62 protein-coding genes and 1 pseudogene (2 of these 63 cut by a window edge) are annotated in these 57,671 nt (G+C 29.2%); 29 read left to right on the plus strand and 34 right to left on the minus strand.

The genetic code is table 11. The features are described from left to right. The 24 genes from AXF11_RS02565 to dinD form a co-directional block, all read left to right on the plus strand. Nucleotides 1-194: the 3' portion of a phage tail sheath protein gene (locus tag AXF11_RS02565; RefSeq protein ID WP_068154654.1), read on the plus strand. Its footprint begins 1,252 nt before the window's first position; 194 of the gene's 1,446 nt are visible here — the last part of the coding sequence; its start codon lies beyond the left edge, outside the window; the stop codon is at nucleotides 192-194. A gap of 11 nt (nucleotides 195-205) precedes the next feature. Further along, entirely contained in the window at nucleotides 206-733 is a 528-nt protein-coding gene (locus tag AXF11_RS02570; protein ID WP_068154656.1) for a phage major tail tube protein, read from the plus strand. A 10-nt stretch (nucleotides 734-743) separates the two neighbouring features. Beyond that, the gene (locus AXF11_RS02575) at nucleotides 744-1,073 is read left to right on the plus strand and encodes a hypothetical protein (protein WP_068154658.1); all 330 of its coding nucleotides are present in this window, start codon (nucleotides 744-746) and stop codon (nucleotides 1,071-1,073) included. 17 nt (nucleotides 1,074-1,090) lie between these two features. After that, on the plus strand, nucleotides 1,091-1,246 hold the full coding sequence (locus tag AXF11_RS10550; RefSeq protein WP_156440368.1) for a hypothetical protein: 156 nt from the start codon (nucleotides 1,091-1,093) through the stop codon (nucleotides 1,244-1,246). Nucleotides 1,247-1,272: 26 nt separating this feature from the next. After that, entirely contained in the window at nucleotides 1,273-1,548 is a 276-nt protein-coding gene (locus tag AXF11_RS02580) for a hypothetical protein (protein ID WP_068154660.1), read from the plus strand. Next, entirely contained in the window at nucleotides 1,527-4,592 is a 3,066-nt protein-coding gene (locus tag AXF11_RS02585; RefSeq protein ID WP_068154662.1) for a phage tail tape measure protein, read from the plus strand. The genes AXF11_RS02580 and AXF11_RS02585 overlap by 22 nt, the downstream gene beginning before the upstream one ends. After that, entirely contained in the window at nucleotides 4,592-4,813 is a 222-nt protein-coding gene (locus AXF11_RS02590) for a tail protein X (RefSeq protein WP_068154663.1), read from the plus strand. Before AXF11_RS02585 ends, AXF11_RS02590 begins: the two co-directional genes overlap by 1 nt. A 2-nt stretch (nucleotides 4,814-4,815) precedes the next feature. Beyond that, nucleotides 4,816-5,679 carry a phage late control D family protein gene (locus tag AXF11_RS02595; protein ID WP_068154665.1) on the plus strand — a complete coding sequence of 288 codons (864 nt, stop codon included), beginning with the start codon at nucleotides 4,816-4,818 and terminating at the stop codon, nucleotides 5,677-5,679. 9 nt (nucleotides 5,680-5,688) lie between these two features. Continuing rightward, complete coding sequence (locus AXF11_RS02600; RefSeq protein ID WP_068154667.1) at nucleotides 5,689-6,240, plus strand: hypothetical protein; 552 nt, start codon at nucleotides 5,689-5,691, stop codon at nucleotides 6,238-6,240. Between the two features lie 134 nt (nucleotides 6,241-6,374). After that, entirely contained in the window at nucleotides 6,375-6,539 is a 165-nt protein-coding gene (locus AXF11_RS10705) for a hypothetical protein (RefSeq protein WP_197416841.1), read from the plus strand. A 1-nt stretch (nucleotide 6,540) separates the two neighbouring features. After that, nucleotides 6,541-7,140, plus strand: a complete 600-nt coding sequence (locus AXF11_RS02605; protein WP_068158164.1) for an N-acetyltransferase — start codon at nucleotides 6,541-6,543, stop codon at nucleotides 7,138-7,140. A gap of 65 nt (nucleotides 7,141-7,205) precedes the next feature. Then, on the plus strand, nucleotides 7,206-7,664 hold the full coding sequence (locus tag AXF11_RS02610; protein WP_231724740.1) for a phage baseplate protein: 459 nt from the start codon (nucleotides 7,206-7,208) through the stop codon (nucleotides 7,662-7,664). Then, nucleotides 7,661-8,452 (plus strand): phage tail protein, encoded by a 792-nt coding sequence (locus tag AXF11_RS02615; RefSeq protein ID WP_068154672.1) that lies wholly within the window; start codon nucleotides 7,661-7,663, stop codon nucleotides 8,450-8,452. Before AXF11_RS02610 ends, AXF11_RS02615 begins: the two co-directional genes overlap by 4 nt. Next, nucleotides 8,452-8,766 carry a hypothetical protein gene (locus AXF11_RS02620; protein WP_068154674.1) on the plus strand — a complete coding sequence of 105 codons (315 nt, stop codon included), beginning with the start codon at nucleotides 8,452-8,454 and terminating at the stop codon, nucleotides 8,764-8,766. The genes AXF11_RS02615 and AXF11_RS02620 overlap by 1 nt, the downstream gene beginning before the upstream one ends. Continuing rightward, nucleotides 8,759-9,877 (plus strand): baseplate assembly protein, encoded by a 1,119-nt coding sequence (locus AXF11_RS02625; protein WP_068154676.1) that lies wholly within the window; start codon nucleotides 8,759-8,761, stop codon nucleotides 9,875-9,877. Before AXF11_RS02620 ends, AXF11_RS02625 begins: the two co-directional genes overlap by 8 nt. Then, nucleotides 9,874-10,512 (plus strand): phage tail protein I, encoded by a 639-nt coding sequence (locus tag AXF11_RS02630; RefSeq protein ID WP_068154678.1) that lies wholly within the window; start codon nucleotides 9,874-9,876, stop codon nucleotides 10,510-10,512. Before AXF11_RS02625 ends, AXF11_RS02630 begins: the two co-directional genes overlap by 4 nt. A gap of 10 nt (nucleotides 10,513-10,522) precedes the next feature. Beyond that, nucleotides 10,523-11,455: a phage tail-collar fiber domain-containing protein gene (locus AXF11_RS02635; protein WP_082729365.1), complete on the plus strand. Its 933-nt coding sequence runs from the start codon at nucleotides 10,523-10,525 to the stop codon at nucleotides 11,453-11,455. A gap of 353 nt (nucleotides 11,456-11,808) precedes the next feature. Then, nucleotides 11,809-12,546, plus strand: a complete 738-nt coding sequence (locus AXF11_RS02640) for a hypothetical protein (protein WP_068154681.1) — start codon at nucleotides 11,809-11,811, stop codon at nucleotides 12,544-12,546. A 16-nt stretch (nucleotides 12,547-12,562) separates the two neighbouring features. Beyond that, a complete protein-coding gene (locus AXF11_RS02645) occupies nucleotides 12,563-13,081 on the plus strand; it encodes a glycoside hydrolase family 108 protein (RefSeq protein WP_068154683.1) in 519 nt (172 codons plus the stop codon). A gap of 105 nt (nucleotides 13,082-13,186) precedes the next feature. Then, complete coding sequence (locus tag AXF11_RS02650) at nucleotides 13,187-13,552, plus strand: hypothetical protein (protein WP_068154685.1); 366 nt, start codon at nucleotides 13,187-13,189, stop codon at nucleotides 13,550-13,552. An 8-nt stretch (nucleotides 13,553-13,560) separates the two neighbouring features. After that, nucleotides 13,561-13,935: a hypothetical protein gene (locus AXF11_RS02655; RefSeq protein WP_068154687.1), complete on the plus strand. Its 375-nt coding sequence runs from the start codon at nucleotides 13,561-13,563 to the stop codon at nucleotides 13,933-13,935. Beyond that, on the plus strand, nucleotides 13,913-14,224 hold the full coding sequence (locus AXF11_RS02660; protein ID WP_231724741.1) for a hypothetical protein: 312 nt from the start codon (nucleotides 13,913-13,915) through the stop codon (nucleotides 14,222-14,224). Before AXF11_RS02655 ends, AXF11_RS02660 begins: the two co-directional genes overlap by 23 nt. A 163-nt stretch (nucleotides 14,225-14,387) precedes the next feature. Then, entirely contained in the window at nucleotides 14,388-14,756 is a 369-nt protein-coding gene (locus AXF11_RS02665; RefSeq protein WP_197416842.1) for a helix-turn-helix domain-containing protein, read from the plus strand. A gap of 62 nt (nucleotides 14,757-14,818) precedes the next feature. Beyond that, on the plus strand, nucleotides 14,819-15,676 hold the full coding sequence (gene dinD, locus AXF11_RS02670) for a DNA damage-inducible protein D (RefSeq protein WP_068154692.1): 858 nt from the start codon (nucleotides 14,819-14,821) through the stop codon (nucleotides 15,674-15,676). Nucleotides 15,677-15,693: 17 nt separating this feature from the next. Here dinD and AXF11_RS10555 read toward each other — a convergent pair whose 3' ends face one another. The 4 genes from AXF11_RS10555 to AXF11_RS02685 form a co-directional block, all read right to left on the minus strand. Continuing rightward, nucleotides 15,694-15,846 (minus strand): hypothetical protein, encoded by a 153-nt coding sequence (locus AXF11_RS10555; RefSeq protein ID WP_156440370.1) that lies wholly within the window; start codon nucleotides 15,844-15,846, stop codon nucleotides 15,694-15,696. A 292-nt stretch (nucleotides 15,847-16,138) separates the two neighbouring features. Then, nucleotides 16,139-17,470: a citrate synthase gene (locus AXF11_RS02675; RefSeq protein WP_068154694.1), complete on the minus strand. Its 1,332-nt coding sequence runs from the start codon at nucleotides 17,468-17,470 to the stop codon at nucleotides 16,139-16,141. Nucleotides 17,471-17,495: 25 nt separating this feature from the next. Further along, complete coding sequence (locus tag AXF11_RS02680) at nucleotides 17,496-18,500, minus strand: isocitrate/isopropylmalate dehydrogenase family protein (RefSeq protein ID WP_068154696.1); 1,005 nt, start codon at nucleotides 18,498-18,500, stop codon at nucleotides 17,496-17,498. Nucleotides 18,501-18,589: 89 nt separating this feature from the next. Then, entirely contained in the window at nucleotides 18,590-20,527 is a 1,938-nt protein-coding gene (locus tag AXF11_RS02685; RefSeq protein WP_068154699.1) for an aconitate hydratase, read from the minus strand. 223 nt (nucleotides 20,528-20,750) lie between these two features. Here AXF11_RS02685 and AXF11_RS02690 point away from each other — a divergent pair, with 223 nt between their 5' ends. Beyond that, nucleotides 20,751-21,938, plus strand: a complete 1,188-nt coding sequence (locus tag AXF11_RS02690) for a CDP-glycerol glycerophosphotransferase family protein (RefSeq protein ID WP_068154702.1) — start codon at nucleotides 20,751-20,753, stop codon at nucleotides 21,936-21,938. A gap of 100 nt (nucleotides 21,939-22,038) precedes the next feature. Here AXF11_RS02690 and rpsT read toward each other — a convergent pair whose 3' ends face one another. Then, on the minus strand, nucleotides 22,039-22,305 hold the full coding sequence (gene rpsT / locus AXF11_RS02695; protein ID WP_068154704.1) for a 30S ribosomal protein S20: 267 nt from the start codon (nucleotides 22,303-22,305) through the stop codon (nucleotides 22,039-22,041). A 771-nt stretch (nucleotides 22,306-23,076) separates the two neighbouring features. On the opposite strand from rpsT, the gene AXF11_RS02700 reads away from it, so the two are divergent. Continuing rightward, complete coding sequence (locus AXF11_RS02700) at nucleotides 23,077-23,658, plus strand: DUF1694 domain-containing protein (protein ID WP_231724742.1); 582 nt, start codon at nucleotides 23,077-23,079, stop codon at nucleotides 23,656-23,658. Continuing rightward, the gene (murA, locus tag AXF11_RS02705; protein ID WP_068154707.1) at nucleotides 23,651-24,919 is read left to right on the plus strand and encodes a UDP-N-acetylglucosamine 1-carboxyvinyltransferase; all 1,269 of its coding nucleotides are present in this window, start codon (nucleotides 23,651-23,653) and stop codon (nucleotides 24,917-24,919) included. Before AXF11_RS02700 ends, murA begins: the two co-directional genes overlap by 8 nt. Before the next feature lie 160 nt (nucleotides 24,920-25,079). Here murA and AXF11_RS02710 read toward each other — a convergent pair whose 3' ends face one another. The 13 genes and pseudogenes from AXF11_RS02710 to AXF11_RS02770 all read right to left on the minus strand — a co-directional run bounded on the left by AXF11_RS02710 (nucleotide 25,080) and on the right by AXF11_RS02770 (nucleotide 36,309). Continuing rightward, the gene (locus AXF11_RS02710; RefSeq protein ID WP_068154709.1) at nucleotides 25,080-27,653 is read right to left on the minus strand and encodes an alpha-amylase family glycosyl hydrolase; all 2,574 of its coding nucleotides are present in this window, start codon (nucleotides 27,651-27,653) and stop codon (nucleotides 25,080-25,082) included. After that, nucleotides 27,650-28,087 carry a ComF family protein gene (locus tag AXF11_RS10775; protein WP_231724743.1) on the minus strand — a complete coding sequence of 146 codons (438 nt, stop codon included), beginning with the start codon at nucleotides 28,085-28,087 and terminating at the stop codon, nucleotides 27,650-27,652. The genes AXF11_RS02710 and AXF11_RS10775 overlap by 4 nt, the downstream gene beginning before the upstream one ends. Before the next feature lie 226 nt (nucleotides 28,088-28,313). After that, on the minus strand, nucleotides 28,314-28,514 hold the full coding sequence (locus tag AXF11_RS02720; RefSeq protein WP_068154711.1) for a zinc ribbon domain-containing protein: 201 nt from the start codon (nucleotides 28,512-28,514) through the stop codon (nucleotides 28,314-28,316). An 8-nt stretch (nucleotides 28,515-28,522) separates the two neighbouring features. Beyond that, a complete protein-coding gene (locus tag AXF11_RS02725; protein ID WP_068158171.1) occupies nucleotides 28,523-28,885 on the minus strand; it encodes a YraN family protein in 363 nt (120 codons plus the stop codon). Nucleotides 28,886-29,694: 809 nt separating this feature from the next. Further along, nucleotides 29,695-30,456, minus strand: coding sequence for a hypothetical protein (locus AXF11_RS02730; protein WP_068154713.1), 762 nt, complete (start codon nucleotides 30,454-30,456; stop codon nucleotides 29,695-29,697). Nucleotides 30,457-30,545: 89 nt separating this feature from the next. After that, a complete protein-coding gene (locus AXF11_RS02735) occupies nucleotides 30,546-30,920 on the minus strand; it encodes a hypothetical protein (RefSeq protein ID WP_068154714.1) in 375 nt (124 codons plus the stop codon). 40 nt (nucleotides 30,921-30,960) lie between these two features. Next, a complete protein-coding gene (locus AXF11_RS02740; RefSeq protein ID WP_068154716.1) occupies nucleotides 30,961-32,055 on the minus strand; it encodes a VanZ family protein in 1,095 nt (364 codons plus the stop codon). A 19-nt stretch (nucleotides 32,056-32,074) separates the two neighbouring features. Then, nucleotides 32,075-32,838 (minus strand): annotated as a pseudogene (locus tag AXF11_RS11055) (hypothetical protein). A gap of 18 nt (nucleotides 32,839-32,856) precedes the next feature. Next, entirely contained in the window at nucleotides 32,857-33,792 is a 936-nt protein-coding gene (locus tag AXF11_RS02750; protein WP_068154718.1) for a hypothetical protein, read from the minus strand. Between the two features lie 19 nt (nucleotides 33,793-33,811). Next, entirely contained in the window at nucleotides 33,812-34,729 is a 918-nt protein-coding gene (locus tag AXF11_RS02755) for a DUF4299 family protein (RefSeq protein ID WP_068154721.1), read from the minus strand. A gap of 96 nt (nucleotides 34,730-34,825) precedes the next feature. Beyond that, nucleotides 34,826-35,173, minus strand: coding sequence for a hypothetical protein (locus AXF11_RS02760; protein WP_068154723.1), 348 nt, complete (start codon nucleotides 35,171-35,173; stop codon nucleotides 34,826-34,828). 28 nt (nucleotides 35,174-35,201) lie between these two features. After that, entirely contained in the window at nucleotides 35,202-35,957 is a 756-nt protein-coding gene (locus tag AXF11_RS02765; RefSeq protein ID WP_068154725.1) for an RNA polymerase subunit sigma, read from the minus strand. A 55-nt stretch (nucleotides 35,958-36,012) separates the two neighbouring features. Then, the gene (locus AXF11_RS02770; RefSeq protein ID WP_068154727.1) at nucleotides 36,013-36,309 is read right to left on the minus strand and encodes a hypothetical protein; all 297 of its coding nucleotides are present in this window, start codon (nucleotides 36,307-36,309) and stop codon (nucleotides 36,013-36,015) included. Between the two features lie 237 nt (nucleotides 36,310-36,546). Between AXF11_RS02770 and AXF11_RS02775 the strand changes: the two genes are divergently transcribed. Both AXF11_RS02775 and AXF11_RS02780 read left to right on the plus strand, forming a co-directional pair. Next, on the plus strand, nucleotides 36,547-37,245 hold the full coding sequence (locus AXF11_RS02775; protein ID WP_068154729.1) for an esterase: 699 nt from the start codon (nucleotides 36,547-36,549) through the stop codon (nucleotides 37,243-37,245). A gap of 170 nt (nucleotides 37,246-37,415) precedes the next feature. Continuing rightward, a complete protein-coding gene (locus AXF11_RS02780) occupies nucleotides 37,416-37,883 on the plus strand; it encodes a hypothetical protein (RefSeq protein ID WP_068154731.1) in 468 nt (155 codons plus the stop codon). 100 nt (nucleotides 37,884-37,983) lie between these two features. On the opposite strand, the gene AXF11_RS02785 is transcribed toward AXF11_RS02780, so the two are convergent. From AXF11_RS02785 to AXF11_RS02860, 16 genes are all read right to left on the minus strand, one after another. Continuing rightward, entirely contained in the window at nucleotides 37,984-39,195 is a 1,212-nt protein-coding gene (locus AXF11_RS02785; protein ID WP_068153993.1) for an IS256 family transposase, read from the minus strand. Between the two features lie 319 nt (nucleotides 39,196-39,514). Then, on the minus strand, nucleotides 39,515-40,480 hold the full coding sequence (locus AXF11_RS02790; RefSeq protein ID WP_068154733.1) for an aldo/keto reductase: 966 nt from the start codon (nucleotides 40,478-40,480) through the stop codon (nucleotides 39,515-39,517). A gap of 53 nt (nucleotides 40,481-40,533) precedes the next feature. Then, a complete protein-coding gene (locus AXF11_RS02795; RefSeq protein ID WP_068154735.1) occupies nucleotides 40,534-41,178 on the minus strand; it encodes a putative quinol monooxygenase in 645 nt (214 codons plus the stop codon). Then, nucleotides 41,162-42,043, minus strand: a complete 882-nt coding sequence (locus tag AXF11_RS02800; protein ID WP_068154737.1) for a LysR family transcriptional regulator — start codon at nucleotides 42,041-42,043, stop codon at nucleotides 41,162-41,164. Before AXF11_RS02800 ends, AXF11_RS02795 begins: the two co-directional genes overlap by 17 nt. Before the next feature lie 36 nt (nucleotides 42,044-42,079). Beyond that, on the minus strand, nucleotides 42,080-42,826 hold the full coding sequence (locus AXF11_RS02805) for a carboxymuconolactone decarboxylase family protein (RefSeq protein ID WP_068154739.1): 747 nt from the start codon (nucleotides 42,824-42,826) through the stop codon (nucleotides 42,080-42,082). A gap of 16 nt (nucleotides 42,827-42,842) precedes the next feature. Continuing rightward, the gene (locus AXF11_RS02810; RefSeq protein ID WP_197416843.1) at nucleotides 42,843-43,922 is read right to left on the minus strand and encodes an amidohydrolase family protein; all 1,080 of its coding nucleotides are present in this window, start codon (nucleotides 43,920-43,922) and stop codon (nucleotides 42,843-42,845) included. Between the two features lie 64 nt (nucleotides 43,923-43,986). After that, nucleotides 43,987-44,460, minus strand: a complete 474-nt coding sequence (locus AXF11_RS02815; RefSeq protein WP_068154743.1) for a flavodoxin — start codon at nucleotides 44,458-44,460, stop codon at nucleotides 43,987-43,989. A 143-nt stretch (nucleotides 44,461-44,603) separates the two neighbouring features. After that, nucleotides 44,604-46,307, minus strand: coding sequence for an AAA family ATPase (locus AXF11_RS02820; RefSeq protein ID WP_068154745.1), 1,704 nt, complete (start codon nucleotides 46,305-46,307; stop codon nucleotides 44,604-44,606). Between the two features lie 247 nt (nucleotides 46,308-46,554). Next, entirely contained in the window at nucleotides 46,555-49,761 is a 3,207-nt protein-coding gene (locus AXF11_RS02825) for a DKNYY domain-containing protein (protein WP_068154747.1), read from the minus strand. 32 nt (nucleotides 49,762-49,793) lie between these two features. Then, on the minus strand, nucleotides 49,794-50,903 hold the full coding sequence (locus AXF11_RS02830) for a DKNYY domain-containing protein (protein ID WP_335338996.1): 1,110 nt from the start codon (nucleotides 50,901-50,903) through the stop codon (nucleotides 49,794-49,796). Between the two features lie 51 nt (nucleotides 50,904-50,954). Next, the gene (locus AXF11_RS02835; protein WP_068154751.1) at nucleotides 50,955-52,766 is read right to left on the minus strand and encodes an Hsp70 family protein; all 1,812 of its coding nucleotides are present in this window, start codon (nucleotides 52,764-52,766) and stop codon (nucleotides 50,955-50,957) included. Further along, a complete protein-coding gene (locus AXF11_RS02840; RefSeq protein ID WP_068154752.1) occupies nucleotides 52,744-54,279 on the minus strand; it encodes a DnaJ domain-containing protein in 1,536 nt (511 codons plus the stop codon). The genes AXF11_RS02835 and AXF11_RS02840 overlap by 23 nt, the downstream gene beginning before the upstream one ends. Nucleotides 54,280-54,360: 81 nt before the next feature. After that, nucleotides 54,361-55,023 carry a sakacin A production response regulator gene (locus tag AXF11_RS02845; RefSeq protein WP_068154753.1) on the minus strand — a complete coding sequence of 221 codons (663 nt, stop codon included), beginning with the start codon at nucleotides 55,021-55,023 and terminating at the stop codon, nucleotides 54,361-54,363. Between the two features lie 113 nt (nucleotides 55,024-55,136). After that, nucleotides 55,137-56,132, minus strand: coding sequence for a YiiG family protein (locus AXF11_RS02850; protein ID WP_068154757.1), 996 nt, complete (start codon nucleotides 56,130-56,132; stop codon nucleotides 55,137-55,139). Nucleotides 56,133-56,217: 85 nt separating this feature from the next. Further along, nucleotides 56,218-56,715: a very short patch repair endonuclease gene (locus AXF11_RS02855; protein ID WP_068154760.1), complete on the minus strand. Its 498-nt coding sequence runs from the start codon at nucleotides 56,713-56,715 to the stop codon at nucleotides 56,218-56,220. Nucleotides 56,716-56,726: 11 nt separating this feature from the next. Then, nucleotides 56,727-57,671 carry the 3' portion of a DNA cytosine methyltransferase gene (locus AXF11_RS02860; protein ID WP_068154761.1) on the minus strand. It continues 45 nt past the right edge of the window, so 945 of the gene's 990 nt are visible here — the last part of the coding sequence; its start codon lies off the right edge, out of view; it ends in the stop codon at nucleotides 56,727-56,729.

Below are 57,671 nucleotides of genomic sequence, written 5' to 3' on the forward strand. Positions count from 1 at the left end.
TTGTGGCTAGAAATGATTTGTTAAGTGCGAGTGCGACTTTATCAAGCGAGGATAACGACGCTATTAATGTTATGAATGGTGATATAACTTGGGTTATTAAGTTAGGAGTAATTCCAGGTATGAAATCGGCAACATTTAAGAAAAAATATGATGTAGACGCATTAACTGAGTTTGCAAACAGTTTAGGAAAATAGGAGGATAAAGAATGGCTAAAAAGAAACTGCCTTTAGGAATCGTTGACGCTGACCTTTATGTCAATGGTTCAAACGCATTAGAAGGAGTTGGAGTAGTAGAACTTCCAAACGTTGAGTCCGCAACAATAACAACTGAACAGTTTGGAATGGCTGCGGAATTTGAAGCACCGCTAATTGGGCATTACAAAAAAATGTCAGCAAAAGTAAAAATGGATAGTATGAACGAAACATTATTAAATTTTAATAATAATGACTCAATCACACTAGAGTGCTTGGGAGCTTTGCAACAGTTAGATAGAATGACGCACTCACCAAAAATAACTGGTGCAGATGCAACATTAAAGGGATTTATCACAAAATTTGATGGTCCAAAAGTTGAAAATGGTAAAAAATTTGAAGGTTCGTTTGATTTGAGTATTACTTATTATAAATTAACGATAAATGGTAAAACAATCATTGAAATTGATGTATTGAACGGAATTTCAAATGTAAATGGAAGTTTTAACAATATCATAAGACAATTATTAGGACATATTTAGGAGGAATAGAATGATTATAAAATTAACGAAAGAATACGAGTTAGGAAGTAAAAAATATAAAGAAATAGATTTAAAACTGGATAATTTAACAGGAGCAGATTTATTGGAATGTGGAAAAGACTATAAGTCAAGAATGAAATCCAACGCTGAAAACTTTAAAGATTTTGATGACGCTTGGGCTTTGACTGTGGCTGAAAGAGCATCAGGTATCAAATATGGACATTTGATGACTTTAGGTGCTGAAGACTTTTTAAAAGTGGTAAACCAAACTAAGAATTTTTTAGTAAAAGGTTGGGGAACGGACGAAGACAAGGACGAGAAAGCTCCAACGGAAGCATAACGGATGACTTTTTAGACTTGATTACAGATTTATTGAGCGGACTTAACTATTTTAAAATGAATATCAGTTATGAAACGCTTATGAAATGCACATTTGATGAGCTGGATTACTGGATAGCAAGAGCTAATAAACTGATTGAGGAAGAAAAGATAAGACAAGAAGAAAGTGAATAAAAAATGGGGATTAGTCATCCCCACCAATGAAAATTGATAAAAATTTAAACAGAACTACAATAAGAGCTATGACTGTAATTACAGGACTTATGGTAAACATAAATGATAGAAATATAAAAAGGAAAAATAATGACGGAATAGATACAACTAGACCAAATAATATTATTAAAGTTATTTCTAGCGGAGTATATTTTTTATCTGATTTATTAATTTTCATAAAAATCACCTCTTTGATTTATTTAATATATTATACCATGTTTGAGAGAAAAGGAGGTAAATTGTGGCAAAAAATTTGGAGCTGAACATAGTTCTGGGTGCGGCAGTAGCTAGTGCTATCAATGGAATGAGCCAAGTTGCAAACGCTTTGAAAAACACGACAAAATCTGTCAAAGAATTTGAAAAACAAATCAAAAGTATGGAGAAAGCACAAAAAGCGTTTCAAAATATGGACAAGGCTCGTGAAGGATTAAATAAAATTAATTCGGAGTATAAAAAAGCTGCTGAACATTTACAAAAATTGAAAGCCGAATATGAAAGGACCGGAAGCAGTAATAAACAACTGGCTAAGGAAATAGAACAGGCAGAAAAAAATGTTGGAAAATTGAACAAACAAAAAGAACGACAGCAACATGTATTTGAAGCTGCAAGAAGTAAGATAGAAGCGGAAGGTGCTAGTTTATCTAACTATAGGAGCAAGGTTCAGGAAGTTGAAAAAGAAATCGAGAAAATGAACAAACTGAAAGAAGCTCAAAAAAGATATGAAGCTAGACAAGAAACTGTTGGGAAAATGAAAGACTTTGGGGATAAGCAAATAATGCAAGGTATGGGAATGGCTGGAGCTTTGGCAGTTCCTGTTAAATTAGCAGTTGATTTGGAAAATGCTCAAGCAGACTTAAAAAAAGTTGCTGATTTTAGTTCAAAACAAATGGAAACTGGGTTTTACAAAGCGATGAGGAACTTTAGTGAAAACAGTCCGCTATCTCAAGTAGAATTATTTCAAATTGCAGGAGCAGGAGCTCAAGCAGGAATAAAAACAGATGAATTAGAAAGATATACTAAAGATGCGGCTAAGATTAAAGTTGCGTTTGACATGAATACCGAAGCGGCTGGGAACTTTTTAGCAAAAACTAGAGCACAACTTAATTTAGACCAAAATGGAGTAATGGAATATGCTAACGTAATCAACTATTTGGCAAATAATGTAGCGGCAACAGCTCCAGAAATTGCTGATATTTCAAGCAGAGTTGCTGGATTAGGTGGAATGGCTGGTATTTCTAAAGAAGGAGTTGCAGCATTAGGAGCAAGTTTAGTATCAGTTGGAGTACCTTCAGAAGTGGCAGCAACTGGCTTAAAAAATATTTCATTAGGATTAATGGCTGGAACATCAGCAACTAAAAAACAAGCGGCAGCTTTTAAATCGTTAGGATTAGATGCAGAAGATGTGGCAAAAAGAATGACGAAAGATGGAGAAGGTACATTAATTGATGTTTTTCAAAGGATAAAAAAACTTCCCAAGGATGTTCAAGCTGCGACACTTAAAGATTTGTTCGGTAAAGAATCTATTCAATCAGCATCTGAGTTAGCAAAACATATTGACGAAGTTGGGACAAACATAAAGAATGCTCATGATAAGATGAAAACATCGGGGAGTGTTGATGCAGAATATAACCAAAGATTGAAAACAATGGGGAACTCTTTTAATACTTTAAAAAACAGAATTGTAAATATGGGAGTAGATTTAGGTTCGGCATTAGGACCAAGTTTAGTTCAAGTTGCAAATTCTATTGGTCCGTTAATTAAGAAATTTTCTCAGTTAATACAAAAACATCCGCAATTAACTGCAAATATTTTAAAAGCTATAGCTGGATTTGCGGCGTTTAAAATAGGGATTGGCGGTTTGGCGAAAGGATTTGCCCCAGTTTTTAGTGGGATATCAAAAGGAATGTTGATTTTTGATAAATTTAAAGCAGCAGGAAGTTTTGCGGAAGGATTTAAAACAGCATTTCCAACAATTTCTAAAATTGGCAGTGGGCTAAAGAAATTAGGACAATCTGGTTTAAAAGTAGGAAAAGTACTTGGAAAAGGATTAGTGAAAGGAGTGCAAGCAACAGGAAAAGTTGCAAAAATAGCGGGTAGCGGAATAGTCAAAGGTGCTAAATTTGTTGGAAGTGGTGCTATAAAAGGTGCAAAAGCAATTGGTTCAGGAGCAAAGGCTGTTGGTGGAATGGCAGTTCAAGGAGCAGCTAAAGGAATGCAGCTTTTAGCAACAGGAGCGCAGAAAGCTATTGGAGCAGTAAGAGCAGTTGGAGTGGCTTTGAAAGTTGCTTTTATGGCAAATCCAGTTGGATTTATTATTGCTGCAATAGTTGCTGTTGTTGTGATATTAGTTGTGCTTTATAACAAATGTTCGTGGTTTAGAAATGGTGTAAATGCAGCTTTTAGAGCAGTAGGTAATTTCATAAAACAGGTTTGGCAAGGTATTAAGCCAGTTGTAATGGCTGTTATTTCAGGTATTGCAGCTTATATAAGAGTGTACGTTGCTATTTGGAAAGCTATATTTAAAGGAATAGGTATTGTATTTAAAGCTATTTGGAACGGAATAAAAGTAGTTGTAAAAGTTGTAATGGCTGGAATATCAGCTTATATTAGAGCATATGTAAATGTTTGGAAAACAATTTTTAAAGTAATTGGTACAGTTGCCAAAGCTGTATGGAATGCTATCAAATCAACAGCATTAGCATTATGGAATGCTCTAAAAAGTGGAATAACAGCAGTAGGTTCATTTTTTAAATCAACTTGGGAAGGAATAAAAGGAGCTGCAATTGGAGTATGGAACGCTATTAAGTCTGCTTTTGATGCGGTTGCTTCTGGATTGAAAAGTGCAATTAGTGGTGTTGTAAAATTTTTCACGGATAAATGGAACGGATTGAAAAATATGGTTTCAAAAGGACTTGGAGCAGTTGGAGGGCTTTTAGGAATTGGAAAAAATGCGGCGGGAACTAACTATTGGAGCGGAGGACTTACAACAGTAGCAGAACGTGGAGCTGAATTAATTCAAATGCCTGGCAAACCAGCTTTCTTGGCAGAACACGAAATGTTATTGAATTTACCTCGTGGTACTCAAATTTTGAATAATCGTGAAACTAAAAATAGTTTTAGAGATAAGATTAGTGGACTAAAAGAGAGAATGTCAGGACTTAGAAGCAACGAAGGTTCAAGCAGTGGAGATGTTATCAATATTAGCATAACAGTAAACGGGAATGCTGATACAAGTGTAATTGAGAAAGCAGTAATGAGAGCATTGGCGAAAGCTAAAAACAAAAAAGAAAGGACGGCGTTTGGATAATGGCAAATGTTAGAGTTTACAGGACACAAAGCGGTGACACTTGGGACTTGATAGCTTATAGAGTTTATGGAAGCGAAGGCTACTATCATGACCTTATAAGAAGTAATTTAGCTTTAATTGACATCGCCGTCTTTGACGCAAATGTTCCAATTATCATTCCTGAAATTGCTGAAGAAAGTGATAATGATACAAGTTTGCCACCGTGGAAGAGAGGTGAATAGGAATGGCATTTGCCAGAAGTATTAGGGTTATAGTTATATTTAATAAAGTTGATATTTCTGATGAGATAGCACATTCTATTTCATCTCTTAACTACACAGATAATTCAAAAAATGCTATAGATGATTTAGAAATAGAACTAGAAAACTTAGATTATAGATGGCTTAAAGAGTGGTATCCTGACGAGAATGCTCAACTACTTGTTGGGATTCACGAAGAGCTGGAAAACGAAACTAATTTTTTGGATTTGGGAACTTTTTATGTGGACGAGCCGACTTTTGAAGATCAGAAACTTACTTTAAAGTGCTTGGCTTTACCGCTTGACCAGAATATTAGAGATCAGAAAAATAGTGTTGCTTGGGAGAATATAACTTTGAAAGAGCTTGTTACACAGATTGCGAATAAACACGAAATGAATGCAGAGATTTATGCAGAGAATGTGTTTTTTGAGAGATTGGACCAGAATCAGGAAACGGATTTAGCCTTTATTAATCGAGTTGTAAAAGAGATTGGCTTGAATATGAAAGTATCTGATGACAAGATAATTATTTTTGATGACGAAGAAATGGAAAAGAATGATACGATTGAAGTTTTTAATATTAAAGATTATCGAATCAGAAGTTTCAGCTTAAAAAAGAAAAATAAAGAGATTTACGATAAAGTCGAAGTTTCCTATTATGATCCTGATAAGAAAAAGGTTGTTAAGGAAATTATCACAAAAGAGGAACTTGACAAGCGTAATGAAGTAACTACTGGGGATTCAGAAGAAAAGGAATCTAAAGCTAAAGATAGTAAGAAAACTAATAAGAAGAGTCAGAAAAAGACTAACAAAAAATCAGTCAAAAAGGTTAAATCCGAGAAAAAATAAGAGGTTGAAATGAAGAAAAAGACAACTGGTAAGAAAAAAGGTAAAACGATTAAAGAATCAAAAGAAAAATTGCAAAAGAAAGCCGAAAGCAAGAAGAAAAGAACTAAAAAAGAAAAAACCTTGAAAGTTAAAACTAAAGGGAAAACAGAAGCAAAGAAAGTTGCAAAAAAGACTTTGAAAGATAATCTAAAACAAGAGTATCAGATAACTTTAAACGTTGACGGAAGCACTAAATACTTAGCTGGAGCAATAATTGAACTTGATGAAAGCTGGGGAAAGTTTGAAGGCAAATATGTAATTGACAAGGTAACACACGAAATAAGTGGTGATTATACTTGCGAAATCATAGCAATGAAACTTGGAGCAAGAGAAAATGCAGAGAAAAAAGCAATAGCTCAAACTAAAGAAGAACAAAAGAAAAAAGAAGCTGAAAAAGCTAAGAAAAAAAGTGCGAAGAAGTCGAAAAGTAAAACAACTTCTAAAGGTAAAAACACTGCGAGAAAATCGACTAAAAAAGCAAGAGATAAGAAAAACACTAAAAAATCTGGTAAAAAGAAATAGAGTTTTGTAGGACGATGACAATCAAATAATAACTGTGATTTGCAAATTTTAACATTACAATGTCAAAAAAAGTTGCACTTTTACTACAAATAAGTTATAATTTATTAAGAAATTATAAAAAGGAGATGGTAAAAGTGGCTACAAAAAGTTTTACGACAGAAATGACTTTTGATAAAAAATCTGTAAATAGTTTGATAAAAGCTTTGAATAATGAAAAGTCTCCCAACAGAAAACCTGTAAAAAATGTGGAAATTATAAACAATCCAGATACAATACGAAAGATATTTGGCAAAAAATAATATGTATATAGAAAATGTAAAAATTGTATCTTTGCAAGATTTATTGGACGAATTAAAAGATAAAAAATTCGTGAGAGATAGTATTTTGAAAAATTTTAAAAATAATTATAATAAAGATATAGAAGACTTTTTACATAACAAAGCAATAGAATTTGAAAAGGCAGGTTTATCAAGTACACATTTAGTTTTTAGCGATGATTTTGTTTTATTGGGTTATTTTTCTTTGGCAAACAAACCTTTGCTTATATCAAAAAGAAATTATGAGGCATTATCGAAGAGCCAAAGAAAAAAACTCTGTCAAAACGGTAAAAGATTAACAACAGATGGCTATATAGTTAATAGTTATTTATTAGGACAAATTGGCAAAAATCATTCAGAGCAAGTAAAATCCGAAAATTATATAGATGGAGCACAACTTTTGACATTAGCTTATGATTCATTAATGGAAGCTAAGAAAATAGTAAATGTCCGTTATGTATGGTTAGAATGTGAAGATAATGAAAAATTATTATCTTTTTATAAAAATTTTGGATTTGAAGAAATTGAGAACTTTATTTCAGGAAATGGATTAAAAGTTTTAGTAATGAAATTGAAAAAGTAAATTTTGTAAATCACAGTTATTAATTTAGCTGTGATTTTTTTGTTACAAAAAAAGTGATAAGGCAGGTGGTTAAATTGATTGAAACATTAAAAGCAGGAGAAGTAAGTGCGATAGATTCAAAAACTGGAAAAGTAAGAGTGCTGTTAAAAGGCGACGATGATAAAACAACGGACTGGCTTAATGTGTTAGTTCCTTATTCTGAAAGCCACAGCGATAATTATACACTTGGACTAGGGCAGACTGTTTACTGCTTATTCTTTTCAGAAATGCCTGAACAGGGAGTTGTGCTTGGCTGTCCTATGCGAGGTGCTTCTAGTAGTGAAAGTGAAGTGAAAAGGAGTTTTTCTGATGGTGGAAGCTGGAGCTATGATAAAAACACGTTGACCTTGAATATCGGAAAAATTGTAATTAATGGAGATTTGGAAGTCAGCGGAACTACAAAAACTGGTGGAAGTATTAATCTTAATACACATAAACATGATGGAGTAACTGCTGGTGGAGATATGACTGGAGGTCCACAATGATAGGAAGTCTCGGAGATGTAATATTTGAAGTATCCGACAAAAAAGTATTTTCAATCAATAATCAGATAAATAGATCATATAAATCTAAAATTTCTGAACACAACCCAATATATGGTCCTGGTATGTTAAGACATCAAGGCAGGGAATTAACGGAAATAACTTTTGGAATTACATTAATTTCTTCATTAATACAAGAAACAACGCCCTCAGAACAGCTTGATAAAATAAAGACTATGTGGGAGTTCGGAGAATACGATTATCTAACGCTAGGTGGGCAAACATTTGGGGCTTTCCCATTTTTGATAACAGAAATAAGTGAAAAGAATTCTTATTTCAACAGAGAAACTTCTGAATTTGATTATATAAATCTGGAATTAACTTTAAAAGAGTATATAGATAATCCTAAAAAATATAATCAGATAATAGAACAGTTAAAAGTTCAAAAAAAAGAGCAGGAGAAACTTACGGAAACAGAAGCTATGAATGTTGAAGCTGAACAGAAAACAAAATTACAGGAATTTGCAGAAAAAGTGAAAAGCAAAGTGGGCAGTACACTCGAAAAAGTGGATAAAGCTATTCAAATTGCTGAAAATAAGAAAAAGGAAATATTAGATCAGCTTGAAAAAATCAAAAAAGACGCAAAAATTGATGAATTGATGGATTTGGTAAGGGCTGGAACAATTACAGCGGACAAAGTTAATGAAATGATTGACTATGCTAAAAACTTTTCCGAAACAGATAGACAGATTTTGTTGAATTTTTTAAGAAATCAGATTGGAGGTAAATAATGATATATGTTTCATCTAACGAGGAAATAAATTATTCTCCAAAAAATTATATTGAGGAAGTTGTAACAAATGTTGGAATGCTTTTAAGAGTTTGTAAGGAAGAACAGCCACTTAACCGTGATTTCAGTTTTGACAGCGATTTAATAGATAAGAATATAAATGTTGTAAAAAACAGGATAACCGCACAGTTGCTTGAAATGTTTAGGAAATACGAGCCGAGAGCAATTTTGAGAGCTACAGAGATAAAAACGGAGGATAAGTTTAATAATGATTTTCACATTGAATTAGGAATCGAGGTGGTAAATATTGAGTGATATATTGAATGATGAATACGAGATTATAGATGCGGATTCTTGGGAGCTTAAAAGAGATATGATTAATAAATTCCAAGAATTGAGCGGAAGAAAATTGACAGAAGCGAGTCCAGAAACACTCATTTTTGAAACAGTTGCTTATATGATTGGGTTGAGAGAAGAAAAATATAATGATGAAATGAAACAGAATTATTTAAGATTTGCAAGAAATGAGCGGCTAGATTTGAAAGGGGAATTTTACGGAAATAGAGGTAAAAGACTCATAGAACAACCAGCCGTGGCAACATTCAGATTTTATATTACTGATATTCAAGCAACAGATATAATAATTCCAAAAGGGTCAAGAATTCAATACAATGAGTTATATTTCTCAACAGACGAACAATATAAAATAGAAAAAGGAGATTTGTATGTAGACGGAATTGCGACTTGTAATACATCAGGAACTGTCGGGAATGATATTCCCGTTGGACAAATTAACACGATGGTTGATATTTACCCACATTATGACAAGGTTGAGAACATTACGGCATCAAATAATGGAGCTGAAATAGAGCAAGACGACAATTATAGAGCTAGAATTAGAGAAATCCCTGAATCGTTTACAACAGCTGGAAGTAAAGGAGCTTATGAATTTTGGGCTAAGTCGACAAGCACGAATATTGTTGATGTTGTAGCGTATAGTCCAAGTGCAACAAATGTGGATATTTATGTTTTAACTGATTCTTTGACACTTACAAATGAACTAAAAAAGAGAATTGAAGAAATGTTGAATACTGATAATATAAGACCTCTTACGGATAATGTGACAGTAAAACAGGCGATAAAAACATCATACACAATTGATTTTGATTATTATATTGATAAGTCTAATGAAACCCTTGTAAATGTTATCAAAAATAATGTTGAAAAAGCGGTAAAAGAATACAAGACTTGGCAACAGAATAAAATGGGGAGAGATATTAATCCAGACGAGCTTATAAAATTGCTAAAATTAGCTGGAGTAAAAAGAGTTGTATTAAGAAGTCCAACATTTCAAGTTTTAGATTTTAATGAGATAGCAGAGAACACAAGTGTTACAAGTAATTACTTAGGAGTTGAAAACATATGATAACTATTGATAATCTGAACTTAACAGATATAGCGGCGAAGTCAACTTTGAATGATAAAACAACACTTTGGATTTATGAATCTATAAATTTTGCTATCAAAAAGAAGCATGATGCGATTAAAAGAAAATTTTTCTTGGAATTATCAGAGTTAAATGATGTAGAATTAGACTTTTTGATGTGGGAATATCATGTGGACTATATTGATTCAAATATCACGAGAGAGACTAAAATAAAACTGATAAAAAGATCTATTTTTTCACATTTTAACAAAGGAACTGTCGGTGGAATTAAAGAAATTTGTGAAATCTTATTTAGCGAAAATGTTGAAATAATAGAATGGTTTAAATATGGCGGCAATGCAGGATATTTTAAAGTCAATACTAATGGTAACTTGTCAAATTATGAAGGTTATAAGAAAATAATAGAAGTTGTAGAACAATACAAAAATATTCGTTCGTGGCTTGAGGGAATAAGGCTTTTAAGAAAAGAAGAAAATAAAAATTATTATGGTTTTATTGAAAAAAATAAAAAGAAATATTACTTAGGTTCAACTGATATAAATATTCCAAATGAGATTATAGTGGCAAATTTTGGAACGGTACACAGAACAAGAGTATTAAGAGAATTAAGATAGGAGGTAAATTATGGCAAAATTTAACGGATTTATTTTAACAGAAAAAGGAAGAGAACTGTTAGCAAAAGGATTAGCAGGAGAAACAATAACATTTACTAAAATGGCGATAGGAGATGGAACATCATTAACTTCCGAAAGAGAAAGGACAGCATTAGTCAATCAAATTACAACATTGCCGATTTTGAATATAAACGCAAAAGGAAACGGAACTTGCGAAATTAGCGCTTTATTGACTAATAAATCAGTAACAACAGGGTTTTATATCAAAGAGTTAGGAATATTTGCACATGGGAATGATAATGTTGAAATACTTTATGCTTATAATATTTCGACTAGTCCAGATTTTGTGCCACCTTTTTCAGCTAACAACGTTGTAGAAATTGAATATGTAGATACGATTATTGTTGATCAAGTGGCGAATATAACTGCTGTTATTGATCCGAGTATCACGTATATTACTAAAAAATATGCGGATGAAAATTATTTAGTTAGTTCGAGATTGGCTGAAATATTAGGATTACAATTTGGTGGGAATATTCAGGACATTGGCAATAAAACGAAAGGTAAGTTTTATTATGACAGTGTAACAAAATTTTACTATGAATGTATTGGAGACAACAGTCTGACATACAACGATAACGGAAAATTTAGAGCTATTTCTAATAAGCCGATTTCGGACAAATTAGAAAATTTGTACGAAGGAAGAACAGGATTTACTAAAATCGGAAAAACACTTATTCAGTGGGGATACGTGGAAAATCCTTCAAATAACGCAACTTTAAATTATCCTGTTCCGTTCAAAAATGGCACTTTGCCAATTGTTGCTATCGCGAATTGGGTAAATACAGACTTAATTGTCTTAACAACCCAAAACAACCAATACTGTAGTTTTAAAAGTTCTAAAGCGATTTCATTGAATTGGATTGCCGTGGGGATGGTTTGATATTTAGTTACATATAGATGTAACTAAAAAGCACTATGTTAAGAAAACAAGTGCGAGAGAAAGAAAAAATAAACTGTTAGAAATTCGGAAAAAGGCTGGATTTTAACAGTAAAAAGTAAATAAATTTATGAATTTGTACGAATATTTTTAGAATTTTAAAATTAGGAATAGTGATTTTACTAGTTTTAAGAACCACTTACATAAAAATAAATTGTATTTTTTCAACAGTCAACTATTAGTTGACAATCACAAAACTTAGTAAAAACTATAAATATTTTAAAAAATTCTGAACAAATTCATAAGTTAGCACAGAATAAAAATCATAAAAAAATAAAGAAATGGAGTGATAAAAAATGACAGTAATTTACATTTATTTAATTGCAACAATGGAATGTATAGCAAAGCCAGTTACGACTGGGATTGATAAATTTAAGGAAAATCCAAACATGTTTTTTCCGGATTGGAATGAAGAAACAATGAAATTTTCGACGTCGTTACTTTCAAATCCAACTTTGGATAAAAAAACTGGAGAACTTAGAGAAATGACTGAAGTTGAAAAAATAAAAGCTGGTAAAACAGTTTTAAATGATGGAAGTTATTTGGATGAAGTTAACGAAACGATTGTGACTATCGCAAAGCCGAATGAATGGAGTATTTGGGATAAAGACTCTCACACTTGGAAAGTTGACAATGATTTATTAAATGCAAAATTAAAAGAATTAAGAGAAAAAGCATTAAAAGACTTAGCAGAAGCAAAATCAAACTTTTTAAATCAGCCGCTTGAAATCGAAAAAGATAGCAAAAAATACACATTTGAGAATAACGAAAGAAACAGAAACAGTTTATCTCTTAAAATGTCGCTAATGTGGACTTTAGAGCAAGAAAAAATTGAAAAAGTAAAAGTTTTAAATGATAAAAAAATGGTTGAATTTATTGAGTTGAATAGAACTGAATTAAAAGATTTAGCTACAAAAATACAAGACATTATTGAGATTGCTGATGTAGCAGAACAAATGGCAGTAGTAGGAATCAGTAGATATACTATTGATCAGATGTTAGAACTTAATGTAAAAGATTTTTTTCAAAATTAGAAAAGGAGTGATTTAAATGGACAGATTTGAGAAAATATTTGATTATTTGCTAAAAGTTGAAGGCGGATATTCGAATGATAAATATGACGCTGGAGGAAAAACAAAATATGGTATTATAGAATCAGAGGCTAGAAAATACGGATATAAAGGTCACATGAGAGATATGCCGCTTGAGATAGCAAGAGATATTTATAATAAGAAATACTATCACAGAAATGGACTTGATACTTTAAAATCAGACAAGATAGCTTTATCAATTTGTGACTTTGTAGTAAATGCTGGAAACTGGGGAGCTAAAAAAGCACAGGCTGCACTTAATGAATTAGGATTTGATTTGAGAGTAGACGGAATTTTAGGAGAAAAAAGCTTAGCTGCGTTAAATGAAGTTGATGAAAATAAATTTTTGGAAAAATATCACGATTTGCAGAGACGATATTATAAAGTAATAGTATCAAATAGACCATCGCAAAAAGTTTTTTTAAAAGGATGGCTCAACAGAGTGGACAGAAAAGAAAATTATTTAAAATCGCTCTAAAAACGGCTTTGATACAGGCTGAATAAGAGCATAAAAGGAATACTTTTGATGTTGAAGTTACCTAATGAGTTGATTTGTCTTAAAACGCTTGTTAGGTGGCTTAGAATGAATATTAAGAAAAATAACAAAATAGGAGTGATAAAAATGGATAAAATGGTAGAAATATGGATAATTAATAAGGCAGCAGAGATGGTTGTTACTAAAATTTATAAAAATGAAATTGTAAACAAAGCAAAAACTGGAGCAGAAAAATTTGATATTATAGCAAAAGATTTTTGGGAAAAATTAGAAAGTTATATTTTAAAAGAAAAAGAGATTGATAGAAAATGGATTCCAAATTTTATTGAAGAAACTGGAGAGGAAGCAATTTTATCTTGTATAAGAGAATTAAAAACTAAACTTATTCCATCTGAGTTTATTCAAGAAATATTTGATTTTGAAAAAAAGAAGGATAAAAAGAACATATTGTAGGAGCATAAATGATAGAGGACTTAAAAATAATAATTGACAATCACGGACTTTTCTTGATCTTATTTTTTAGCGGAGTATTATTTGGCGTAGTGGCTCAAAAAATGGTTGACAACAAGCCTGTCAAGCCATATTTGAAAAGAATAGCAGTTGCTGGGATGACTATGTCAATAACATTGTCTTTAAACAAGATAATAGGACATTTTTCGGCAGAATACCTGTATCCGTGGAGTCCAGTTTTTGGATTTTTTGGAGAGGCATTGCTGGAAACGATAAACCAAAAAAGATATGGGATTAGTACAGGCTTTTTAGAATTGCTGCTGGAAAAGCTGGGGTTTGTCAAAAAGGATAAAGGTGATGATAATGGAAAAGCATCGCAAAAGTAGAAAATTAGCGTTTATTATGCTAGCCGTTATATTTTTAAATTCTGTTTTGACATTGAAGTTAAGAAATTATCAAAGACATCAGAACTTGAATTTATTAAGAAGCAGGTTAAAAAGTGAAAGCAATAAAGAGATTTTTGATAATATCGAAGAAAAATCAAAAAAAGAGGATATGTTGCTTTTGATAGGAACAAATATAGTGGCATTGATAATTATTGCTGGATTTGATAGACAAAGAATGGTTGATGAAGATAAAGAGAAAAAGATAGTTGTCAAAATATTCGGAAGATAGTCAGAAATGGCTATCTTTTTTTGTGGAATGAAAAAGTCACAATATTTTAAAAATAGAGTGAAAAGTCTATTTTACAAATTTGTAAAATTTATTTTCAAAATTGTTGGCAAAAATAAAAATACTTGATATAATGTATTCAAAAGAAGGAAAGCAGGGAGTAAATATGAAAACTAAAGGAGTTACAAATTTAGGAAAAAAACTTAGAAAAATTAGAATTGATAATGACGAAATTTCTTCTGATATGGCTCGTAAACTTGAAATCTCTGTTTCGTATTTATCAGCAATTGAAAACGGAAAAAGAAATATTCCAAAGGATCTTGCAGAAAAACTTTTCAAAATTTATCAGCTAAGTGATAATGATAAAGAAAAAATTTTACAGGCTATAAGTATTTATTCAGGTGAAATGAGAATAAGATTAGATTCATTAAACGAAAAACAGCAGGAATTAAGTTTATTGTATGCTAGAGAAATTAGTAAGCTGAGCGACAGGCAAATAGAAAAGATAACGGGGTATTTGAATGGAAAGGAATAGCATAACAGAATCAGAAAGAATACACATTGTTAATAATAAAATATAGAGGAGAAATTATAATTATGGGTGATTTAAGAGAATACAACGTTAGTATGTTTGAAGATATTAAACACATGGATGAAAATGGAATTGAATTTTGGTATGCAAGAGAACTGATGACAATATTGGAATATACAAATTGGAGAAATTTTGAAAAATTAATTAATAAATCTATAACTTCATTAGAAAATAGTAATATTAAGGTTTCCGACCATTTTGATGTTGACATCAAAATCGTAGAAGCGGGAATTTCAAAAAAAACTATAGAAGATTATAAACTGACAAGATATGCTTGCTATATACTTGTACAAAACGGTAATCCAAGAAAAAAAGCCATTGCATTAGGACAACAATACTTTGCCATTCAAACAAGAAAACAAGAAATTGTTGAATCTAAATTTGAAGAACTTTCCGAAGATGAACGTAGATTAAAATTGAGAAGCGATGTTAAAGGATTTAATAAATTGCTTGCTAAAGAAGCTCAAAATGTAGGAGTTCAAAACTTTGGAAAATTTCAAAATTTTGGCTATAAAGGTTTGTATAACGGAGAAACTGCAACAGATATAAAGAAAAGGAAAAATCTTGGCAAGAATGAGCAAATACTTGATCATATGGGGTCTACGGAATTAGCAGCCAATTATTTTAGAATAACTCAAACTGAAGAGCGATTAAAAAAAGGTGATGTAAATGGAGAAGAACAGGCAAACAATACACATTTTAAAATAGGTGAAAAAGTAAGAGAAACAATGATTGAAATTAGTGGGGTAGCTCCTGAAGAACTTCCGACACCTGAAAAAGGAATAAAACAAATCCAAAAAGAGAAAAAACAACTTGCAAAGAAAAATAGTAAAACAATAAATACAAAAAAGAAAAACAAATAAAGAGCCACACAAGGCTCTTATTCTTTTTCTATATTTTTAATAGCTATTTCAATCTTAACTCTCAAAATTTTCAAATCTTGAAGTTTCATTTCTTCCAGCTCTATGATTTTGATTTTTTTCAAATTCTCAATATCTTTTTTATTTAAGTTTTTGGTTTTTAAATTTTTCATTTTGACTCCATTGTATTTTCAAGTCATCTATGATAAAATGAAAATGTAATAAGATTTATAATAACTCTGTCAATATCATAAATATTGATAGAGTTTTTTAATATAAAATTACAATATACAAGCAATATACAAATAAAATTGAAAATGTAGAATTTATAGGTGTTTAAATACTCTTTAAAATTTTCAAAAAGATAATTTTATTATTTTATATACCCTTGAAAACACTGATTTTCAGGGGTTTTTATTTTGAAAAGAAAAAAAGGATAGTTTTTTCACTATCCTAAATTTCAAATTACAAAATGACATTCCCTTCTTCGTCAATTGCCTTGTAAGCTGGACGAATTAATTTTTTGTCAATTATGATTTGTTCTATTCTGTGTGCACTCCAGCTGGCAATTCTCGCCAGTGAAAAAAGTGGAGTGAAAATGTTTTGTGGAATGTCTAATAAATCATAGACGAATCCAGAATACAAATCAACATTTGCACAAATTGTAAAATCTTCTCCTTTCAATTCTTTTCCAACTTCTTTTGTAAGCTCCTCAATATTAGAAAATAACGCAAACTCCTCTAGCGCATTTTTATCTTTTGCAAGTTCATAAGCCCTTTCTTTCAGTAATACAGCTCTTGGATCCGACAATGTATAGATTGCATGTCCCATTCCGTACACTTTTCCCTTTTTATCAAAAGCTTCTTTTTCAAAAATTTTTCTTATATATTCCTTTAATTTTTCTCTGTCTGTATAATTACAGTTTTTCTTAATATCTTGTATCATTTTAGTTACCATTGAATTTGCTCCCCCGTGCATAGGTCCTTTTAATGAACCAATTGACGCTGAAATTGACGAATATGTGTCAGTTCTTGTGGAAGAAACCACGTGAGAAGTAAAAGTCGAATTATTTCCTCCCCCGTGCTCAGCGTGTATAACTAAAATCAAGTCCAAAATCTCCGCTTCAAGTTCAGTAAATTTGTTATCTGGTCTTAACATATGTAGCACATTTTCGGCAGTACTGTATTCTTCAACTGGATTGTGAATGATAAGACTTTTGTTAAAATGCTTGTAATTGGTCGCTTGATAACAATAAACTAAAAGACTTGGAAATTTTGCGATTAAATTTAAAGCTTGATTTATTAAATTGTTTAACTCCACAGAATCGGGATTTGGATCAAGGGTGTAAAGGCACAAAACCGTTCTTTGAAGCTGATTCATAATATCTACACTCGGTTTTCGCAAAATAAAATCTTCAATAAATTCTTCTGGTAAATTTTGCAATTCTTTTAATGTACTTAAAAACATTTTTAGCTCAAAATTTTCTGGAACTTTCCCAAAAAGTAGCAAAAACATCGTTTTTTCAAAGGCATATCTCTTTTCTTTTTCTTTAAATTTTTTAATAAGAGTATTTAGTGGAATTCCACGAAAAAAAAGCTGACCTTCTTTTGGAATTTTTTTCCCGCCTTCAACAGAATATCCAACTACCGCTCCAATTTTTGTAAGTCCAACTAAAACTCCCGTCCCATTTTTATTCCTAAGTCCTCTTTTGACGTCCAGCTTGTCGTAAATATCTTCCGAGATAAAATTATGCTCCTGTATCAAAAGACTTAGCTCATGTATAAAATCACTTTTCAAAAAACTACCTCCTTTCAAGCAAAACCTATAGATTTTCTATAATTTTTTGCGTAAACTCACTAGTTGTTGCATTTCCACCTAAATCAGCTGTCTTTATTCCTGATTCCAATGTTTTCAAAATAGCATTTTCAATTTTTGTGGAAAATTCGTCCATTTTTAAATATTTTAGCATTTCTACACCTGATAAAAGAATTGCCAGTGGATTTGCTTTATTTTGTCCAGCAATGTCAGGCGCTGAACCATGAACTGCTTCAAATATCGCAATGTCGTCACCAATATTCGCTCCTGGTGCAACACCAAGCCCTCCGACAAGTCCTGCAACCAAATCAGACAAAATATCCCCGTATAAATTCATTGTTACAATAACTTTATATTTTTCTGGATTTATGACAAGCTGCATACACATATTGTCAATTATAACTTCTTCTAGTTTAATATTCTTATAACAATCTTCTTTTGAAATTTCTCTTGCGGTATTCAAAAACATCCCGTCAGTTAATTTTAAAATGTTTGCTTTATGCACGACTGTCACTTTGTCAATATTATTTTTTTTGGCATATTCAAAAGCATTTTTTATTATTCTGTAACTTCCTTTTTTTGTAATTCTTTTTATAGCAACTGCCACATTTTTTTTGTCATCTTCATATTTTTCTTCCCCAATGTAAAGCCCTTCGGTATTTTCCCTAAAAATTACTAGATTGATGTTGTCGTATCTTGTTTTAATTCCTGGAAGAGTTCTCGAGGGTCTAAAATTTGAATACAAGTCATATTTTTTTCTCAAATAGACATTTATACTTCTAAAACCTTTTCCAATCGGCGTTGTAATCGGACCTTTAATTGCTATCTTATTTTTTTCCACACTTTTGTATAAACTTTCAGGAATTAGTTCTCCAGTTTTTTCATAAACAGTAGTCCCAGCATTTTCTTTTTCAAATTCAATTGGAACTTTTGCCGCTTTAAATACTTTTTCCAAACTTTCTGATATTTCAAATCCAATCCCATCTCCAGGAATTAATGTAACTTTTTTCATAAATCCACCTTCTTTGTTATAGTTTATTTTAATAATTTTAAAAAACTGCCATTTACCAAAATAAATGACAATTTTTTTATAAAGAAAAATTAGTTTAAAAACTCATCACTTACCGCAAATTTCAAATATCCACCATATTTCAATATTTTAAGTTCTCTTGCTGAACCATTGAATTTCGCCTTAAATTCATTATTTTTTGTAAGATTTTTTACTATAAATTCACCTTTTTCTAAAGAATTTTCAACATCAGTCAATTGCAATTCATCATATTCGTCAATTCCGTCGTAATCACTTTGATCTTCAAATTCCAAAGGGATTATTCCACTGTTTATCAAGTTTGCCTTGTGAATTCTTGCAAAAGATTTAGCAATTACAGCTTTTATTCCTAAATATAATGGAAGAAGTGCTGCATGTTCACGGCTCGAACCTTGTCCGTAGTTATCTCCTCCAACTATAATTCCTCCATTATTTTTTTCAGCTCTTTCTTTAAAATCAGGAATTATTGTTTCAAAGCAATGCTGTGATAATTTTGGAATATTTGAACGGAAGGGAAGCAGTGCCGCATTTGATGGACAAATGTCATCTGTTGTTACATTATCTTTAGTTTTTAAAATAACTTTTTTTGTAATTGTATCTTTTAATTCTTCTCCAATTGGGAATGGTTTAATGTTTGGTCCCATCACAATTTTTACATTTTTTCTCTCATTTTCATCTTGGCTTGGAAAAATAAAATAATTTTCTGAAGATTCAAATTTTTCTGGCTGCTTAATAATTATTTCTTCACCCAAAGTACGAGGATCTGTCAAATATCCTGTAAGAGCTGAAGCTGCTGCAGTTTCAGTACTAACCAAATAAACTTCAGCATTCATTGTCCCGCATCGTCCTTTAAAGTTACGGTTAAATGTTCTAAGCGAAATTCCATTTGATTTTGGTGCCTGCCCCATTCCGATACAAGGTCCACAAGCTGCTTCCAAAAGTCTTGCTCCTGCTCCGATAAATTTAGCAAGTGCTCCATTTTCAGAAATCATTTTCATAATGTTGCTTGAACCAGGTGACAACACTAAACTCACATCAGGATGGACTTTCTTCCCATCAAGAATTTTTGCAAGTTTCATAAAATCTGAATAAGAAGAGTTTGTGCAAGAACCTATCGCAATCTGGTCAACTTTTATTTTTTCATCTGGAATTTCGTGCACATTGTCAGGACTGTGCGGGAATGCTGCAAGCGGTACCAATTCATCCAAATTTACAATCAACTTTTTGTCATACACTGCATCTACATCTGGCAGTAATTCTATGAAATCAGATTCTCTTGACTGTTTTTTAAGAAAATCTCTGGTAATTTCGTCACTTGGGAAAATTGAAGTTGTAGCTCCTAACTCAGCTCCCATATTTGTAATTGTAGCTCTATCTTCCACAGAAAGTGATTTTATTCCCTCTCCAGTATACTCCATCACATATCCAACTCCACCTTTTACAGTAAGTTCTTTTAAAACATAAAGAATTATATCTTTTGCCGAAACCCAAGGTTTTAATTTTCCTCTCAATTCGATATTATAAACTTTTGGAACTTTTAAATAATAAAGACCTCTTGCCATTCCTATTGCGACATCCAGTCCTCCAGCTCCAATTGCTATCATTCCAAGTCCTCCGCCAGTTGGAGTATGACTATCTGAACCAATCAGAACTTTTCCCGGTTTTCCAAATTTTTCCAAATGTAATCTATGGCAAATTCCATTTCCAGGTTTTGAAAAAATTATGTTATGCTTTGCAGCCGATGTCTTTATAAATTCGTGGTCGTCAGCATTTTCAAAGCTCGACTGAAGCATGTTGTGATCAACATATGCAACAGAAATATCAGTTGCGACTTTATCCACATTCATCGCATTTAATTGAAGATATGCCATCGTCCCAGTTGAATCTTGTGTAAGCGTCTGATTTACTTTTACAGCAATTTCATTTCCTGCTTTTAGCTCGCCTTTTAACAAATTGTTTTTCAAAATTTTGTAAGTTAAACTCATTCCCATTTTTTTTGTTACCTCCTAAAATTTAAGTTCTCGTTTCATCACATTTAATATTATATTCTGCAAAATGTATATTGTCAATATTAGAATTTAGTTTTGATTACAAAATGTTATTTTTTTATATGATTTTTTATTTTTTTATGTTTAAAATAAAAAAATGTAGAAAAATTTCTCAAGATATAGTATAATTTTATAAAAGAAATCTAATGTTACAGAAAGGAAAAAAATGGATAAATTAAAATATTTAATAAACATGTCAATTGCCTATATTTTGTACCCTTTTAAGAAGAATTCATTTAAAAACAGGAGAATCTGGATTGTTGGAGGAAATGCAGGTGAACTTTATGTTGACAATGGTCGTGCAATGTACGAATATTTGAGAGCCAAAGAAGAAATCGAAGAACACTGGGTGATTAACAAAAATTCCAAAGTGGCAAAAAAAATTCCAGGAAAAAAATTAATTAAAGGAAGCATAAAAAGTTATTTATATTTTATGAATGCTGAAGTTGTGCTATTTTCTCATTCAATTTCCGCTGATATAGTCCCTTACCTTTTCGTTGTTCCATTTTTAAAAAGATTTCACAAAAAAGTTTTTAAAGTTTTCCTAAATCATGGAACAGTCGGATTTAAAGTCAATCACCCAATGAATAAAAAGACTCAAAAAATCGCTCAAGACATTGTAAAATCTTATGATTTAAACATTTGTGACTCCAACTTTGAAAAAAATATAAAAACCAAAGTATGGTGGAAAGTTCCAGAAAATACTGCCGTTGTAACAGGCTATCCAAGATACGATAAACTTTATAACGTAAAAAGCTCTCAGAAAGAAATACTTTTCATGCCAACTTGGCGAAACTGGATAAAGACTGAACATTTGAACATAGAAGAAACAAATTATTTTAAAAATATCACAAATTTAATTACAAACTCAAAATTAAATGATTTTCTTAATAAGAAGAACATAAAATTCAATATTTATATCCATCAGTTGATGCAAAATTACCTAAAAAATTTTGACAGTATAAAACTTTCTGAAAATGTAAAAATTTTGCCAATTGATGCCGAAATTACACAGGAATTGCGGGGAGCAGATCTTTTGATTACTGATTATTCAAGTGTCGCATACGATTTTTACTACTTAAATAAACCCATAATATTTTTTCAGTTTGACAAAGACGAATACGATAGAAAAGTCGGCTCATATGTGAAAAATAAGGATTTATTTGGAATACAGGTAAAGAATGTGGAAAAATGTGTCGAAAACGTCATAAAAATTTCAGAAAATAATTTTAATTACGACAAAAATTTAAAAGAAAAATTTGAAAAATTACAGCCGAAATTTTTGAAATACACAGATAAAAAAAATTGCGATAGAGTTTACACTGAAATCATAAAACATTTAAAAAACAAATAAAAAAATAAAACTACCTTCCAGTAACATGAGGTAGTTTTTATGTTCAAAATTTTTAAGTTGTTATTCATTTAAAAAAAATTTTTTTTAAACTAACAATAAATTAGTTAGCTAATTTGTTAACTTTTAATGCAAGTCTCGATTTTTTTCTTGACGCAGTATTTTTCTTGATTACACCTTTAGTTACAGCTTTATCTAATTCTTTGTAAGCCACTTGTAATGCTGATTTAGCTTCGTCGACATTTTTAGCTTCCACAGCTTTTACAACTTTTTTTACAAAAGTTCTTGTTCTACTTTTAATTGCTTGGTTTCTAAGTGCATTTCTTTCACCTATAAATACTCTTTTTTTAGATGCTTTAGAATTCGCCATTCCTTCTCTCCTTTCAATTCAATAAATTTATATCATAGAATAATTTAACAGTATTGTACTATATTTTTATTATTTTGTCAATATTTTAGCAAATTCATGAGTGGAGTAAAAATTTTAGAAATAAATTTTAGTTTCAATATTTTTTAATTTATTTTGATTACAAGATGTTATTTTAATTTAGTATAGTTTTTTATTTTTTTACATAAGGGGAAAGGACCGCCATTTCCCCTTATAATCCCCACGCTCGTCTAAGCATTTTTTTGAAGCAAAGCCGAAACTCGCATAAACGTGCTCAAACAGTCGTCTTTACTCCAAAAAAATCACGACACCTTTTGTATAATAGTAAAATTTAAACCGTCGGAGCATTTTTATGTGCTGACAAAACTGCCCCGCCGTAAGCGAGTTTTTTGGCAGTGCATAAAAATGTCGAAGACTAGCTGGGGTGCAGGGGTGCGGCGATGGTACCCCTGCTTAAAAAAGAACAAGTTATTTTGTAACTTTGTGAATTGAATAAGAAACTTAAAACAGAAGTTTTTATTTCCCCTTAAATATTTTACTCTGTTGCAAATTGATGAGAGTATAAAAATTTTAAGACAAATTTTACTTTCAATATTTTGAAAAATTTTTTCAAATTACAGTTGAGAATTATTAAAAAAAGTAGTATAATATAAAAATAAGTAAAAAGTCTGAGTTTATTTGGGTTTTTTGGCTTTGATAAAAAAGTAACTTGTTATTTTAATGTTATTTGACTATATGAAAATGGAGAAAAAAATGAAATACAATGATACAGATTTTATGAGAGATGTAGAAAAGGTTGCAGATAGAGCGCATAACGCAAAAATTGAGAGCAGTTTATATTTGGGAGAATACAAAGAAAGAGTGATAAAGGCTTTGACATTTGACGAGGTCAATGAAAAAGGTATTTATTATGAAATTGAAGAAGCTATGGAAGACAAAAATGCTTACAAATTATTAGTTTCTCGCCAAGCCGATTTTGTCAATATAAAAAAATATATTGAAATTGCCAAGAAAAAAGGAATGTCATACAAAATGATTGATAGTTTAGAATACTCAGGAGATATCGCTCTTGTCGTCGCAGCTAAAGATGCAATTGAACACGGTGAAAATGACAATATTTTAGTACAGCCTAAATTGGAAGTTATAAAGCAGAAAAATTTACCGGAAATTTATTATAAATCAATGGAAAAATGTATTTGTGAATTTCATTTAGATATAGTTCGAAAAGAATTGCCAAATTACGTAAAAAATTATAAAGAAATAGGATTTTTGGACAAATTATTCGGTTCAAAATGTCCAATATGTCAAAAATTAGGAGGAAAAAAGCGTGGTTGACGGATTTAAAATAAAAGGGAAAAACAGTTTAAATGGAACTATAAAAGTGAGTGGAGCAAAAAATGCAGCTCTTCCAATTCTTATTGGAACGCTCGTTGCAGAAGGGGAATATATTTTAAAAAATGTACCGAATTTAAGAGATATAAGAGTTACAATAAAGTTACTCGAAGACTTGGGAATGAAAACAGAAAAATTGGACGAAACCACTTATAAAATTGTAAATGAAGGATTTAAAAGAAATGAAGCCAGTTATGAAATTGTAAAACAGATGAGAGCTTCATTTTTAGTGATGGGACCTATGATTGCCAATCTTGATGAAACTGTCGTTTCACTTCCAGGAGGATGTGCAATTGGTTCAAGACCTGTTGATTTGCACTTAAAGGGGTTTGAACTATTAGGTGCCGATATTACAAGGATTCATGGATACGTTCATGCAAAATCTGATAATCTAAAAGGAGCAGAAATTCCATTGGGATTTCCAAGCGTTGGTGCAACTCAAAATATCATGATGGCTGCGGTAAAGATTCCTGGAAAAACTATCATTTCAAATGCTGCAAGAGAACCTGAGATAGTGGATTTAGGAAATTTTTTAACAAAAATGGGAGCGAAAATTAAAGGACTTGGAACTACTAGAATAGAAATTGAAGGAGTAAAAGATCTACATGCTGTTGAATATTCAATTATGCCTGATAGAATCGAAGCCGGAACTTATGTTATCGCTTCTTTGATAACTGACGGAGATTTAAAAATTCAAGATGCCAGACTTGACGACTTGGGTGAATTCAAATCTGACCTCGAAAAAATGGGTGTAAAATTTAAAGAAGAAGGAAATATTTTAACTGTAAAAGCGAATCTAAAAAAACTAAAACCTTGTAATGTTAGAACTTTTCCACATCCGGGATTTCCAACTGACATGCAGCCGCAGATGATGCTACTGCAAACATTAGTAAACGGAACCAGTACAATGGAAGAAACTGTGTTTGAAAATAGATTTATGCATGTGCCTGAATTTAACAGAATGGGTGCTGACATTATGATAAAAAGAGGAATTGCTGTTATAAATGGAGGAGTTTCGCTAACTGGTGCCGCTGTCATGTCTTCTGACTTACGAGCTGGAGCTGCACTTGTACTTGCCGGACTTGCTGCTGAAGGGGAAACTATCGTAAACAGAGTTTATCACATTGATCGTGGATATGATAGACTAGAAGCTAAATTAAACGCTGTTGGCGCTGATATTCAAAGAATTAAACTTGATATTTAATTATCTAATTTAATAAATTTAGAAAGGATTGACTTTTCTCTAAAGAAGTTACTCCTTTTTATTTTATTTACTTTTTAAATTTATCTTTTTCTATTTATCAAAATTTTTCCAAACTAAATTTTGTAAAAAAATAAAAGTCCTAAAAAAGAACTTTTATTAATTATATTTTATTTTTATTTTGTCTAAATGAATCAAACATATTTTTAGCATTGCTGTAAAGAACTTTTACTTCGTAAGGTTTTACGTTCACTTGTATCTTTCTTTCAGAAATTGCATAATTTTCTTTTGGATTTAGCTGATTTTTATAAAATCCAAATAATTTGGGAACATTTAAGTTTAATGGATATTCATCGGGACTATTATTTACCAAAACTACAAGTGATTCATTTCCCAAAGAGATTTCGTAGGAAATAAAATCCGTATTTGGTTTTGGCGGCGTGTAGTCACGACCTTGATATAATTTTGCTCTTCTAGTTTGATCGGCTAAATATGCTGCAATTTCAGCGTCAACCCTGCCTTTCGTCTTTCCATCCTCATAAACTTCCAATATTCTAAGCTTTCCATTCTTAAACAAATTTTTATGCTCTTTTCTTATTTTTAACAAGCTTCTGTAATGATTTTCAATTTCTTTATTACTTGTAACAGGATAAGAAATAAATTTTTGTACTTCATTTACTTCCACTGAGTCCGGTAAACTTCTAAGCACTTTTTTATATTTACTTATGTCGTCTGTTTCATTGTCATACGGCTCGTAATCTTCCCACAGCATGGGTTTTCTATTTCTGGGCGAGTCCGATCCCCACATACCTTTTTCGTCGCCATAGTAGATGATAGGAGTTGCAGGCAGCATCATTTGCATCGAGACTACTCTTTTTAATTTGTTTACCGCAGTTCCATCATATAAATCAGGTCTTATGTTCAAATATTGGTTTGACTGATTATTTCTGTCGTAAACACGGTTTGGATTTATCATTCCACTAAAAATCCTGTCCGTATCCAGTGAACCTATGAAAAGTTGTGTCATATTAAATCTGTTAGCCGAATATTTGTTGTAAATTTCATTTAATTTTGAAGCAAATTCTACTCCATTTATACGATAATTTGGATTTGTATTCACGGTATATTTTATTATATTATTTACAATGTTATAATCCGCTCCGCTGTCGTATACTCCATCTTCAATATCTTTTGTAAGACTGTTGGAAAATTCTCCAGTTATCAATAAATCAGGTTTGTATTGTTTTAAATTTTCTGTAATATCAGCTATATACTCTTTATTTTTATCAGAATAATAGACATATCTAATCCCATCAATTCCATCGTCGTAAACATTTTTCTTAAAAGTCTGATCAGGTCCTAAAATCCATTTTTTCATTGAATTTTCAAAATAATTTCTGACCTCTGGATTGCTTAAATCAAGGACCGTATCCTCTAAATACCAATTTTTAAATTCCTTGTTTTCCTTTGCAAAAAAAACACTAGAAGTTACATCAGGCGCAACTTCCAAAACTATTTTCAGTCCTTTTTGATGTGCCTTTTTTACAAGGCTTGCAAGTACCAAGTCAGAATCCGTCCAAACCCAGCTGTTTGTATTTCTCAAATCCTCGCCAAGTAAATTCTTATCAGTCGCCGGATTAAAGACCAATAAATTTAACTCCTTATCGCCATTAACATTATGAACAGGTGCTTTTATATCAAGTGCCTTTATTGTCCCAGTTTGCTCAAGAGTCCCAAAATATGGATCCACATGATTAAAATAAATCGTGTCATATTTGTGATTTGAAAGTGAATAAAAAGGAGACGATAAAATTATATACTCTACTCCCAATTTTTTTAAGTAATCCAGTTTTTCTTCAACACCTTTTAAATCACCACCATAATAACGGGTATAATTCTGAACTTCATTTAATGCACTTTCTTCCCATTCATTTTTTTCTTCGTAATTACTGTTCCATTCATTCAGTGAAAACTGAGGTTTGCTTCCATCTCCCCATTCAGCTAAAAGAAGTTCCCTTTTTGTAGTTCCAGAACGAATTTCTCCAGTCGGTGGAGAAAAGTCATCAGTTCCAAATTCATTAAAAATCGCATCGTTATCAACATCTCCATTTCTAAAAGAATCAATATAGATCTGGTATCCAACTGAACCTCTTGCCCAATCTGGAATCTGTGTCAATTTTTTTGAATTTGTATACTCAAATGGAATTACCGAACTTCTATTTTTTGTCAAGTTTCTTCCCATAAAATATTTTGTTTTGGCGTCGGTTATCTCAAAATAATAATCTTTGATTGTGTTTGGAACTTCTGCTAAAAATGTTTCGTTTCCACCATAATTTCCAATTCCACGCATCATTTTTTTCCCATTTTTGTAAATCACTTCTACCGAATAAACATCGTTATTTTTAGTTTTCATCATTATTTTTACATTTTTTCCATCTTTTATACGATATTCTGAATTTTCTTCATGTTTTAGAGAATTTATATCTATTATTCCATCATTTCTCTGGCTATACTTCAAGTTTTCATTTGCACTTTTATTTTTTTGTTCGTCTATAATTTCTTCATCTATTTTTGAACTGTCATCTATAATTTCCTGCGATGAATCTTCCAGTTGTTCTTTATTTTGCTGTGTTTTTGTATTCACTTTTTTTGCTTCATCATTTTTTTCTTTTGAAAAAGAAAGGGTTGCACCAATTATAAATATCAGAACTGTCATTTTTAATTTTAGTGTACTCATATCGCTCCTTTACTTTTTTTTATTTCTTTTGCCGCTGCGAGACAAAAAACGACAATATTTATATTCAACATTTTAGAATTTTGTAAAATTTCTTTTTTTATCTCTTTCAATGTTGCTCCAGTTGTAACAATATCATCAACTATTAAAATATTTTTATTACCAAAATCAATGTTATCAGAAATTTCAAATGCGCCTTTTATATTTTTCATCCTTTTTTGCTCATCTAAAATTGACGCCATTTTTTTAGTATTTTTTGTTCTTTTAATTTGACAATACTTTATTTCAAGATAATTTAAAATCTCATCGACTTGATTGTAGCCACGCTCACTTTTTCTCTTTTTACTTACAGGAACGCTTACAATAATATCTATTTTTTCTTTTTTCAAAATAAAATAAAATTCTTTTTTTATAGATTCCGAAATAAATTTTGCCAAAATTTTTTTCCTGTTGTATTTATATTCGTAAATTAATTTTTTAAATTTGTCATCGTAGTCCCACAAATAATAAATATTATTTAGTTTTCGCAATTTTTTTAAATTGTTTAAAATCTTTTTAGTCTCTTTTGAAACTATTTTGCACTCAACTAATTCCTCCCCAGAAATTATATCTCTATTTCTAAAAAAAATCCCTTTAAATTTAAAAATTTCGCTTTTTAGTCTATCAATAATTTTTAATTGGATCTTTGACTTTCTCAATTACTTTAGTTGAGTACATTTCAGTATATCCGCAATTTTGACATATTTTTAAGTAAAATGTGTCTATTCCGATTTTGGCTTTTGCTATTTTTGTAGTTGGAATTGCTATTTTTTTTATTTCGAATGTTTTTTCACCACATTTTAAGCATTTTTCATCATTTCTCATATTTCACCTCAAAACGCATTTTTTATCCACCTAATATTATTAGAAAAACTATCTATTCCTATAATATCATATCGTATGCCACTATTCCATTTATTTTTCAGTATATATACCTGTGAAGTTGCCAAAATTTTATTTTGCTTTTCTTTCGTAACCATCTCAATGGCTTTTCCAAAAAAATCATTTTTCCTGTATTTAACTTCCACAAACACAAGCATTTCGCCATTTTTCACATCTTTAAAAATCAAATCAATTTCTCCATACCTACTGGAAAAATTACTTTCAACATAAGTAAGTCCTCGCAAAATCAAATACTTTTTAGCAATTTCTTCATATTTAAACCCAATTTCCCTATTATTCCTCAATTTCCCCATAAAAAAATTTCCCTTTCTTTCCAATTTTTCTAAAAACATTTTATCACAATTTGATTAAAAAAACAAAATTTTCATTTTTTTAGACAGAGTAAAATATTTAGGGGAAATAAAAACTTCTATTTTAAGTTTCTTATTCAATCCAGAAAGTTACTAAAATAATTTTTTTTTTAAAGCAGAAGTGCTCATCGCCGCACCCCTGCACCCCGGCTAGTCTTCGACATTTTTATGCACTGACAAAAAACTCGCACTAATCGTGCTCAAACAGTTTTGTCAGCACATAAAAATGCTCCGACGGTTCAAATTTTACTACCATAGAAAAAGTGTCGTGATTTTTTTGGAGTAAAGACGACTGTCTGAACGAAGTGAGTTTCGGCTTTACTTCAAAAAAATTCTTAGACGAGCGTGGGGATTATAAGGGGAAATGGCGGTCCTTTCCTCTTATGTAAAAAATAAAAAAATAATATTAAACAAAATAACATTTTGTAATCAAGAATAACTTAAAAAATTTAAAATTAAAAATCTGCCCCTAAAATTTTTAAACCATCCATTTTTTTAATATAGTCAAATTTTTATCAATAAATACAAAAAACATATGTTACCATCACACTATTAAATATGTTGACTAAAAAAAATATTGCAGTAATAATGATGTAAATAAATTTAAATAAAATTTTTAAAAATGTATGATATACTGATATTAACAAAAACTTATCAAAAAAATTCAAAATTTAATAAATATAAAATAAAATGGAATAAATATGAAAAAATTAAATTTAAAAATAGAAGCTGAACTCAAAATTTTAATCATTTTAAGACAGCCCCTTATTTTTTAAAATAAAATCTCTAGCCTTTTCAGCAATGTTTTTTTTAGCAAAAAATATTTGTATAGAATCAAAAGATTTATTAAGAGTAAAATTTAAAGAATAATAATTTCCTCCTCGACTAAGAAATTTATCAACTTTCACATCATAAATCCAAGAATAAGGGATTATATATGCGGGATAAACACAAAACAAATATCTGTTTCCAAGTTTTAAATCACTTTGCAACATTATTCCAGTTCCAACTATTCTATCAGAATTAATAAAATCTTCTTTTGCATAAGTTAAAAAGTTACCCTCATTTAAATCATCTAACATTTTAAAAATTCTTTTATTTTCTTTCTTTCTCATAAACAATGCAAACAATAATAGAAAAAGTATAACAAACCATAAAAAAATTGGAATGCCAAATTTAATAAGCACAGAAGTTATAGGGCTTATGGAAAAATCAGGATACTCCTTTACAAATTCCAGTTCTTTAATATACTCTAAATATCCACCAAATAAAATATATACAGTGTCTACTATTAACAAAAAAATTTCTATGCAATAAATCGGGTTTGCCGCTCTTTCTATTTTTAATATGTTATAAAAAAATTCACGTGGCCCCAGGTCTTTTAAATTCTCATCAATTTCTACGAATACAGTTTTTCTTATTATTCTTTTTCTTGCTGCTAAAGCAAGAAATATTGATAAAATAAAAATTAAGGGTATAAACATTATCTCGCCAATCATTCCAAACATTCTCATTTAAAACACTTCCTTTTCAATATAAAATATTGTCATTTTTACATAAGTGAAGCAACAGTAATTTTTTTTGCAAATTCTACATTTTTAATTTAGTCATATTTAACGGTATACGGTATAGAATATTCTTTTAAAATAGGTGTTAATTTCTGTATTTCATCTAAAACCATTTTTTCAGTAACAATAAGTGAAATTTTACTTGTCTGAAAAAAACGTTTAACCACTTTTGCATTTTTCTTATAAATCCTTATTTGCCCTCTGTAAGAATTACGAATACGAGTACAGTAAAATTCTACATAATCAATGTCGAAAAGCGGGATTTTTTTTGTAGGTACAGAATTAAGATGTAAGTTTTCATTTTCTACATAAAAACATTCCATTGTATTTTTTCTGACTATTAAATATATAAGAGTTGCGCTAGAGATAATAAGTATTACCAGTTGTAGTATTATCATACTAATAATCATTTTATATTCCTCCTTAAATATTTACATATAATCTTATTTTTTAAATCTTATTAAACTCATCGTCTATTAATACTTCATATTTTTTGAAATACTTTTTCAATAGAATATAATCGCTTGTTTTTATATCCAGCTCAGCAAATATATTCTTTTTTCTATCTAAAATTTGAATAATAGGAATATTATACTTTCTTCCCTTCTTAAATTCTTTAGTATAGAAATTAACAAAATTTATGTTCTCAATTTCTATAGATTTTATTTCATTTTTATTATATAACAGAGTAATCTCTTTATTACTTATATTTAACGAATATTTTTTATACTTAAGCATTTTTAAAAGCTCATAAACTCCATAAATTATGAAAATAATTAACGGAATAATATAAAGAATATCTTTATATTCCCCTTTCTTATATGCCTTAACAAGAACAATAGGTATCACAATAATAAATATAAGAAGTAATAAAATATTCGAAAATAAATCAAAATTACTAATGAAAGCTTTAACTTCAAATTGATCTGAAAGTTCTAAATTTCCAAGAGTTTTTAATTTATTTTCTGTATTATAGATATCTAAACTAACTAGAGGTAAAGTTATCATAAAAACTAAAATACCCAAGATAGAATATGTTAAAATTATCATTCTTATATCTGAGCTTCTATCTAAAAATATCAACTGAATTAAAAAAATAACCACAAGTACTAGAAAAATACTCAGCATTATTTTTCGTGCTTTCTTTTGCCTTGCTAAATTTGGAACAAAAAGATTCAATTTTTCATCAAAAATATATCTCCGTTTATCCGTATTTGCTTTATTAGTTTCAATGTTTTTCTTAAAAATTAAATTATCTGTATAATTTTTAGCTTCTAATAAAGACATATCCTTATTTTTATGAAGAAAAGCAACGGTCTCTAATTTTTTATTTTCATTAATCAAAGAAGATAAATGTTTTTCATCTTCTTCAGAAATAGATATATTTTTTTCATAGTGTTCATTATTGATTTTTTTATCGATACAATCCTTAGCTTCTTTTAAAGTCATTCCTTTTTTATTTTTAATAAAGACAATAGCCTCTACTTTTTTCCCTTGTTCAAGTAGTGAAATAATATATTCCTCATCTTTTTCTAATAATTCCACAGTATTTTACCTCTTCTTTTTAAAATTCTTTATATTGATTATCTATTGTTACATTATAATTTTCAAAATATTTTTTTAATGAATAATAATCAGTAGCACTTATAGTCATTTCAAGAAGCTTTTTTTCTTCGCTATCAAAGATTTGTAAAGTAGGATTTCTATCCCTTCTTCCTCTTCCACGAGCAATAGCATAAAATTTAACATAACTTATATTATCTGTTGTAATAAATTCTTTTTCATTATTTTCATAATATATTTTTATTGTTTTTCCAACTATGATTAAAGAATATTTACTATTTTTAAATTCTTTAAAAAGTGTATAGAAATTATAAATAGATGCCACAGTGGCAAAAATTAAATAAAAAATATATCTAGTTGAAAACTGTTTTAATATATTGGGATGAGAAACAAACATAACAATTAAAAGAATCCATATCATCATATATGCAAAAAATCGTCTATTTTTTAAAGCTTTTATTTCAAGATCTTTTGATAATTTCAATCCTTTAATTTCTTCTAGCCTTTTCTCTATCAGATGAATATTTATTTTTAAAACAAGATATATAGCTAAAAAAGAAAAAATATTACATGGGTATAAGCCAAAAATGATCTTTTCTCATAAGAAATTTTATTCCAAAAATATATTTGTATTAAAATAGCAACAAAAGATATTAATGATAAAATCAAAAGTACTTTTGCGATTTTTTTTTGTCTTGGTAAATTAGGAACATACATATTTAACTCTTCATCAAAAATATAGCCCCATTTTTTAGGTTCATTCATTCTATAAGCCTCCAAATATTATTTTTTTCTAATAAGCATAAAAATAGAAATTATTACAAGAGTAATACCTAAAATGATACCACTTAATCCAATAACTTTATATAATTCAATATATTTTAACAAGCTAACATCAGAATTTTGAATTCCAATATGAGCAACATAAAGAATGAAAATTCCAAAAATAAATATTAGAATTCCACTAACAAATAATAAAATATACCCAGGAAATGAATAATCTTTTTTTGTTAAACTTCTCTTTTTAAAAGGAGAAGTACTATATGAATTTGTGTTTTCAGGAACATTTACACCTGCATCTTCAATTAATTTTATACTTGTTATATAGCTTGTTCCAAAAATTCCTTTTCCAAAAGTACAAGAAAATTTAGAGCCAACTTTATCTATAAAAATTTTGTGTCTCCACATCCCAGTAGAATACAAATCTGGAGAATCTTTAAATTTAAAAATATAAATGTGGGTAAGAGATCTTCTACTTTTATAAATAGTAAAATAATCTCCTAAAACTACTTCTTGCGTTTCTCTATTGTGTATAAAAATTCTGTCCACTATCTTAAAAAGTATAGCCCAAGATATAAGAAGACTTGGAATAAAAATATATAAAGGTGAATTTCCTAATGTTATTATGTTTGATTTAACAATAATATACCAAATGGGTATAGCAAAAATAACAGTTGCTATAGAAATTGAAACAAAATTATAACTTGTATTATAATCAATATATGAATTACCACTAGCACGCATTCCTTTACTATGATAACATAATCTTGAAATTAAGTGTAGTAATCCAAAAGCACAAATTGCTATTCCCTGTAAAGAAGAGCTGCTATTAAAATATAATATTCCACCTAATACAAAAGAAGCTATTGAAAACAATATTGATAAATCTATTAAAACTGATAATAAAGAAAAAATAAACAAATATGCTAAAAATAACATTACTCACTCTCCACAGTTTTTATTTCACTAATCCTAAAAGTTCTTCCCTATTTAACGGTTCAACCATAATATATGAAGCATCTATGAATCTATATTTATTTTCCGGTAAATTTTTAATAAAGTCATCATAATCCAAATGTGCAACAACATTATAACTGTTTCGATCATTTTCATCTCCATCAATAGTTACCAATCCAATATTCCAGAAAGCAATATCTTCATTTTTAACCATATCTGAATTTTCAAATTCAACACTAGGTTTATAAGGAAGTATCGTCCTAAGATTTTGTGTAAGAGTATAAGCTCCTATTATTTCCCCGTCTTCCTTATTTCTGAAAAATCGCTGATTTGCTGAGAAGGCATCTAAATATTGTATTTCCTTTACCATATTAGAAAAAGTATCAATAGGGCTATTTGAATTTTCTATTTTATCAATCATTTCTTGATTAAAGGAAACAATCCTATTTACTCCAAAAATACTGTAAAGAGTCGAATCTTCACCTTTAACCCGTGATGAAATTCCTTCTATTCCATAAAGTATATCACCTTCATAGTCAAATTTATCAATATTATCAACTGTATATTCTTCTCCCGTTTCACTTATAATTTTTGAATCAAATTTTTTAGCCAATGCTTTTATATATTCCAATGCCAGAAGCCAATCTTCTCTGGACGATGGTGTAAAAACCCTTATGCTATAATTTTTATTTTTATTATCATAATACAATTCAAATCCTCTTGCACTTTGCTTACCATCTCCTATTAAAAGACACTGATAATTAGAAACAGGAGATAACAGCAAATCATTAATGTCAATATTTCCAGTATTGTAGCTGTAAAGCTCCGTATCCAGCAAACTCAATGCAGTTTCAACATTTAAAACCGGTTCATAACCTAAAAATTTTTTCTTGTTTTTTACATAAAAACTTATACTCATTTTTTAACCTCCGTATTTTTTTTATTTACTAATTTATTATTTTTATCGCCACTTTATTTTTTAATTTTATTCAAATTTCTAAAAAGATATAATACATCATTTTACTAATTTGCTTAATTTTTCTTTCAACTCATCATCAACTTCAATTTTTTCTAAGTTTTCTATATTTTCTTCATTTATAGCAGTATGATACAAAAAAACGCCATCCATTGCACCATCTGCCCAAGGAATTCCATTCTCCTCTTCTTGAGGCAAAGCAAAATCTTCAGGTAATTTTCCACACTCTCGAATAGAAGATTTTATTAATTCATACATAGATAAATTTTTGTTTTCCAATTTTTTATTCTCCTTTTTTTCTAATTTTTTTGTTATCATTAATTTTTTTATTAGAAAAATAATTGTTACTACAACTACAATAATAAGTATATTTTGAAAAAATTCCATAAATCCTTCATTATAATTTTACTATATTTTACCATTCATTTACAAAATATAAAAGAGCAAGCCTAATTTGTGTCAAAAGTTCTTCCGTAAGACTGTCATATTCACTTTCAAGCCCCTTTTCGTGTGCATAATAAGGAGGGCTGTCATTCCAGGAACCCATTCCACCAAAAACATTAGAAATATCTGAGGCATAAAAAAGGAGTTTATTAATTTTGGGTAATTCAGAAAAATATATTCCATAAAAAGTTTTTTGTATATTTTCAATCTCTTCGCCATTTAAAATACTAATAGCTTTTCTAAAGATATTTCCAAAATTTTGAAAATCAATTTTATCAGCTAAAATTGCTATTCTATTCAATACATCTTTAAAATCTTCTGTATTATCATAAAATTTAGGTTTTGCTTTTAGAGGGGGTTCCCATTCATGTTCTGTGTAAATAATGTGCCATTCATTATTGTAATCTTCCCATTTTGGAGTAAAATAAGTAACTAATTTATTGTCAAAAAAGCAGACTATACTAGCTTGACTTATATTAGTAAAATTAAGAAAATTACTATCTTTTATAGGTAGAGGAATTAAGAACTTAATATTTTGTAATCCTCTATCAATACAATAATCAAACCATTCCTCAACACTTTTAGCCTTATATTTTTTATTATTAAAAAATATAAATTCAACTTTTTTTTCATAATATATGGGCTTATATCTAATCCTATTTCTTTTTTCCAAAGCACTTTTAGTGGCCAATACAATATTACATATTTGTGCTATTTCTATATTCATTAAAAATAACCTCCATTTGAATATTTTGTACATAATTCTGAGCAGTTCAACAGTTTTATCTCATTATATGCTCATCTAACTGAATAAAGCAAACAATTTTTTTATTTTTCAGTTTATCTACACTTGGTAATATATTATTTTCCTCGTCATCTTCCAATCCTACCTGAGCAATTAAATGGTTGGAAAATTCATCTTCGTAAATATCGCAGGTAATAAACGGAACACCTTTAATACACAGGGCATTCTGCACATCTACATAATAGATTGTATTTCTAAATACATCAAGGGTTGATTCATTAATAATAATTTTAACTTTTCCAACATAAAAAATTTCTTTTTTCCTTCTAAACATTTCATTATCCTCTCTATAAATATTCTTTTGTTGATAGAGTTTACAAAAATTCCAGATTTTATCAAGTATTTTAGTTTATTTTACCATAATTTAAAAAAAAATTAAATATATTTAAGCAAAGAAAAAAATTATAAATAGTATAAATAAATTGAATAAAATTTTTAAAAACATATGTTATAATTAATTATATTAATCAAAATTTATTTAAAATAAATTCAATATTAAAAAGGAGCTGCTATGAAAAAATTAAATTTAAAAATAGAAGACAACGAATGTATTTTGTATATGAAGGAAAATAAAAATACGGAATATGTTTTAATTCAGCCTGTCGACGAACATGATATTGATGTTCTTGATAACGAAGTAAGATATATTTCTGAAAATACAAGTAAAAATTTTAGCCTTGCCGCATTTAAAATAGACGACTGGAACAGCGAACTGACTCCATGGGAAATGCCTCTTCTTCGTGGAAAAGGCAATTTTGGAAATGAAGCTGGTAAAACATTAGAGTTTATAAAGGAAAAATTGATTCCAAGTTTGGCAGAATTTATGAATATTCAAGATAAGAACGTGAAGTATATTTTAGGTGGATATTCTCTTGCTGGGTTATTTTCGCTTTGGAGCGGTTATCAGACAGATATTTTTGATGGAATAGCTGGAGTTTCACCATCGGTTTGGTATAAGGATTGGATAAAATTTGTGAAAAACAATGAGATTTTGGCAAAAAATGTTTATTTGAGTCTTGGGGATTTGGAAGAAAAGACTAAACATCAGGTTTTATCGAAGATTGGGGATAATATAAGGGAATATTTTGAAATTTTGAGAAATTATGAAAATGTAGAAAAATGTATTTTAGATTGGAATGAAGGAAATCATTTTAGAGATTCGGATGTGCGGACTGGGAAGGGGTTTCGTTGGGTTTTGGAGAATGTTTAAGTATGATAAAAAACACTTATAAAATGGATTTATCAATATTTAGCTTTAGTTTTAAATATTAATATTATTTATAATTAACAATAAATTAATCCAAAATAAAGTTTAGACAAATCTGGGGGGGTATAATACAATTAATAAATTTTAAAAATTTTTAGAAAGGAGAAAAATAAATGAAATTAAAATTTAGAAAAGTATTTTTACTTAGAAAAATATTAGTGCTATTAGGTGTTTTGATTTTATCTTCAATTTCTTATTCGTATCAACATAAATTATCAGAGCCACTTGATAACTTTAATTATTTATTATGTACTTCAGTAAGACCTAGTTATCAATCTGAGAAGGGTGTTCTAAGAGTAAATTTAGATAATTGTGCTGTAGATAGAGGAGACCTTAGTAATAATAATTTTTTTTGGAGTGGAAATATGGGTATAAGAACAGAAAATGTTTCTGAATTACAAAAATATTTAAATGACAATAATGCAATAATAATGTTAAAATGTGGGATAAAAGGTTATACAAATTTTTTTAAAGATTCATACATTGAAGTACAAAGAAAAGATATTGTCATTACTGATTATGATGGTTTTTTAAAAAGATATAAAGCTAAGTATGACGATTATGGGTGTATTCCCAAATAATTAAATTGAAAAAAAAGGCTGGAAATAGAGAGTGTCCAGAATTTTGTGTAAACTCAAAATATAATATATGGTACAGGATGGTATTTTTATCATCCTGTTTTTAAATCCTTCCTTCAAAATAAATACTTAACTGAGAATATATTTCTCCCCAGCCCGGTATTCTTCCAGTCCATTTCCTTGTTGCTTCCTTTAAACTTAAATATACTGACTTCATCAATGCTTCATCTGTCGGATAAAGTGATTTTGTCTTCGTATACTTTCTTAATTGTCTGTTTAAGCTTTCTATCGGGTTTGTCGTATATATCAGCTTTCTTATCTTTGTATCATATTTAAAGTATGTTGTCAACTCATTCCAGTTACTTCTCCAGGAATTAATTACTGCCATATACTTTTTACCCCATTTTTCTTCTAGTTCATCCAGTTTAAACTCTGCCTGTTCCAGTGTTGGTGCATTGTACATTTCTTTTAAGTCTGATGTAAATTCCCTTACATCTTTGTAAGATATGTATCTTATGCTGTTTCTAATTTGATGAACCACACATTTTTGAATTTCTGTCTTAGGGAACACCGAAGATATTGCTTCGCTGAACCCTTTTAAATTATCAACAGACATAATTAGTATATCCTGAACTCCTCTGTTTTTTAATTCATTTAAAACATTTAGCCAGTACTTGCTTGATTCATTTTCTCCTATCCAAAATCCTAAGACCTCCTTTCGCCCTTCCTTATCTATTCCTATAGCTAAATATACCGCCTTTTTAACAACAACTCCATCTTTTCTTACGCTGTAATGGATAGCATCCATAAAAACTATTGGGTATACATCCTCAAGCTGTCTAGACTGCCATTCCCTAATTTCAGGTATAATTTTATCTGTAATTTTACTGATCATAGATGGCGAAACATCAATTCCATAAAGATTATTGAGATGGTCCTCGATATCTCTATTGCTCATTCCTTTAGCATAAAGAGAAAGAATCTGTCCTTCAATGCCAGTAATTTCTCTTTGATATTTAGGGATGATTTGAGGCTCAAACTCAGCATTTCTATCTCTAGGAATATCTAAATCAAGATTGCCATACTCACTTCTAACAGTTTTCTTGGAATGTCCATTTCTAGCATTAGAAGTAGTCTTATCTTTCATAGAATGTTTAGCATACCCCAGTTCATGCTCAATTTCAGCTTCAAGCATGGTTTGGATAGTACCCGAAAGCAAATCCTTAAGCATATCCTTAATATCATTAGTATCTTTAATATTGTAATCCTCAATCAGTGTTTTAAAAATTTCGTTGTCAATTTTCTTTTTAGTCATAACAAAAACCTCCAAATATTATACAGTTATTTTACCATATATTATCTAGAGGTTTACACAAAAATTTTTACACACCCTGGAAATATTAAAACAGCCTTTTTTAACAATGAATATAAGTTTTTTTATTTCACTTATTAAATTAATTATACAATATTTTTTTATAAAAAAGGGAGTAAAGACACACTCCCTTTATTCTGTGTTTACACAAATTTATTTAACTAATTCCACAATTTTTCAGCATATTTCAACGCTTTTATGCTTATTCCTTCAAACTATCGTTTCTCTAAACACTAGATATAAAGCTCATCCTATGAATAAACTACATCGAACTTTCCCATTCACCTTTCACAGTAACACCTGTACTAATAGCTACTCTATCCATAAGCTCAACATCTTCATCACTTAATTCAACACTTGCAGCTCTTTTGGCATCATCAACTTGATTAGGTTTTGTAACTCCAATTATTGGAATTGTTCCTTTTGCTATTGCCCAGGCAGTCGCAATTTCAGGAATTGTTGCAGAATATTTTCCACCTAAAATTTTCATTTCATAAAATAATGGCTCTAATTTTGCCAAAGTTTCAGGCGGGAATGCTTCACCCCTTCTTGTTCCAGCTGGCAAGGGATTTTCTTTTGTATATTTTCCAGATAAAGCGCCTTGTTCAAGTACCATGTATGAAAACACTGCGATATTATTTTCCTTGCAATAATCTAAAATTCCAGTTGTTTCAATTGTTTTGTAAAGTAAGCTAAAATGATTTTGAATAGCATGCAACTGAAATCCAGCTTCTTTCAAAATATTATTCACATATTTTATTTGTTCCAAATTGTGGTTAGAAACTCCTACTTTTTTCACTTTTCCTGATCTTAACACATCAACCAATTTAGGTGCCCATTTCTCCATATCTTTTGTATTGTGTATCCAATAAATATCAATAACTTTCTTTTTCAATCTTTCTAAACTTTCATCAAGAAATTCAAAAATTGCATTATCTCCTCTTCCTTCAGCAAGTTCAGGTGTAAATTTTGTAGAAATTATCGCATCACTTCTATCTTTTACAAATTCTCCCAAAATAGTTTCAGATTGACCACTCGCATAAACAGTGGCAGTATCCCACAATTTTAGTCCCAAATCCATTGCTCTATCAAAAACAGGTTTCAATTCATCTTTTCCTAATTTATTTCCAAAAATCGAATCTCCTCCAGCGATTCCTCCAAATCCCCAAGACCAAGTTCCTAGTGCTACTTTAGGCACATCTATTTCCTGTATTTTTGTTGTTTTCATTTGAAATCATCTCCATTTTTTATATATTTTTCCAAAGTTCAAAATTAATATTTTTATTTTACATAATTTAAATTACCTTTATTTAATAATTTTATACCTTCAATATTTATAAATTCTTTATTTTCAATTATATTTTCCGTTTGCTCAATATATTTTTTAAAATGAGCTGTTTTTCTGTGATTCTGATACGCTTTTTCATTTTCATAAATTTCAAAAAAGTACCATTTATTCAGATTTCCTGTTGCCGTCGCAGCATAAATTACATAAACACCTTCTTCTTTTATCGACTGCTTCATTTCATCAAGTACAATTTCCCTGAAAGCATCATTAAATCCTTCTTTTACATCAACTGTAACATAATTTACACGAGTATTTCTTGTTTGCACAAACTTTTTATCTCCTATATACTCTGGCATTACTTGGATTTTCTTTTTATGCTCAGTCAAAATTGCTGGCGACTTTTTTAAAAATTCTTTATATTGTTCTGACTTGACATGTTCCTGGTAACTTTTCTCATCTTCATAAACTTCAAACATATAAGTCATATTGGGATTTTCTTTTTCCTGAACCAAATACATCCCAAGTGTACCTTCATCATTTAAAACTGACTTTGTAATATTATTTTTACCAACTGCCACATATGCATTTTTTTCGTTTTCTTTGACCCCAAGCTCAAAAATATTAAAAATTGGTAGCATTTCTTTTCTCCTCAATAAATTTAATAAATTTTTCTGTCGCCACTGAATATTTTAAACACGGTTTCCAAGCCAAAATTGTCTTAGAAATTGCTGCTTTATAAAATGGAATAAATTTCAAATCTTCAAAATTATTCTCTAATTTTAAGCAAACTGCCATTCCCATTCCATTTTTCACCATCATCGCAGCATTATAAACCAGTGTGAAAGTAGCACCAACATTTAATTTCTCCATAGGAATTCCCATCCAATTTGTAAATTCATTTTGAATTAATTTATTTTTAGAAATAATTACCGATTCTTTTTTTATTTCTTCTGGATAAATAAATTTATTTGAAGCCAATTTATGGTCTTTTCTAACCAAAAGTCCCCATTCTTCAATCTGTTTCAATCTTATAAATTTATACTTTTCCTTATTTATATAGTCAAATACAAGTCCCATATCCAAAAAACCGTGTTCAATTCTATAAATAATATCTTCGGCTGTCCCACTATAAATGTCAAATTTAACATTTGGATACTTTTCCTGAAATTCCGAGAGTAATTTTGCAAGTTCATTCATTCCCAAAAATTCGCCACATCCAATAGATATTTCTCCAGCAACAATTTCATTGTCATAAGACAGCTCTTTTTTCGTTTTTTCTGTTAAATAAAGTATTTCTCTCGCCCTTCTCTGCAAAAATTCCCCATCGTCAGTCAATAAAATTTTACGATTACTTCTCGTAAAAAGTTTGACTCCCAGCTCTTCCTCAAGCTGTGCCAATTGCCGTGATAATGTCGGTTGTGTGATATAAAGTGATTTTGCCGCTTTCGTTATATTTTCCTCTTTTGCAATCATCAAAAAATATTTTAAAATTCTTAATTCCATAAATCCTCATTCATTTTATAATTTTTTTATACTAACTTATCTCGCATTCACCGCTTTTGGCAACTTTTCATATTCATCTTCTGACAATATCCCAAACCATTCAGTCGAACCGCCATCTGACAAGGCAATATGCGTAAACCAACTGTCTTTTGCCGCTCCATGCCAATGCTTAACATTTTTAGGAATATTCACAACATCTCCTGGATGTAATTCTACTGCTTGTTTCCCGTCTTCTTGATACCAGCCGTATCCATCAGTCACCAATAATACTTGTCCATTTGAATGAGAATGCCAGTTATTTATAACTCCTGGCTCGAAAACAACATTGTGAACACCAACTTTTAAAGTGTCATTCGGCTCAACTAATGTTTTTAAATAAGTTTTCCCATTAAAATATTTTGCATAAGCCTCGTTATAATCGCCTTTCCCAAACAAGCTGTTTACAGGATTAGCCGTCCCATCTTCTGAATAGATCTCTTTCAAAAGCCGAAATACAGCCCAAGCTTTTGGCCATCCCACATAAAATCCTAAATGTGTAACAGCCTCTGCCAATTCTTCTCTTGTAACCCCATTTTCCAAAGCACTTTTTAAATGAAATTTCAAAGAACTATCCAAAATTCCACTCGCCATAAGTCCAGTGACCGTAATCAAACTTCTATCCCTAGCCGATAACTTATCCTCTCTTGCCCAAACTTCTCCAAACAAAACGTCATCATTCAATTGTGCAAATTTTGGTGCAATATTACCTAATAAATCTCTTCCTGCAGTAATTTTTTTTCTCATTTTCTTTTACCTCTGTTTAATCAAATTTCACATTCAATATATTTTCTAAATTTTTACGATATATTTTATATCTAGTTGTTTCACTTACATTTAAATTTTCGATAGATTCTATCACATCAACAGTTGCACCAGCTGGCTGCATTCCCACAGGAGCATCAGTTGCAAAAATTACCTTATCTTCCCCAAAATAATCAATTGCCATATCCACAGCCTTTGTATTTCCAATAATTGCCGTGTCAACATAAAATTTCTTAAAATCATCTGCATATTCTTTTGGCATCACAAGTGGCAATCGGTTTGCAAAAAACGGAACCATCGCACCAGCATGATGAACTAATATTTTAATATTTGGATATTTCTTAAAAATTCCAGCCATTACAATTTCATTCATAGCCTGTGTCTGTTCATATTCCCACGAAAATATGATATTGTTATTATTTTTACTCATATCATACACAGGATGCAAAAATATTACCACATCATTTTTTGCCACTGCCTCAAATATTGGCAAATATTCATCACTTGCAATTGACTTTCCAAGAGCCTTTGAAAACAACTGAATTCCAAACATTTCTTTATTTTTACCAACTTGTTCATTAATAATTCTTACCGCTCCATCGACATTATTCATCGGAACCATTCCAACAGCCCCCACGAATAAGTCTGAATTGTCTTTTACTGTTTCTATCAATTCTTCATTAGCTTTTCTTGTAATTTCATAAGTTTTTTCTCTATCTTTTATAAAATCTTCAGGATTAAAATTTATCATTGAAATAATTTCTTTAACATCCGAATATTCATTATGATATTTTCTTCTTGCATCCACATTTACTAAAGGCTCATTTATTAATGTACCAAACATTTGAGGAATTTTAGGATTTAATTCCTTAATGTCTTTAAAAAAATTTGGTGTCAAAATATGTGTAAAAGCATCAATTTTCAAATCTTTTTTTCTATTTAAAAATACTTCACTTCTGTCTTTCAGTTTAAAATTATTTTGATTTTCTTTCATAAATTCTCCAGTAATTTTCACAATTCTATCATTTACTGGATTTACACTCGTTATATTTTTAGATTCTGTTTTCTTTATATTCATTTTTATCCTTTCTTTTTAAGCTTCATTTGAGTTTGGCAATATGTTATTTATAATTATCAACAAATTATAATTTTTTAGTCCAAGCTCCAATGCTTTCCAAGCTTTCATTCCACTCAAATCTTTTGCCTTCAATAATATTCAATTCCGAATAATTTTTTTTCAAAAAATCTGTTGAGCCTTTTATCCCGCTTCCACCTGATGTCGCAAAAGTGATTATCTTTTTCCCACTCAAATTATGTTTTTCAATAAAAGTCTGAATAATACGAGGCGGAATATACCACCAAACTGGAAATCCAACAAACACAGTATCATAATCATCAATATTCTCTACAACATTTTCAATTTCTGGGCGGCTAAATTCATCATTCATTTCCACTGAACTTCTACTTTTTTTGTCGTTCCAATTCAAATCCTCAGAAGTATACTCAACTTGCGGTTTTATCTCAAACAAATTTCCCCCAGTCGCTTTTGCCAATTTTTCTGCAACTTTTTTTGTTGTCCCTGTCGCTGAAAAGTAAGCTACTAATATTTTATTCATAAAAAATCACCTCTTAAAATTAGATAAAATCTAAATTTTTTATTTTCTTATAATTTATTTTACAATATTTATCCTATTATATCAAATACTTATTTTTTATAACCAGTTATGCTTTAAAAGCATATCTTAAAAACTATTTCCTATTATTCTCTTTCAAACTTTATTTCAAATTCTTTTCCCAAAAATGCAATCCCAATTTTCAAAAGTTTCTCAACTCCAGCATTTTTTAAAACTGAACTATATTCTTTCTCATCAATCTGCTTTAATGCAACTTCACATTCTTTTTCAAGTTTTTCATGAATTTTATTATCATTTAAATTTTTCACTTCATTAATAATTTTCAACTTAATAATAATTCCTTCTTTTCCTTCCAAAATATTTTTAGGTTTTAAAAGTAAATCATATCTTCCTTTTCCCGCAAAATTATTCGATGTAATTTCGTATTCATTTTTCAAAGTTAAAATTAATCCTAACATCAATCCGTGATAAAATTGCTCTTTGTAAGTTCCACTCACATCAAATATTCCAGCATTTTCCAATAAAATTTCTTTTAGATATTTTTTGAAATTTGAAATATCACCATTTGTAAGCGCATTAGTCATATCCAAAAAAATTCCAGTATTTTTAAAATATACTTCAATAAACATATCCGAAAACATTTCTAAAATTTCTTTATTGGGTATTTTTATATTGACAATTTTTTTCATTTCATCATATTTTTCTGCCAGAGTCAAGTAACCACTATGAAAAAATAAATTCCAAATATTTTTTTCAAAATTTGCTTCCAAATTACCAAAAGTCATATTATCATTAATGATTTTTAATATACTTTTTTTATCAAGAAGTTTTGTGAAATCATCAAAAATAGTGTCTCTTAACTTTTTCAAATACAATTTAATAAGACCATTTCCACTTGTGTTTACCCAATAAGGTTTCAATTTTCCATTTTTTAAAAAATTGATAATAGACCACGGATTATAAACTTGTCTATTTCCAAATAAATAACCATTATACCATTTTTGGACATCTTTCAATTCATACTCCAAACCAAAATCTTCGAGTGATTTCTCCACTTCGTTTTCTATAATCCCAAAATATTCTGTAAATTCATCATCTAAAATTGTATGAACTTCTAAATTATTCAACCCAGAAAAAATATTTTCCTTAGCAATCCTCAAAATCCCAGTCATAACTCCCATTTCAAGATACTCATTATCTTTCAAAACAGCTCCGTAAAAACTTTTAAAAAAATCAATAGTTTCATCGTAATATCCCTCGATATAGGAATTTATTATTGGTTGATCATATTCATCTATTAAAACGATCACTTTTTTTCCATAAAAATCATACAAATAATTTGAAAGATCCACCAACGAATTTTTCCAATTAGCAAGATTAGCCTCCTCCATCAATATCGAATCAAACTTTTTCTTTTTTCTTGTACTAAGTTTTTCCTTCACAAACTCAAATTCATCATACAAGCCAGAAATAATATCTTTAATCATATCAAATCCATTTTTCCAATCTTTTTCCTGATACTTCTTAAACGAAACCGAAATCACAGGAAAATTCCCCTGCATGCCAAAATATTCACTTTTAGAAATATTCAACCCTTCAAACAATCTCCTGTTCTCATCTTTATTCTTAACATCAAAAAAGTATTTAAGCATCGACATATTCAATGTTTTTCCAAATCGTCTAGGACGAGTAAATAGTTTTACTTCAGAACCATCCTTTAAAATATTTTCAATTAGATTGGTTTTATCAAAATAATAATAGTCATTTTTGATAATTTTTTTGAAATCAGATATTCCAATTGGCAATTTTGCTTTAATCCCAATGTCCATATTAAATTTACCCCTTTCTTTTTTCAATTATTTCTTTAAGATATAGTAATTTCTTGCTCTGCATATTATCCTTTTTTTCTTTTCAATTCCTGTTTTTATTATATCATTTTTTTGAAATTTACCCTATTTAATTCCTCTATTTTCTCTAATCTTTTCTCCACGATAATATTCACCATTCTTATCTTTTGCATAATTTCCTACTAAACCCAATAACATTAAAATTTTTAGCAAACTTTTTTCATATGTCTTACTCCTTCTCCAACATTTCCTCCTCAAATTCAATCGGATTTTTCCCTTCCATTCTTTTTCCTTCAAAATAAACATTATTCTTATCTTTCCCATATTTCCCACTCATCGTTACTTCAAAACTATCTCTATCTGCTCCATTTATTTTTACAAATTTTTCTCCGTTCAAGAAATAAACTCCGTTTTTATCTTTGAAATAATTTGAACCATCTATTGGTGTATCAAATCTTTCAAGAGTTTTTAAGTCGATGTTTTTGCTGTCGAGTGGAATTATTTTATCTTTTTGATTTTCACTTTCCAGCAATTTGTAAGCTCCATTTTTGTCAACTAAAATTTTATCATACGAAATTCCACCATCAAAATAGTTAAAGTTATTTGAACTGATTTTCTTCAATTTCTTCCCTCGATAAAACACACTATTTTTATCTTTTATCCAAAGCCCGTCTATTCCTTCGGCACTCTTAACATCTATTCCTTTTATTTTTTCTCCTTCAAAATAAACATTGTTTTTGTCTTTTGCAATAAAAGTATAATTTTCGTTGTCATATTTAAATGAATTTGGATCTGCTCCTTCCATTTTCTTAAACTCATTTTCTCCAAAATAATAGAGATTTTTATCGTCTTTATAATAATTTCCGCCTATTTCTTCAAAATTTTCAAGATTGACTTTTTCATTGATTGGAATTAATTTTATCTCATTTTTTTCTTCATCTTCGTCAATTTTATAAAGTCTGTTTTTATCTTTTATAAAATTAAATTCTATTTTTTCAAAACTTGCAGCATCGATTCCATCCAATTTTTTATTTTTATAATAAATATTATTTTTATCTTTCGCAAAATTATAATCCAAGTCTTTGAATGTTTTCAAGTCAGCATTTTCTATTTTATGTAAATTTCCAGAATCTTCGTAGTAAATACTATTTTTATCTTTAAAATAATAATCGCTATCATCAACTTTTTTAAAACTTCTCAAATCCAATCCTTTTAAGTTCAACTTTCTAGTTTTTATTTCTGAATTTTCATTTTCTTCTGAAATATTTTCCAAAAAATATACTCCATTTTTATCTTTTATCATTTCATAGTTCAATGCTTCAAATGTCTTTGGATCAATTCCATCCACTTTGTACTCAAAAATATAAAGATTTTTATCATCTCTTGCAAAATTACCATCCATAATTTCAAATGTTTTTAGATTTGCACCAGCCAATTTTTCAAGTTTCATTTTGTCATCTCTATCATTCAAAAAATATATGTTATTCTTATCTTTGTAATATTTGTTGTAAGAATCCCCCAAAAATTCAAAACTCGGAATGTCAACTCCTTTTGTATCTAAAACTTCCACTTTATAAGTAATCCCATCACTTTCTCTATCCAAATAGTAAACATTCTTATAATCTTTTACAAAATCTAAACTATCATTTAATACTTCAAACCCTTTGGAACTCACACCTTTCAACTTCTGATTTCCAATAAAAACACTATTTTTATCTTTTGAAATAATTCCAAACTCAAATGTAGACGGATCTGCTCCTTTTAATATTTTTAAAGAGACTTTTCCATTATTTTCATCAACATAATAAACTGAATTTTTATCTTTGTAATTTAATCCACCAAAAATATCTTCAAAACTTGCTACATCAATATTAAGATTTTTAATCGGTTCTACTTTCACTTTGTCATTATCATTTGCAGAAATTTCATAAACATTTTTCTTATCTTTCAAATAAATCTCATTAAAGATTTTAAGCCCATCTAGTTCTACAAAATCCAATTTTTCTCCAAAACAATAAACATTTTTACTATCCACTCCATAATTTCCGTTTACAACTTTAAATGTATTTCTATCAACATTTTTCACAATTTTTACTTTTCCACGCTCATTATCTACAAAGTAAACATTTTCCCCATCTCTCAAATAATTACTAAAGTTAGAATTTCCATCATCCAAGTATTCCAAATTATTTACATCTATTTTCAAATTAATCTTCTCAATTTTCCCGTTAGAATAATAATAAAGGTTATTTTTATCCTTTATAAAATCATTTAATTTCATCACTTTTTCAGCACTTTTCACATCAATGTCGCTTTTAATTTTTTTCAAGTCACTATCTGAATGATAATAAAAACTATTTTTATCTTTATACAAATTAGACATCTCAAAATATTTAAATGTATCAAAATCAATATTCAAGCTATCTATTTTCTTTATTTCAAATCTTTCATTATTATCTGAATCCTTTTCATTTACAGTCATCAAATAATGGTCGTTGCCACTTTGAAGAATATAGTCGCTATTTCCCAACGCTTCAACAACTTTAGCATTATTCGAAGAAATTCCATCTATTTTTTCTCCAAAATAATAAACTCCATTTTTATCCTTTCCAATTTCCTTACTCAAAGTATTAAAACTATTTCTATCAATATTTTTCAACATTTCCAAATCATAAGGATTATAATCCTTTAAAGCAAAGACATTATTTTTATCTCTAAAATAATAACTTTCTCCCATTCTTTCAAAAGTTTTCGCATCTACTCCTGTAACATCTTTATTATCCTCAATGTAAAAAACTCTGTTCTTATCTTTTGCTAGCCCATCTTCAAAATATTTAAAGCTTTTAATATCTATATTTCCTAGCTTTTCCCCTTTAGAATAAACATTATTTTTATCTCTGGCAATATATTCCACCAAAATTTCAAAAGAATTTTTATCTGCTCCAGTTATTTTTCTCAAATCATCTTTATGAAAATAAACGCTATTTTTATCCGTATAATAGTCTGTTAAAAAAGCTTTTTTATTTTCTAAAACTTTAAAACTTTTCACATCAAGTCCATCAATCGACACTTTTTTTGGTTTTATTTCATCAATTGAAAAAAAAGAAAGTGAATCAGTTTTAAGATTATACAAATTTTTGTAATCCTTCACATACTTTTCATCCAAAATTTCAAATTTTTTAGTTGAAACATCTTTTAATTTTTTCCCAAGAAAATAAACATTTTTGCTATCTTTCCCAAAATAGCCGATAATTTTCATCCTATCTTCTCCCAAATTTTCAAAAGTCTTTGCATCCGCACCTTTCACTTTCAACTTAATCTCAAGATATGGCATTTCATAATAAACTTCTCCATCCTTTTTCAAATACTCAGCATTTGCGATAGTTCCCGCTAAAATAAATAAAACCAATATTTTTAGTAAACTTTTTCTTTTCATAATATTTGCTCCTTTTTTATCTTATCAATCTTTTATTCTCTTTCTGTTTTTATAAGATTCATATTTTCATCAATTTTATAAAATTCGTTATTATATTTTATTTGATTTTCTACAATTTTAAAGTAATTTGGATTAACATTATTTAACTTTTTCCCTTGATAATAAACATTGTTTTTATCCTTTGCATATAAGTATTCAATAACTTGAAACGTTTTGTAATCAGCATTTTCTATCTTTTTTATTTCTACATTTTCTTCATCCACATAATAGACATTCTTTTCATCTTTTATATATTCATTACTTTTTTCGCCATTTTTTTCCTTCAAAAATTTAAGTGTTTTTATATCAGCCTCATTTTTAAATTTAATAAGCGTTTTTCCCTTTTTTATATCATCAGTATCATCATAATAATAAAAATTATTTTTATCTTTATAAACTCTCATGGAAAAACTTTCAAAAGTATCCCTGTCAATTGGGAAATCCATTTTTTTCGCATATATTTTTTCATTCGAATTATTTTCATAAACAAGATAAAAATCATTCCCGCTTTTAATTATGTTATCAGGAACACTGCTTAATAAAGTCCAAAAATTAAAATTATTCGGACTTACACCCTTCACTTTTTGTCCATAAAAATACAGATTATTCTTATCTTTAGCATAAAAATAGTCCAAATAAGCAAACGTCTCCAAATCAACTTTTTCATCAATTTTTTTCATATCAAAATAAGCATTGTTCTTATCTTTAAAATAATAATCTCCAACTGATTTAAGCGTTTTTGTATCCACATCTTTCAATTCCTTTTTTTCATCAGCATCAAAAACAATTTTTTCATCCTTCACAAAATGACTTCCAAATATTTTAGCACTTTTAGGATCTATCTTTTCAATCTTTTCCCCTTGATAATAAATATTATTCTTATCTTTTGCAAAATCATTTTCCAATATTTCAAATGATTTTTTATCTATATTTTTTAATAATTTCGGCTTTTGTTCCATCCACTCCCGATAATAAATTTCTCCATTTCTTTTTATATATTCTGCATTCACAATATTTCCTGCCAAAATTGACAACCCAAATATTTTCAACGATTTTTTTATTTTCATAATCATTTTCTCCTTATAAAAAGTTACGTTTATTATTTATAAAAGTCCACAAATCTCAGTAAACACAATATTTTAAAATTTATTTTTCTAATTCCAAAATTTCAGTTCATCTTCTTCCATAATTTCTTCATCTTCATTCTCATTAATATCTAACAAAATATCATCAATTCCCAAATCATTCATTTCTGGGTCAATTTTATCAAGAAAATTGGTAAATTCTCTTTTAGCCTTTTGAATACTAATCTTATCACCTGTACGAACAATCAAGCTATATTTGTCTAAATAAGACGAAATACGATTACGGATTTCCATATTTACAATTTCAGAAAAAATCCTATTTGCTCTTTCTATTAGCAACTTGTCTTTGTATTGATTTTCTGATTGAATTTTCAATTCTTCCAAGATTTTAATTCTTTCATTTTTTTCTTCTTCTGACATTTCTCCATTGATAATAAGTTTATTTCTCTTTTCTCCTGTACTCAATGCAGTCACTTCCACTTCCAAAATACCATTTATATCATAAGTAAATCTCACTTCAACATTTTCACGCCCAGCCAAATTTTTTGGAACATTTATTTCAAAATCTCCCAAAAATAAATTTTCAGCTATATTTAAACTTTCTCCTTGATAAATCGCAATTCTTATCACTGTCTGATTATCTTCTGTCGTAGAAAAAAATGAGGATCTGCTTGTAGGAACTGTCGCATTTCGAGAAATAATTGGTGCAAATCTTTCTCCAATCACTTCAATTCCAAGCGTAAACGGACATACATCTGTCAAAATTCTTTCCTTAAACGCTTTATTTCTCTCCTTCATTCCAACAGTTACTCCAACTCCATAAGCCACAACCGTATCTGGATTTTGAACTATTGATACAAGTTTTTTCCCATCAACAAAATTTGTACTATCCAAAAATGTATTTTCTCCACGCATTTTGTTAAAATATTTCTCTACAAACTCTTCAATAATACCTAGTTTTACACCTCCGCCAACTAAAATTACTTTTTCTATCTCGTGAGCACTCGTATTTCCGTCTTGCAATGCTTTGTCTATCGCATTTTTTATTTTCACAAGTAACGGTTTCACTGCTTCTCTAAATTCCTTCTGAGTAATTTTCATTTTATAATTTGTTTTCCCAATTTCCATTTCTATTTCTACATCTTTTATACTTATTAATTTTTTTGCTCTATCAGCCTTCGTGTACAATTTTACTCTTTCATCACGACTCAAATCCAATACAGATTTCTGAATATTTTTCAAAAAAATTTCGCATATTTTTGTAGTAAAATCTTCCCCGCCGAGCATCGTATCCCCACTTATAGAAATCACTTCCATAATATTTTCAAATGTTTCGAGCAAAGTAACATCAAATGTCCCGCCACCCAAATCAAGCACCAAAAATTTTAAATTTTTGTCTAAAATATAACTTCCTAGTGACAAAGCAGCAGCTGTTGGCTCATTTATAAGCCTTTCTACTGTAATTCCTGCCAATTCTGCCGCTATTTTTGTATCCTTTCTCTGTTTATCATTAAAATACGCTGGAACACTGATAATCGCTCTATCTATTTTTTCATTTAACTGTCTTTCCGCATTTTCCTTCAAATGTTTCAACACAATCGAAGAAAGCATTTGCGCATCAAAAACTTTATCTTTTATTTTGATTCTCGCACTTGTTCCCATTTTTCTTTTAAAATTACTTGCAGTTTCTCCAGAGTTCATCATCCTTCTCTCTTTCGCCAATTCTCCTACAGTTATCTCATTATTTTCATCAATTCCCACAACAGACGGAATCAAAATATTTCCATACTCATTTTTTACAAATTGTATTTCTCCATTATCATCAATATATGTAGCCAGACTATTCGTTGTCCCCAAATCAATTCCAATCATTCTTCCCATTTTCATTTCCTCCTTGATATTTTTTTAAGACAAATACATCTAATGTATTTAATACTTGTTTTGAAAAATCTTTTAATCGATTATATCTAATATTTATAGTTACAATCATTTTTGTGATTATAATTGCATTAAAAAATATATATTGTAATATTAATTTCAAATAAGGTATATAGCCTAAATTTATTGATGCTTCATCACCAGTCTGAATAATTTTCCCTATCAAAATTATTCCACTAATTAATAAAATAGACAGATAACTAGATATTCCATATTTTTTACTCCATTTAAAATCTTTTTCATTCGCAATATTAATCCAATCTATAATCGTAAACAAAATAATTCCTATCATCGCCACATTTTTAAATATATAAATAACACAAATTATTGCGAATACCGCTGCCATCCAAGCTAAAAATTTCAAAAAACTTATCACAGTCAAATACAATACCATCACTATTGAACTCATTACCGTCATTACAGATTTAAAATTATTTTTTGAGTTTTCTTCATTTTTGTTATTAAAATTTTTCATAGAATTACTAATTTTGCGATACGAATTTTTAATTTCACTTTCATATTCATCTTTTATCATATGCATTCCAATTCTACGCAACATATATTTAAAAATATTTTTATCTTTGCCTACCGCATCAAAAGGATACAATGCAATATTTATTCCAAATACCTTAAAAACCATGACATTCAAGTAATTTTGGATAAACATGTCATACCCTTTTTCATTTTGCCAAATATTTTTACTCTTAATTTCTTTTGCAATTTCATCTAAAATTTTATTATCCGTCTTAGAATTTCTTTGATTTTTTCCTAAAATTTCTAAAACAATGTCATTTTGTTCATTAGAATCACCAAGATTATAAATCAAAAGTTTTTTTTCAATATCAGTTATATTGCTCCAATCGTTATTTTTCCCCAAAATTTCTCTAATTTGCCTCTTCTCAAATTCATCAAAATTATAATGATATTTAGATAAAAGTACATCGTACTCATATAGTGGACGATTTTCTGAAAAAACAAGTTTTCTAAATTGCTCCAGCCATTCAGATATTGATTTTTTCTGTTCTTCTTTTTCCTTAAAATTATTTGTATTCTCTTTTTCCTCTTTATTTTTTTCAAAAGTCTTTTCATTCTCATAATTATTTTTATTAGAAAAAATATTCTCAAATTTATTTTCATTCTTTCCTTCAGAAAAAATATCTTCAAAATTTCCAAAAAAAGATTTTTCTTTATTTTCTTCAAAATCCTTTTTCACTCTTTCAAAAAACTTTGTATCTTCGTCATTTTTCTCAGCCGTCTCACTCTCTGATTTCACTTCATCAAAATCAGATTTTTCAAACTCCAAAGCAACTCTATACGCTTCATTAATCCTCATAAACATCTCAGGAAACTCTTCAGGATGATATTTTTTCAACATTTTAGAATATGCAATTTTTATTTTCTTCTTATCATCTGTTGGCTCTATTTCCAGTATTTTAAACGCTTCATCAAAATTCAAAATTATCACTCCTAATTTTTTCTCAAATAATAGATACAATAAACAGTCTATCTATACTTTAAATTTAAACAACTTTATTATTTAGTGAGTAGCAACATAAAATGGCATAAGCAATCTAATTCCTTTCAAAAATTCCTCAACAAGCTCATCCAAACTCTCAAATCTTTCAATTTCTTCCACATCAAACTTAACCAAAACTTTCCTAATTTTCCCATTTTTCCACTCTTTAAGAAATCTTTTTCTATTACTTTCATTTCCCTCAAATCTATCCAAAGCACAGTTTTCCTTACTTTTTGAAAATTGCACAAAATAATAAAGCGGTTTATCAATCGGCACTTCCAAAACTTTATTCTGATTTTCAAGCGTATTTTCCCCAATTTTTCTCTCAACAAAACTCACTTCAAGCGAAATCCCAACTTTTCTAGTTTTCTCATTTTTAAAAACTCTCAAAGCGATCCCTGATTCACTTTCACTATCCCCATCTTGCCGCAAAAATACCCAAAGATAAGGTCTTGCAATCTGAGCCTGATTCATCCAACTACTAACTTTTTGCAAATGAAATCCATCTGTCTTTTCTTCTAAAGCCTTTGCAATTTCCGTAAAAACTTTTCTAGCATTTTGCCCATTTTTCCTAAAAAGCTCCATATCTTCCCTTAAATCTCCCGCCTTTTCAGGTTTTACATATTTTTTTCCTTCATAATTTGTATATTCGATTAATGGGTTATAGTTAAATTTTTTTGTCATATTTATCATCCTTTTTGTTTAATTTCTATTTTTAAAATTATAACATATTTTATTAAAATAAAAAACTATACTAAATTTTAAACTAGTATAGCTTTTATACAAATATTGTTATGTTACTTATTCATACTATTGTATTCTTTTACAAGCTCGTTAAATGATTTGATAACGTTTTCTGGCGACCCTGTTTCATTTTCCAAGAAGAATTGATCTCTTAATGAAAATTCAGATATTGGTTTTTTTGCTTCAATTCTTTCCACAAGATTAGCTAAACTAGCTTTAAAATTATCAGCTTTATTTGTGAAACCAGTTAAATCATAATCTTTATAACCTTCTTTTTTCATTTGTTTTTCATCTTTTGCGTATTTATTAAATTCTCCTACCACATTAATTAATTTTTCCTGTAAAGCTTTAAATTTAGCCGCATCTCCAGAAACTACATCTGCCCCAGTTAATTTTTGTCTGCTAATTTCATTTAGCACTTCTTCTCCCACGCTCAAAATCATCATTCTGTTATACGCAATTACTCTTCCTTCTTTTTGCAGTTGCTTAGCTTCCTTTTCCCTTTGCTCAACTATTTTTTTATCCATTTCTGTTCTAAATGCCAAAACTGCTACATCATATTTTTTTAGAATTTCTAAAAATTTTGTATGAAATTCCTGAGCTTTCTTGTAATTGTCACTTGTATAGTCTTTTCCAGAATAATAAGAATTCATATCATCTGCTAATGGTTTCAATTCTTTAAATACTGCAAGTAAATTTTCCGAAGTCTTGTCAAGTTCTGCCATTTTAGGTTTTGCCGGTATTGCTTTTTCCAACTCTGTTATAATATTCTTAACATCGTAAAAATCTGCATCTACACTTCCATCCGGCTTTTTAAATTGAGCTTCTGCCCCAACTTCTTTAAAATAAGAATTAGCTGTCTTTTCAAAGCTATGCAATTTATTATAAATTTCAATATACAAATTATATTTTTCAACTTCATTAACTTTCTTATTTGTTCCCCCAATATTTTTTAAGTCAGGCCCTTTATCCTTACCATTTCCTTTTTTTCCACACGAAATTACAAGTAACAGCATCAATAACGTTACTAATACTTTTGTTTTTTTCATTCTTATCAACTCTCTTTCTTTAATTTATTTTTTCTAAAAAAATCAAAAATTTTTATATTTTAATTTTTAATAATTATAAAATTTATTATTTGTAAGGTGTACTTTTCTCTGCAACTTCCATCTGCACTGAAATATCCTCTTCCTCATAATTAAAAACCCTTTCAATCCTATCCCTTAAAATTTTTAGATATTTTCCCCTATACTCTTCATTCCGTTGCATTTTGTTAACTTCACATTCCCAAATCGTAATAACGCTAATATCCCGCTCAAAAAGTTTCTCACGAACCTCAACATCCCGCTCCACATTCCTCCTAAACTTCTCTTTCCAAAATTCCATATGTGTCTTAGGAAAAGTAGCAATTTTACAATCCTTATGCCTATGCCAAAAGCATCCATTCACAAATATCGCAGTATTATATTTCAAAATAAAAATATCAGGCGTTCCTGGAAGCTGTGAATAATTCACTCTGTACCTATATCCCATTTTATAAAGTAATTTCCGAATATAAATTTCAAGTTTTGTATTTTTGGATTTTATTCTTGCCATGTTCTGGCTTCTTGTGAGAGGTTTTTTCTTTTTCATTTTTATTTTCCTTAATAATTATTATCAAGTATTTTCTTTATATTTTCTGCAATTGCTTCTATAACTGTAACTGTAACTGTGTTGCCTAACTGTTTATAAAGATGAGTATCAGCCACTGTTAGCTTAAAATCATCTGGGAATCCTTGTAATCTAGCCCATTCTCTAGGCGTTAATTTTCGAATAAATTCTCTATTTATTTTTCCTTTTATATTTGTTACTGGCTTAAAGTTTGTTAATTTTTCATCAACAATTAAATTTCTTTCTCTTCCTATTCCACCACATACTAATGTTCTAGCAATTTCATTTTTATCTCTTATTTCATATCCAAATCCATTTCCTTTTAATTTATGTCTTTGTTTATGTTTTCTTAAGCATTCTAGATAAACATCAGATAAATAATACTTAGGAGAAACTTCTTTTTTTTCTAAAATATCAATAATTTTTTTGCTGTCATCTTTTTTTCTCGGAAAAATAAAATTTGACGAATCAATATTTTTTCTAAAAGCGACTATGTATACTCTTTCTCTGTTTTGTGGAACTCCAAAATTTTTACTATTAATAATTTCACTATATACTTTATAGCCCATATTTTCTAAAATTTCTGTTATCTTTTTAAAAGTTTTTCCATTGTCATGATTTACAAGATTCTTAACATTCTCACAAAATATAACTTTAGGTTTATGATATTTTGCTATTCTAACTACATCAAAAAATAAAGTCCCCCTAGCATCTTCAAATCCTTTTTTAAATCCTGCAAGCGAAAAAGCCTGACAAGGAAAACCTGCTAACAATATATCGTGTTTTGGTATTTCTTTTTCATCTATTTTGGTTATATCTCCATTTATATTTAGTTTATCAGTAAAATTTGCTTTATAGGTTTCTTGTGCTTTTTTATCTATTTCACTAATAAATATTGTTTCAATATTTTTTTTAAATGCATATTCAAATCCAAGTCG

This window comes from Leptotrichia sp. oral taxon 847, from assembly GCF_001553645.1.
Lineage (GTDB): Bacteria > Fusobacteriota > Fusobacteriia > Fusobacteriales > Leptotrichiaceae > Leptotrichia.

Coding starts and splice junctions, on each gene's coding strand:
- AXF11_RS02570 (WP_068154656.1), top strand. CDS start 206: ATGGCTAAAAAGAAACTGCCTTTAGGAATCGTTGACGCTGACCTTTAT.
- AXF11_RS02575 (WP_068154658.1), top strand. CDS start 744: ATGATTATAAAATTAACGAAAGAATACGAGTTAGGAAGTAAAAAATAT.
- AXF11_RS02580 (WP_068154660.1), top strand. CDS start 1,273: ATGAAAATTGATAAAAATTTAAACAGAACTACAATAAGAGCTATGACT.
- AXF11_RS02590 (WP_068154663.1), top strand. CDS start 4,592: ATGGCAAATGTTAGAGTTTACAGGACACAAAGCGGTGACACTTGGGAC.
- AXF11_RS02595 (WP_068154665.1), top strand. CDS start 4,816: ATGGCATTTGCCAGAAGTATTAGGGTTATAGTTATATTTAATAAAGTT.
- AXF11_RS02600 (WP_068154667.1), top strand. CDS start 5,689: ATGAAGAAAAAGACAACTGGTAAGAAAAAAGGTAAAACGATTAAAGAA.
- AXF11_RS02605 (WP_068158164.1), top strand. CDS start 6,541: ATGTATATAGAAAATGTAAAAATTGTATCTTTGCAAGATTTATTGGAC.
- AXF11_RS02615 (WP_068154672.1), top strand. CDS start 7,661: ATGATAGGAAGTCTCGGAGATGTAATATTTGAAGTATCCGACAAAAAA.
- AXF11_RS02620 (WP_068154674.1), top strand. CDS start 8,452: ATGATATATGTTTCATCTAACGAGGAAATAAATTATTCTCCAAAAAAT.
- AXF11_RS02630 (WP_068154678.1), top strand. CDS start 9,874: ATGATAACTATTGATAATCTGAACTTAACAGATATAGCGGCGAAGTCA.
- AXF11_RS02635 (WP_082729365.1), top strand. CDS start 10,523: ATGGCAAAATTTAACGGATTTATTTTAACAGAAAAAGGAAGAGAACTG.
- AXF11_RS02640 (WP_068154681.1), top strand. CDS start 11,809: ATGACAGTAATTTACATTTATTTAATTGCAACAATGGAATGTATAGCA.
- AXF11_RS02645 (WP_068154683.1), top strand. CDS start 12,563: ATGGACAGATTTGAGAAAATATTTGATTATTTGCTAAAAGTTGAAGGC.
- AXF11_RS02650 (WP_068154685.1), top strand. CDS start 13,187: ATGAATATTAAGAAAAATAACAAAATAGGAGTGATAAAAATGGATAAA.
- AXF11_RS02655 (WP_068154687.1), top strand. CDS start 13,561: ATGATAGAGGACTTAAAAATAATAATTGACAATCACGGACTTTTCTTG.
- AXF11_RS02660 (WP_231724741.1), top strand. CDS start 13,913: ATGGAAAAGCATCGCAAAAGTAGAAAATTAGCGTTTATTATGCTAGCC.
- AXF11_RS02665 (WP_197416842.1), top strand. CDS start 14,388: ATGAAAACTAAAGGAGTTACAAATTTAGGAAAAAAACTTAGAAAAATT.
- dinD (WP_068154692.1), top strand. CDS start 14,819: ATGGGTGATTTAAGAGAATACAACGTTAGTATGTTTGAAGATATTAAA.
- AXF11_RS10555 (WP_156440370.1), bottom strand. CDS start 15,846: ATGAAAAATTTAAAAACCAAAAACTTAAATAAAAAAGATATTGAGAAT.
- AXF11_RS02680 (WP_068154696.1), bottom strand. CDS start 18,500: ATGAAAAAAGTTACATTAATTCCTGGAGATGGGATTGGATTTGAAATA.
- AXF11_RS02685 (WP_068154699.1), bottom strand. CDS start 20,527: ATGGGAATGAGTTTAACTTACAAAATTTTGAAAAACAATTTGTTAAAA.
- AXF11_RS02690 (WP_068154702.1), top strand. CDS start 20,751: ATGGATAAATTAAAATATTTAATAAACATGTCAATTGCCTATATTTTG.
- rpsT (WP_068154704.1), bottom strand. CDS start 22,305: ATGGCGAATTCTAAAGCATCTAAAAAAAGAGTATTTATAGGTGAAAGA.
- AXF11_RS02700 (WP_231724742.1), top strand. CDS start 23,077: ATGAAATACAATGATACAGATTTTATGAGAGATGTAGAAAAGGTTGCA.
- AXF11_RS02710 (WP_068154709.1), bottom strand. CDS start 27,653: ATGAGTACACTAAAATTAAAAATGACAGTTCTGATATTTATAATTGGT.
- AXF11_RS02720 (WP_068154711.1), bottom strand. CDS start 28,514: ATGAGAAATGATGAAAAATGCTTAAAATGTGGTGAAAAAACATTCGAA.
- AXF11_RS02725 (WP_068158171.1), bottom strand. CDS start 28,885: ATGGGGAAATTGAGGAATAATAGGGAAATTGGGTTTAAATATGAAGAA.
- AXF11_RS02730 (WP_068154713.1), bottom strand. CDS start 30,456: ATGAGAATGTTTGGAATGATTGGCGAGATAATGTTTATACCCTTAATT.
- AXF11_RS02735 (WP_068154714.1), bottom strand. CDS start 30,920: ATGATTATTAGTATGATAATACTACAACTGGTAATACTTATTATCTCT.
- AXF11_RS02750 (WP_068154718.1), bottom strand. CDS start 33,792: ATGTTATTTTTAGCATATTTGTTTATTTTTTCTTTATTATCAGTTTTA.
- AXF11_RS02755 (WP_068154721.1), bottom strand. CDS start 34,729: ATGAGTATAAGTTTTTATGTAAAAAACAAGAAAAAATTTTTAGGTTAT.
- AXF11_RS02760 (WP_068154723.1), bottom strand. CDS start 35,173: ATGGAATTTTTTCAAAATATACTTATTATTGTAGTTGTAGTAACAATT.
- AXF11_RS02765 (WP_068154725.1), bottom strand. CDS start 35,957: ATGAATATAGAAATAGCACAAATATGTAATATTGTATTGGCCACTAAA.
- AXF11_RS02770 (WP_068154727.1), bottom strand. CDS start 36,309: ATGTTTAGAAGGAAAAAAGAAATTTTTTATGTTGGAAAAGTTAAAATT.
- AXF11_RS02775 (WP_068154729.1), top strand. CDS start 36,547: ATGAAAAAATTAAATTTAAAAATAGAAGACAACGAATGTATTTTGTAT.
- AXF11_RS02780 (WP_068154731.1), top strand. CDS start 37,416: ATGAAATTAAAATTTAGAAAAGTATTTTTACTTAGAAAAATATTAGTG.
- AXF11_RS02785 (WP_068153993.1), bottom strand. CDS start 39,195: ATGACTAAAAAGAAAATTGACAACGAAATTTTTAAAACACTGATTGAG.
- AXF11_RS02790 (WP_068154733.1), bottom strand. CDS start 40,480: ATGAAAACAACAAAAATACAGGAAATAGATGTGCCTAAAGTAGCACTA.
- AXF11_RS02795 (WP_068154735.1), bottom strand. CDS start 41,178: ATGCTACCAATTTTTAATATTTTTGAGCTTGGGGTCAAAGAAAACGAA.
- AXF11_RS02800 (WP_068154737.1), bottom strand. CDS start 42,043: ATGGAATTAAGAATTTTAAAATATTTTTTGATGATTGCAAAAGAGGAA.
- AXF11_RS02805 (WP_068154739.1), bottom strand. CDS start 42,826: ATGAGAAAAAAAATTACTGCAGGAAGAGATTTATTAGGTAATATTGCA.
- AXF11_RS02810 (WP_197416843.1), bottom strand. CDS start 43,922: ATGAATATAAAGAAAACAGAATCTAAAAATATAACGAGTGTAAATCCA.
- AXF11_RS02815 (WP_068154743.1), bottom strand. CDS start 44,460: ATGAATAAAATATTAGTAGCTTACTTTTCAGCGACAGGGACAACAAAA.
- AXF11_RS02820 (WP_068154745.1), bottom strand. CDS start 46,307: ATGGACATTGGGATTAAAGCAAAATTGCCAATTGGAATATCTGATTTC.
- AXF11_RS02825 (WP_068154747.1), bottom strand. CDS start 49,761: ATGAAAAGAAAAAGTTTACTAAAAATATTGGTTTTATTTATTTTAGCG.
- AXF11_RS02835 (WP_068154751.1), bottom strand. CDS start 52,766: ATGGGAAGAATGATTGGAATTGATTTGGGGACAACGAATAGTCTGGCT.
- AXF11_RS02845 (WP_068154753.1), bottom strand. CDS start 55,023: ATGACAAAAAAATTTAACTATAACCCATTAATCGAATATACAAATTAT.
- AXF11_RS02850 (WP_068154757.1), bottom strand. CDS start 56,132: ATGAAAAAAACAAAAGTATTAGTAACGTTATTGATGCTGTTACTTGTA.
- AXF11_RS02855 (WP_068154760.1), bottom strand. CDS start 56,715: ATGAAAAAGAAAAAACCTCTCACAAGAAGCCAGAACATGGCAAGAATA.